Source organism: Curtobacterium sp. TXMA1, assembly GCF_020162095.1.
Classification (GTDB): Bacteria; Actinomycetota; Actinomycetes; order Actinomycetales; family Microbacteriaceae; genus Curtobacterium.
This window is the reverse complement of the sequence record NZ_CP083910.1, coordinates 1657827-1713846: the sequence shown is the minus strand read 5'-3', so window position 1 is coordinate 1713846 and position 56020 is coordinate 1657827. Positions and strand designations below refer to the sequence as shown.

Annotated in this window: 54 protein-coding genes and 2 pseudogenes (1 of these 56 running past the window's edge); 27 read left to right on the top strand and 29 right to left on the bottom strand. The window is 71.2% G+C overall.

Annotated elements, in window-relative coordinates; genetic code table 11:
* Together LCG91_RS08170 and mshC are read left to right on the top strand one after the other, a co-directional pair.
* A protein-coding gene (locus tag LCG91_RS08170; RefSeq protein ID WP_058727832.1) for an undecaprenyl-diphosphate phosphatase crosses the window boundary here: on the top strand, positions 1-724 show its 3' portion. It extends 107 nt beyond the left edge of the window; only the last 724 of its 831 coding nucleotides appear in the window; the start codon falls outside the window, past its left edge; its stop codon occupies positions 722-724.
* Positions 721-1965 (top strand): cysteine--1-D-myo-inosityl 2-amino-2-deoxy-alpha-D-glucopyranoside ligase, encoded by a 1245-nt coding sequence (gene mshC / locus LCG91_RS08165; protein ID WP_224443083.1) that lies wholly within the window; start codon positions 721-723, stop codon positions 1963-1965. The genes LCG91_RS08170 and mshC overlap by 4 nt, the downstream gene beginning before the upstream one ends.
* Positions 1966-2176: 211 nt before the next feature.
* Here the strand turns inward: mshC and LCG91_RS08160 are convergent, their stop codons facing one another.
* Entirely contained in the window at positions 2177-3112 is a 936-nt protein-coding gene (locus tag LCG91_RS08160; protein ID WP_058727834.1) for a proteasome assembly chaperone family protein, read from the bottom strand.
* A 159-nt stretch (positions 3113-3271) separates the two neighbouring features.
* On the opposite strand from LCG91_RS08160, the gene LCG91_RS08155 reads away from it, so the two are divergent.
* The 9 genes from LCG91_RS08155 to LCG91_RS08115 all read left to right on the top strand — a co-directional run bounded on the left by LCG91_RS08155 (position 3272) and on the right by LCG91_RS08115 (position 13795).
* A complete protein-coding gene (locus LCG91_RS08155) occupies positions 3272-3982 on the top strand; it encodes an HAD family hydrolase (RefSeq protein ID WP_224443082.1) in 711 nt (236 codons plus the stop codon).
* A complete protein-coding gene (locus LCG91_RS08150; protein ID WP_224443081.1) occupies positions 3979-5127 on the top strand; it encodes a tRNA (adenine-N1)-methyltransferase in 1149 nt (382 codons plus the stop codon). Before LCG91_RS08155 ends, LCG91_RS08150 begins: the two co-directional genes overlap by 4 nt.
* Before the next feature lie 40 nt (positions 5128-5167).
* A complete protein-coding gene (locus LCG91_RS08145) occupies positions 5168-6094 on the top strand; it encodes an FKBP-type peptidyl-prolyl cis-trans isomerase (RefSeq protein ID WP_224443080.1) in 927 nt (308 codons plus the stop codon).
* A 72-nt stretch (positions 6095-6166) separates the two neighbouring features.
* On the top strand, positions 6167-7264 hold the full coding sequence (locus LCG91_RS08140) for a helix-turn-helix transcriptional regulator (RefSeq protein ID WP_224443079.1): 1098 nt from the start codon (positions 6167-6169) through the stop codon (positions 7262-7264).
* Complete coding sequence (locus LCG91_RS08135; RefSeq protein ID WP_224443078.1) at positions 7257-8228, top strand: helix-turn-helix transcriptional regulator; 972 nt, start codon at positions 7257-7259, stop codon at positions 8226-8228. The genes LCG91_RS08140 and LCG91_RS08135 overlap by 8 nt, the downstream gene beginning before the upstream one ends.
* A gap of 230 nt (positions 8229-8458) precedes the next feature.
* Positions 8459-9211 (top strand): twin-arginine translocase subunit TatC, encoded by a 753-nt coding sequence (gene tatC / locus LCG91_RS08130; RefSeq protein ID WP_224443113.1) that lies wholly within the window; start codon positions 8459-8461, stop codon positions 9209-9211.
* A complete protein-coding gene (locus LCG91_RS08125) occupies positions 9211-11652 on the top strand; it encodes a DEAD/DEAH box helicase (RefSeq protein WP_058750230.1) in 2442 nt (813 codons plus the stop codon). The genes tatC and LCG91_RS08125 overlap by 1 nt, the downstream gene beginning before the upstream one ends.
* An 8-nt stretch (positions 11653-11660) precedes the next feature.
* Positions 11661-13340 carry an apolipoprotein N-acyltransferase gene (lnt, locus tag LCG91_RS08120; protein WP_224443077.1) on the top strand — a complete coding sequence of 560 codons (1680 nt, stop codon included), beginning with the start codon at positions 11661-11663 and terminating at the stop codon, positions 13338-13340.
* 104 nt (positions 13341-13444) lie between these two features.
* Entirely contained in the window at positions 13445-13795 is a 351-nt protein-coding gene (locus tag LCG91_RS08115) for an RNA polymerase-binding protein RbpA (RefSeq protein ID WP_058727838.1), read from the top strand.
* 83 nt (positions 13796-13878) lie between these two features.
* Here the strand turns inward: LCG91_RS08115 and LCG91_RS08110 are convergent, their stop codons facing one another.
* Positions 13879-15036 carry an SPFH domain-containing protein gene (locus LCG91_RS08110; protein ID WP_058750229.1) on the bottom strand — a complete coding sequence of 386 codons (1158 nt, stop codon included), beginning with the start codon at positions 15034-15036 and terminating at the stop codon, positions 13879-13881.
* The gene (locus tag LCG91_RS08105; RefSeq protein WP_224443076.1) at positions 15033-15503 is read right to left on the bottom strand and encodes an NfeD family protein; all 471 of its coding nucleotides are present in this window, start codon (positions 15501-15503) and stop codon (positions 15033-15035) included. Before LCG91_RS08105 ends, LCG91_RS08110 begins: the two co-directional genes overlap by 4 nt.
* A gap of 189 nt (positions 15504-15692) precedes the next feature.
* Between LCG91_RS08105 and LCG91_RS08100 the strand changes: the two genes are divergently transcribed.
* The 4 genes from LCG91_RS08100 to LCG91_RS08085 all read left to right on the top strand — a co-directional run bounded on the left by LCG91_RS08100 (position 15693) and on the right by LCG91_RS08085 (position 17659).
* Positions 15693-16454: an SDR family oxidoreductase gene (locus tag LCG91_RS08100; protein ID WP_058727941.1), complete on the top strand. Its 762-nt coding sequence runs from the start codon at positions 15693-15695 to the stop codon at positions 16452-16454.
* 33 nt (positions 16455-16487) lie between these two features.
* On the top strand, positions 16488-16943 hold the full coding sequence (locus LCG91_RS08095; protein ID WP_058727841.1) for an NUDIX hydrolase: 456 nt from the start codon (positions 16488-16490) through the stop codon (positions 16941-16943).
* Positions 16944-17060: 117 nt separating this feature from the next.
* The gene (locus LCG91_RS08090; protein WP_126890071.1) at positions 17061-17372 is read left to right on the top strand and encodes a DUF4190 domain-containing protein; all 312 of its coding nucleotides are present in this window, start codon (positions 17061-17063) and stop codon (positions 17370-17372) included.
* A gap of 122 nt (positions 17373-17494) precedes the next feature.
* Positions 17495-17659: a hypothetical protein gene (locus LCG91_RS08085; RefSeq protein WP_224443075.1), complete on the top strand. Its 165-nt coding sequence runs from the start codon at positions 17495-17497 to the stop codon at positions 17657-17659.
* A gap of 275 nt (positions 17660-17934) precedes the next feature.
* Here the strand turns inward: LCG91_RS08085 and LCG91_RS08080 are convergent, their stop codons facing one another.
* The 3 genes from LCG91_RS08080 to LCG91_RS08070 all read right to left on the bottom strand — a co-directional run bounded on the left by LCG91_RS08080 (position 17935) and on the right by LCG91_RS08070 (position 20186).
* Positions 17935-18309 carry a cupin domain-containing protein gene (locus tag LCG91_RS08080; RefSeq protein ID WP_224443074.1) on the bottom strand — a complete coding sequence of 125 codons (375 nt, stop codon included), beginning with the start codon at positions 18307-18309 and terminating at the stop codon, positions 17935-17937.
* Positions 18310-18395: 86 nt separating this feature from the next.
* A complete protein-coding gene (locus tag LCG91_RS08075; RefSeq protein WP_224443073.1) occupies positions 18396-19427 on the bottom strand; it encodes an alcohol dehydrogenase catalytic domain-containing protein in 1032 nt (343 codons plus the stop codon).
* A 78-nt stretch (positions 19428-19505) separates the two neighbouring features.
* Positions 19506-20186 carry an SDR family NAD(P)-dependent oxidoreductase gene (locus tag LCG91_RS08070; RefSeq protein ID WP_224443072.1) on the bottom strand — a complete coding sequence of 227 codons (681 nt, stop codon included), beginning with the start codon at positions 20184-20186 and terminating at the stop codon, positions 19506-19508.
* A gap of 101 nt (positions 20187-20287) precedes the next feature.
* Here LCG91_RS08070 and LCG91_RS08065 point away from each other — a divergent pair, with 101 nt between their 5' ends.
* A complete protein-coding gene (locus tag LCG91_RS08065) occupies positions 20288-21121 on the top strand; it encodes a helix-turn-helix transcriptional regulator (RefSeq protein ID WP_058727846.1) in 834 nt (277 codons plus the stop codon).
* Between the two features lie 87 nt (positions 21122-21208).
* On the opposite strand, the gene dhaM is transcribed toward LCG91_RS08065, so the two are convergent.
* Genes dhaM through dhaK form a run of 3 tightly spaced genes read right to left on the bottom strand, consistent with a single transcriptional unit; the run spans position 21209 to position 23584 of the window.
* Entirely contained in the window at positions 21209-21928 is a 720-nt protein-coding gene (gene dhaM / locus LCG91_RS08060) for a dihydroxyacetone kinase phosphoryl donor subunit DhaM (protein WP_224443071.1), read from the bottom strand.
* Positions 21925-22551 carry a dihydroxyacetone kinase subunit DhaL gene (dhaL, locus tag LCG91_RS08055; protein WP_224443070.1) on the bottom strand — a complete coding sequence of 209 codons (627 nt, stop codon included), beginning with the start codon at positions 22549-22551 and terminating at the stop codon, positions 21925-21927. Before dhaL ends, dhaM begins: the two co-directional genes overlap by 4 nt.
* 31 nt (positions 22552-22582) lie before the next feature.
* On the bottom strand, positions 22583-23584 hold the full coding sequence (gene dhaK / locus LCG91_RS08050; RefSeq protein ID WP_058750113.1) for a dihydroxyacetone kinase subunit DhaK: 1002 nt from the start codon (positions 23582-23584) through the stop codon (positions 22583-22585).
* A 312-nt stretch (positions 23585-23896) separates the two neighbouring features.
* Between dhaK and LCG91_RS08045 the strand changes: the two genes are divergently transcribed.
* The gene (locus LCG91_RS08045; RefSeq protein WP_058727850.1) at positions 23897-24622 is read left to right on the top strand and encodes an MIP/aquaporin family protein; all 726 of its coding nucleotides are present in this window, start codon (positions 23897-23899) and stop codon (positions 24620-24622) included.
* 53 nt (positions 24623-24675) lie between these two features.
* Positions 24676-26188 (top strand): annotated as a pseudogene (gene glpK, locus LCG91_RS08040) (glycerol kinase GlpK).
* Positions 26189-26398: 210 nt separating this feature from the next.
* Here glpK and trpD read toward each other — a convergent pair.
* Complete coding sequence (gene trpD, locus LCG91_RS08035; protein WP_224443069.1) at positions 26399-27454, bottom strand: anthranilate phosphoribosyltransferase; 1056 nt, start codon at positions 27452-27454, stop codon at positions 26399-26401.
* A 70-nt stretch (positions 27455-27524) separates the two neighbouring features.
* Between trpD and LCG91_RS08030 the strand changes: the two genes are divergently transcribed.
* The 5 genes from LCG91_RS08030 (at position 27525) to LCG91_RS08010 (ending at position 32925) form a co-directional block, all read left to right on the top strand.
* Entirely contained in the window at positions 27525-28163 is a 639-nt protein-coding gene (locus LCG91_RS08030) for a heme-copper oxidase subunit III (RefSeq protein WP_058727853.1), read from the top strand.
* A gap of 21 nt (positions 28164-28184) precedes the next feature.
* A complete protein-coding gene (locus tag LCG91_RS08025; protein WP_058727854.1) occupies positions 28185-28988 on the top strand; it encodes a cytochrome c in 804 nt (267 codons plus the stop codon).
* A 33-nt stretch (positions 28989-29021) separates the two neighbouring features.
* Entirely contained in the window at positions 29022-30089 is a 1068-nt protein-coding gene (locus LCG91_RS08020) for a ubiquinol-cytochrome c reductase iron-sulfur subunit (RefSeq protein WP_058727855.1), read from the top strand.
* Positions 30089-31783, top strand: coding sequence for a cytochrome b (locus LCG91_RS08015; protein WP_058750116.1), 1695 nt, complete (start codon positions 30089-30091; stop codon positions 31781-31783). Before LCG91_RS08020 ends, LCG91_RS08015 begins: the two co-directional genes overlap by 1 nt.
* A gap of 182 nt (positions 31784-31965) precedes the next feature.
* On the top strand, positions 31966-32925 hold the full coding sequence (locus tag LCG91_RS08010; RefSeq protein ID WP_224443068.1) for a phosphodiesterase: 960 nt from the start codon (positions 31966-31968) through the stop codon (positions 32923-32925).
* A 240-nt stretch (positions 32926-33165) separates the two neighbouring features.
* Here the strand turns inward: LCG91_RS08010 and LCG91_RS08005 are convergent, their stop codons facing one another.
* The 4 genes from LCG91_RS08005 to LCG91_RS07990 all read right to left on the bottom strand — a co-directional run bounded on the left by LCG91_RS08005 (position 33166) and on the right by LCG91_RS07990 (position 37414).
* Positions 33166-34719, bottom strand: coding sequence for a stealth conserved region 3 domain-containing protein (locus LCG91_RS08005; protein WP_082688277.1), 1554 nt, complete (start codon positions 34717-34719; stop codon positions 33166-33168).
* 129 nt (positions 34720-34848) lie between these two features.
* Complete coding sequence (locus tag LCG91_RS08000; protein WP_224443067.1) at positions 34849-35301, bottom strand: DUF6804 family protein; 453 nt, start codon at positions 35299-35301, stop codon at positions 34849-34851.
* On the bottom strand, positions 35301-35885 hold the full coding sequence (locus tag LCG91_RS07995) for a GDSL-type esterase/lipase family protein (RefSeq protein WP_224443066.1): 585 nt from the start codon (positions 35883-35885) through the stop codon (positions 35301-35303). The genes LCG91_RS08000 and LCG91_RS07995 overlap by 1 nt, the downstream gene beginning before the upstream one ends.
* Positions 35882-37414, bottom strand: a complete 1533-nt coding sequence (locus LCG91_RS07990) for an SDR family oxidoreductase (protein ID WP_224443065.1) — start codon at positions 37412-37414, stop codon at positions 35882-35884. The genes LCG91_RS07995 and LCG91_RS07990 overlap by 4 nt, the downstream gene beginning before the upstream one ends.
* Before the next feature lie 42 nt (positions 37415-37456).
* On the opposite strand from LCG91_RS07990, the gene deoC reads away from it, so the two are divergent.
* The 3 genes from deoC to LCG91_RS07975 all read left to right on the top strand — a co-directional run bounded on the left by deoC (position 37457) and on the right by LCG91_RS07975 (position 40002).
* Positions 37457-38218: a deoxyribose-phosphate aldolase gene (deoC, locus tag LCG91_RS07985; RefSeq protein WP_411955832.1), complete on the top strand. Its 762-nt coding sequence runs from the start codon at positions 37457-37459 to the stop codon at positions 38216-38218.
* Between the two features lie 185 nt (positions 38219-38403).
* Entirely contained in the window at positions 38404-39363 is a 960-nt protein-coding gene (locus LCG91_RS07980) for an ROK family protein (protein ID WP_058750121.1), read from the top strand.
* A 69-nt stretch (positions 39364-39432) separates the two neighbouring features.
* Positions 39433-40002: a type IV toxin-antitoxin system AbiEi family antitoxin gene (locus tag LCG91_RS07975; RefSeq protein ID WP_224443064.1), complete on the top strand. Its 570-nt coding sequence runs from the start codon at positions 39433-39435 to the stop codon at positions 40000-40002.
* Between the two features lie 51 nt (positions 40003-40053).
* On the opposite strand, the gene LCG91_RS07970 is transcribed toward LCG91_RS07975, so the two are convergent.
* The 14 genes and pseudogenes from LCG91_RS07970 to LCG91_RS07905 all read right to left on the bottom strand — a co-directional run bounded on the left by LCG91_RS07970 (position 40054) and on the right by LCG91_RS07905 (position 54186).
* Positions 40054-42396, bottom strand: a complete 2343-nt coding sequence (locus LCG91_RS07970; RefSeq protein WP_224443063.1) for a RelA/SpoT family protein — start codon at positions 42394-42396, stop codon at positions 40054-40056.
* Positions 42397-42453: 57 nt separating this feature from the next.
* The gene (locus tag LCG91_RS07965; protein ID WP_058750123.1) at positions 42454-42816 is read right to left on the bottom strand and encodes a rhodanese-like domain-containing protein; all 363 of its coding nucleotides are present in this window, start codon (positions 42814-42816) and stop codon (positions 42454-42456) included.
* On the bottom strand, positions 42816-43820 hold the full coding sequence (gene secF / locus LCG91_RS07960) for a protein translocase subunit SecF (protein WP_058750124.1): 1005 nt from the start codon (positions 43818-43820) through the stop codon (positions 42816-42818). The genes LCG91_RS07965 and secF overlap by 1 nt, the downstream gene beginning before the upstream one ends.
* Positions 43820-45568, bottom strand: coding sequence for a protein translocase subunit SecD (secD, locus tag LCG91_RS07955; RefSeq protein WP_224443062.1), 1749 nt, complete (start codon positions 45566-45568; stop codon positions 43820-43822). Before secD ends, secF begins: the two co-directional genes overlap by 1 nt.
* Positions 45569-45657: 89 nt before the next feature.
* Positions 45658-46053: a preprotein translocase subunit YajC gene (locus tag LCG91_RS07950; RefSeq protein WP_224443061.1), complete on the bottom strand. Its 396-nt coding sequence runs from the start codon at positions 46051-46053 to the stop codon at positions 45658-45660.
* 159 nt (positions 46054-46212) lie between these two features.
* Positions 46213-47241, bottom strand: coding sequence for a Holliday junction branch migration DNA helicase RuvB (gene ruvB / locus LCG91_RS07945; protein WP_058727867.1), 1029 nt, complete (start codon positions 47239-47241; stop codon positions 46213-46215).
* Positions 47238-47858, bottom strand: a complete 621-nt coding sequence (ruvA, locus tag LCG91_RS07940; RefSeq protein WP_224443060.1) for a Holliday junction branch migration protein RuvA — start codon at positions 47856-47858, stop codon at positions 47238-47240. Before ruvA ends, ruvB begins: the two co-directional genes overlap by 4 nt.
* Positions 47859-47868: 10 nt before the next feature.
* Entirely contained in the window at positions 47869-48546 is a 678-nt protein-coding gene (gene ruvC, locus LCG91_RS07935) for a crossover junction endodeoxyribonuclease RuvC (RefSeq protein WP_058727868.1), read from the bottom strand.
* Positions 48547-48550: 4 nt separating this feature from the next.
* Complete coding sequence (locus LCG91_RS07930; RefSeq protein ID WP_058727869.1) at positions 48551-49315, bottom strand: YebC/PmpR family DNA-binding transcriptional regulator; 765 nt, start codon at positions 49313-49315, stop codon at positions 48551-48553.
* A 97-nt stretch (positions 49316-49412) separates the two neighbouring features.
* A pseudogene (pdxT, locus tag LCG91_RS07925) lies at positions 49413-50005 on the bottom strand (pyridoxal 5'-phosphate synthase glutaminase subunit PdxT).
* Positions 50002-50922: a pyridoxal 5'-phosphate synthase lyase subunit PdxS gene (gene pdxS / locus LCG91_RS07920; RefSeq protein WP_058727871.1), complete on the bottom strand. Its 921-nt coding sequence runs from the start codon at positions 50920-50922 to the stop codon at positions 50002-50004. Before pdxS ends, pdxT begins: the two are co-directional and overlap by 4 nt.
* A 12-nt stretch (positions 50923-50934) precedes the next feature.
* Positions 50935-51561 (bottom strand): HIT family protein, encoded by a 627-nt coding sequence (locus LCG91_RS07915; protein ID WP_224443059.1) that lies wholly within the window; start codon positions 51559-51561, stop codon positions 50935-50937.
* On the bottom strand, positions 51561-53549 hold the full coding sequence (gene thrS, locus LCG91_RS07910; protein ID WP_058750180.1) for a threonine--tRNA ligase: 1989 nt from the start codon (positions 53547-53549) through the stop codon (positions 51561-51563). Before thrS ends, LCG91_RS07915 begins: the two co-directional genes overlap by 1 nt.
* A 94-nt stretch (positions 53550-53643) precedes the next feature.
* Positions 53644-54186 carry an adenine phosphoribosyltransferase gene (locus LCG91_RS07905; RefSeq protein ID WP_058727872.1) on the bottom strand — a complete coding sequence of 181 codons (543 nt, stop codon included), beginning with the start codon at positions 54184-54186 and terminating at the stop codon, positions 53644-53646.
* 173 nt (positions 54187-54359) lie between these two features.
* On the opposite strand from LCG91_RS07905, the gene LCG91_RS07900 reads away from it, so the two are divergent.
* Positions 54360-55385 carry a glycoside hydrolase family 6 protein gene (locus LCG91_RS07900; RefSeq protein WP_224443058.1) on the top strand — a complete coding sequence of 342 codons (1026 nt, stop codon included), beginning with the start codon at positions 54360-54362 and terminating at the stop codon, positions 55383-55385.
* Between the two features lie 136 nt (positions 55386-55521).
* Here LCG91_RS07900 and LCG91_RS07895 read toward each other — a convergent pair whose 3' ends face one another.
* The gene (locus tag LCG91_RS07895; protein ID WP_224443057.1) at positions 55522-55770 is read right to left on the bottom strand and encodes a hypothetical protein; all 249 of its coding nucleotides are present in this window, start codon (positions 55768-55770) and stop codon (positions 55522-55524) included.
* Between the last annotated feature and the right edge of the window lie 250 nt (positions 55771-56020).

The window sequence follows — 56020 nt, the reverse complement described above, 5'->3', positions numbered from 1 at the left end:
CGCGAAGGACCCGGGTGCCGCGTTCACCGCCGTGACGCAGCTGGGCACCGAGACGGCCGTCCTGATCTACTTCTGGAAGGACATCACGCGGATCGTCGGGCGGTGGTTCCGCTCGGTCCTCCGGCGCGACGTGCCGAAGGGCGACCCGGACGTGCGGCTCGGGTGGCTGGTGATCCTCGGGACGATCCCGATCGGCGTCGCGGGGCTCCTGCTCAAGGACTCGATCGAGACCACCTTTCGGTCGCTGTGGATCGTCGCGATCGTGCTCATCGTGTTCGGTGTGGTGCTCGGTGTGCTCGACGTCGTCGGGCGGAAGGTCCGACCGATCGAGCAGATGACCTTCCGGAGCGGCCTGCTCATCGGCGTCGCGCAGATGCTCGCGCTCGTGCCGGGCGTCTCGCGGTCCGGTGCCACCGTGTCGATGGGCCTCGCACTCGGCTACACCCGTCCGGCCGCGGCGCGCTTCGCGTTCCTGCTCGCCGTGCCCGCGGTGTTCCTGTCCGGCTTCTACGAGGCTGCGACCAGCCTCGGCGATCACGGCGCCCCTTTCGGCTTGGTCGACACGCTCGTCGCGACGGTGGTCGCCTTCGTGGTCGGCTTCGTGGTGATCGCCGGGTTCATGAACTACATCGCCAAGCGCAGCTTCATGCCCTTCGTGGTCTACCGGATCGCACTCGGTATCGTGCTCATCGTGTTGCTGTCGCTCGGAGTGATCCAGCCGTGAGGGCCTGGCAGGTCCCGTCCGTCCCGTCCGTCCCCGGGAACGCGCCCCGTCCCGTGGTGCACGACACCGCGGCGGGGAAGCCCGTCGACCCGACGCAGGGCGCCGAGGGCGCGACGCTCTACGTCTGCGGCATCACGCCGTACGACGCCACGCACCTCGGCCACGCGGCGACCTACCTGGCCTTCGACACGCTCGGCCGCGCCTGGCGCGACGCGGGGCTCGAGGTGGAGTACGCGCAGAACACCACCGACGTCGACGACCCGCTGCTCGAACGCGCGACGCGTGACGGCGTCGACTGGCGCGAGCTCGCCGCGTCGCAGATCGACCTGTTCCGCCGGGACATGGAGGCGCTCCGCGTCCTGCCGCCGGACGACTTCGTGGCGGTCACGGACGAGGTCGAGCGCATCGCCGAGGCCGTCGCGTACCTGCAGGAGACCGGGTACGCCTACGACGTGCCGACCGACGACTCGGAGGGCGACGACGTCTACTTCGACGTGAACCGCCCCACCGAGGCGTGGGCGCTCGGCGACGAGAGCCGCCTCGACCGCGAGACCATGGCCGCGCTCTCGGCCGAGCGTGGCGGCGATCCCGACCGCCCCGGCAAGCGTGATCCGCTCGACCCGCTGCTGTGGCGCGCCGCGCGCCAGGGTGAGCCGAGCTGGGACACCGCCGTCGGTCCCGGGCGTCCGGGCTGGCACATCGAGTGCAGCGTCATCGCGGGGGACCGCCTCGGCCTGCCGATCAGCGTGCAGGGCGGCGGGAGCGACCTGGTGTTCCCGCACCACGAGATGAGTGCCGGGCACGCCGCGGCCCTCGCGCACCAGCCGCTCGCCAACGCCTTCGTGCACACGGGCATGATCGCCTACCAGGGGTCGAAGATCTCGAAGTCGCTCGGCAACCTCGTCACCGTGCGGGGGCTGCTCGACGACGGCGCCGATCCGCGCGCGATCCGACTCGCGCTGCTGTCGCACCGGTACTCGGACGACTGGGAGTGGTTCGACGGCGAGCTGACGAGCGCGACCACCCGTCTGGCGACCTGGGACGCGTGGGCGTCCGGTGACGCGCCCGGTCACGAGGACGACGCCGCAGACGCGATCGCGCGCATCCGGGCCCGCGTCGCCGACGACCTCGACACCCCGGGCGCGGTCGCTGCCGTCGACACCGCGATCGCGGCGGGCACGCGCGCGACGCCGGAGCTCGTCGACCTCGTCGACGCCCTGCTCGGCATCCGCCTCGCCTGAGGCGCGGCGGCGCGGCAGGGCGTCCGCCCGTCGCTCCGATCGCACGACGTGCCGCCCGCGGCCGTCCTGGTCGCACGACGTGCCGCTCACTTCGAAGGTGAGCGGCACGTCGTGCGACCAAGGCGAACGGGCGGGTACCGACCGACGCACCGACGGACTGGAGGCGCGGTGCCAGCTGGCACCGCGCCTCCCGTCTGTCCCGTGGTCGCGGCTACTGCTGCGGCGGCTGCGGGGGCCGCCACGGGCCCTCGCCACCGGCGGTGCCGCCGTCCTTGCCGTCCTTGCGCTCGCGACGGCGCAGGTACTGCTCGAACTCCTGCGCGATCGCGTCGCCCGACGCCTCGGGGGAGTCGACCGTGTCGCGTGCCTGCTCGAGCTGGCCGATGTAGCTCGCCATGTCCTCGTCGTCGGCGGCGAGGGCGTCGATGCCCTCCTCCCACTCGGTGGCCTCGTCGAGCAGGCTGCCGCGCGGGACGGTGACGTCCGCGAGCTCCTCGATCTTGTCGAGCAGCGACAGGGTGGCCTTGGGCGACGGCGAGTTGTGCACGTAGTGCGGGACCGAGGCCCAGAGCGAGAGCGTGGTGAGCCCTGCGGTGTCCATCGCGTCGGACAGCACCCCGAGGATGCCCGTCGGGCCCTCGTACGACGAGCGGTCGACGTCGAACGCGGCTCGGACACCGGCGTTCTCGCTCGACACGAACACCGAGATGGGGCGGGTGTGCGGGACGTCGGCGAGCATCGCCCCGACGAACACGACCGCGTCGATCGAGTACACGTCGGCGAGGTCGATGACCTCGGCGCAGAAGCCGCGCCACGTCCGCGAGGGCTCCGGGCCGACCAGGACGAACACGTCGCGCTCGGTCTCGGAGCCCGCCGCGCCGACCACCGGGCGACCCTCGGCACCGGGGCCGTGCAGCACGATGCGGGGCCAGCGGATGCCGCGCGAGCCGTCCTCGGCCGTCCCGACCTCCGGCCGGTTGAACTGGTAGTCGACGTACCGCTCGCCGTCGATCTCGCGCAGCTCGTCGAGCTCCAGCGCGTCGACGATGCGGCGCGCGAGGCCGCTCGCAGCCTCGCCGGCGTCGTTCCAGCCCTCGAACGCGACGACGAGCAGACGGCCGTCGCTGAAGGGGGAGTGCTGTGGCACGGAGGGGCCTCCTGGTGGTGGAGCGGGGCGCACGCGGTGCTCGCGCGCGGCCGGACACGGTCGATCACCCAGGATAGGCCGGAGCCGGCCGTCGGCACCGCTCCGTCCGCCCCGAGCGGAACCGTGGGGCCGGTCGGCGCCCCGGTAGACTCGTCGCCCGTGACCGCCCAGCACCCCGAACGCGTCCTCCCCGCAGCCGTGCTGTGGGACATGGACGGCACGATCATCGACACCGAGCCGATCTGGCAGCAGTCCCAGGTCGAGCTGACCGACCGGTACGGCGCCGAGTGGACCCACGAGGACGGTCTGTCCCTGGTCGGCAGCGGCCTCGAGCGGTCCGGCGAGATCCTCCGCGACCGGGGCGTCGACATGGAGGTCGAGGAGATCGTCCTGTGGATGACCGACTACGTGACGCAGCGTCTGCAGGGCGGTGAGCTGCCCTGGCGCCCGGGTGCCCGCGAACTCGTCGAGGAGCTGCACGACCGCGGCATCCCGACCGCGCTGGTGACGATGTCCCGTCGCACGATGGCACTCGTCACCGCGGACGCCGTCGGTGCCCGCGGCTTCCGCGTGGTCGTGGCCGGGGACGACGTCGACCGTCCGAAGCCGTACCCGGACGCCTACCTGGCCGCCGCGGCGCAGCTCGGTGTCGACCCGACCGCGTGCGTCGCGATCGAGGACTCGGCCACCGGGGTCGCCTCCGCCGTCGCGTCCGGCGCGGTGACCGTGGCGGTCGAGCACATCGTGCCGCTGTCCGAGATCGCCGGTGGCGACGTGCACCTGACGACGCTGGCCGACGTGGACGTCGACCGCCTCGTCGAACTGACCAGCCCGGCCCTCGCGGCCCGTACCGAGACGGCGACCCGATGACCGACCAGACCCAGCAGCCCCAGCACGACCAGCAGGCCTCCGGGGACGACGTCGTCGCCCTGCCGCACACCGCCGGTGGCGCGCCGCACACCCCGCCCCGTGGACCGTTCCGCGCCGGCGACCGCGTGCAGCTCACCGGTCCGAAGGGCAAGCTCACGACGCTCTCGCTCGAGACCGCCGGCGAGTACCACACCCACCGCGGCGTGCTCCGGCACGACGACGTGATCGGGCAGCCCGACGGCTCGGTGATCCGGGCGAGCACCGGCGACGAGTACCTGGCGCTGCGTCCGCTGCTCAACGACTACGTCATGTCGATGCCCCGCGGCGCGGCCATCGTCTACCCGAAGGACGCCGCCCAGATCGTCGCGTTCGCGGACGTCTTCCCGGGTGCCCGGGTTGTCGAGGCCGGTGTCGGCTCCGGCGCGCTCTCGCTCTTCCTGCTCCGGGCGATCGGGCCGACCGGTCGCCTGCAGTCGTTCGAGCGCCGTGAGGAGTTCGCCGCGATCGCCCGCGGCAACGTCGGCACGTTCCTCGGCGCCGTCCCGGACAACTGGTCGGTGGCCGTCGGCGACCTCGTCGAGGAGCTCCCCGGTGCCACCGAGCCGCAGAGCGTCGACCGGGTGGTCCTCGACATGCTGGCCCCGTGGGAGTGCGTCGACGCGGCGGCGGACGCCCTCGTGCCCGGCGGGCTCATCGTCTGCTACGTCGCGACCGTCACCCAGCTGTCCCGCACGGCCGAGGCGCTGCGCGACACCGGGCGCTTCACCGACCCGCAGTCGAGCGAGACCCTCGTCCGCACCTGGCACGTCGAGGGACTCGCCGTCCGCCCCGACCACCGCATGGTCGGCCACACCGGGTTCCTCGTGACCGCGCGTCGTCTGGCCGACGGGGTCGTGCTCCCGAACCTGAAGCGTCGCGCAGGCAAGGTCGAGTTCTCCGACGAGGACGTCGAAGCCTGGACCCCCGGGGCCGTCGGCGAGCGGTCCGCCAGCGACAAGAAGCTGCGCAAGGTCGCCCGGCAGGCGGCGGCCCAGGCGCGCAGGGTCGCCGCGGCCGAGGCCGGGACGGACCCGCAGGCCGCCGCGCACGACGGTGGCACGGTCGCTCCGGTCGCCGCGCACGATGCCGCCGACGGTGCCCGCTAGGCTACGCATGCCCGTCCAGCACCGAACGGAAAGAGGGTCCGTGCGCACCATCCCCGCACTCCTGGTCACCATCGGCCTCGCCGCCTCCCTGACGGGGTGCGCCGCCAGCGGGGCCGGCACGGCGCCGTCCGCGTGCCCCGAACCCGGTGCCGCCTCGGCAGCGGTGACGGCGACGGGTGCGTTCGGCAAGGAGCCGAAGGTGTCGGTGCCGTCCGGGCTGACCACGAAGGGCACCCAGGTCTCGGTGCTGCGCTCCGGCGACGGCCGCCAGATCGAGGAGGGCACGCCGGTCCTCGTCGAGTACACGCTCGTCGACGGCGCCACCGGCCAGGTCGCGCAGACCAGCGGCTACTCCGGCCAGACTGCACCGATCACCGCCGGTGCTGCCAACTACGGCCCCCTCGGCTCCGCGCTCGAGTGCGCCCACGTCGGCGACCGGCTCGCCGTGGCACTGCCGAAGAGCGAACTGAGCGGGAGCGCCACCAGCGCGTCCGGCACCTCGGGGAAGACCGAGGACGCCGTCGTCGCGGTGATGGACGTCAAGCAGGCCTTCGACGCCCGCGCCACCGGGACCCCGCAGCTCGCCGGCGACGGCATGCCCGCGGTCGTCCTGGCGCCGTCCGGTGCGCCCGGGATCACCATCCCGTCGTGGAGCGCGCCGAAGGACGACGCCCTCCACCTGCTCCGCAAGGGCTCGGGCGCGAAGCTCACCGCGAAGGACAGCGCGGTCATCAAGTACACGGCCGTCTCGTGGGCCGGCAGCAACGGCGACTCCTCGGTCGTCGCCTCGAACTGGACCGACGGTTCGGGTGCGCAGGCGGTCCCGCTGGCCGAGGGCCAGGTGATCGACGGCGTGCGGAACGCGATCCTCGGCCACCGCGTCGGCGACCAGGTCCTGGCGATCGTGCACCAGCAGTCCGGCACCACGGCGTACGTCATCGACGTGCTCGGGAAGATGCCCGCCTGAGCCCCGGCCGCCCCTCCACCGACCCCGCGCGGGTGCACTCCGGTGCACCCGCGCTGCCGTAGGATCGGGCTCGTGCCAGCCTCCCGAGCCCCCCGCGTCCCCGCCGAGGAGCGGCTCTTCAGCCTCGTGCTCGCACTGCTCTCCACCGAGGCCGGGCTGACCAAGGCGGAGATCCTGGCGAACGTGCAGGGCTACCGCCAGCGCTTCACGCCCGGTGGGGACAACGCCTCGCTCGAGCGCCAGTTCGAGCGCGACAAGGACGACGTCCGCGACCTCGGCATCCCACTCGAGACCATCGAGACGCCGGGCGCCGCCGGCAACAACCAGACGCTGCGCTACCGGATCCCGAAGGGTGAGTACGACCTGCCGCTCGACGTGCGTTTCACGCCGGACGAGTCCGCGCTGCTGTCCCTCGCCGCGATGGCGTGGCGCGAGGGAGCACTGTCCACCGACTCCCGTCGCGCGCTGCTCAAGGTGCGCTCCGCGGGGTCGGACGACGACGGATCGACCACCGCGCAGGGCGTCGCCGGCATGGGCGCGTACGCGCCGCGGCTCCGCGCCCGTGACGCCGCGTTCGAGCCGCTGCGCTCGGCCCTCGACCGAGGCGCCGCGGTCCGGTTCGACTACATCACGCCGGGGGAGCACGCGCCGCGCCGCCGTGACCTGGCGCCCCTCGCGCTCGTGCAGCACGGTGGACGTTGGATGCTCGCAGCGCACGAGTTCTCGACCGGCGGCACGAAGAACTACCTGCTGTCCCGGATCGTCGGGCCGGTCAGCGTGCACCAGGTCGGGCAGCACCCCGCGCCCGCCGGCGCCGCCGAGAAGGCCCTCGCCGAGCTCGACCGCGTGTGGGCCGAGCGCACCGCACGGATCGCGGTCGTGCCGGGCTCCGACGCCGAACGCCGACTCCGGCGTCGCCGGGGCACCGAGGTCGACGACGACGGCGTGCTCGTCGTGCACCACGTCGACCCGCAGATCCTCGCCGAGGAACTCGCCGCCTTCGGACCCGAGGTCCGGGTGCTCGACCCCGCCGCGCTCCGCGAGCGGGTCGTCGCCCGACTGCGAGCCCTCGTCGCCGACCACACGGACGACGACCGGCCCGCCGACGCCGACGCCGACGACCGGCCCGCCGACGCCGACCACGCCGACGCCGGAGGTGCCCGTGGCTGACCAGCAACCCCTGCAGGCCCAGGACAAGCTCGCGTTCCTGCTCGTCCTCGTGCCGTACCTCATCGACCACGAGCGCGTCTCGGTGGCCGAGGCCGCTCGCCACTTCGGTGTCCCCGAGCAGCGCATCCGCCGGGCCGTCGAACTCATCGCGGTGTCGGGTGTGCCCGGCGAGACGATGCAGTACCAGCACGGCGACCTGTTCGACATCGCCTGGGACGACTTCGAGCAGAACGACATGATCGTGCTGACGAACCTCGTCGCCATCGACGACTCGCCCCGGCTCTCCGCACGCGAGGCCTCGGCCCTGATCGCCGGACTGCAGTACCTGTCCGCCCTGCCCGAGGCCGCGGACCGCGACGCCATCCGGGCGCTCATGGCGAAGCTGTCCCGCGGCGCCGGGGGAGCGGCGTCGAACGTCGCCGTCGGCCAGGACCTGCACGACGCCGCGCTCTCGACGATCCGCCGCGCCGTCGCCGACGGTCGCGGACTCGCCTTCGAGTACGCCGGCCCGCGGACCCGCGGGGGCACCCGTCGCGTGGACCCGCTGCGCGTCGAGTCGATCGACGCGGACTGGTACCTGCGGGCCTGGGACCTCGACCGGCAGGCGCTGCGGACCTTCCGGCTCGACCGGATGACGAACGCGCGAGTCGACGACCGCCCGGCGGAGAAGACCATCGGTGACGTCGTGATCCCGGACACGCTCTTCCAGCAGTCCGGCGGCGACGTGATCGTCACCGTCGAGCTCGACTGCTCGGCGCTGCCCCTCGTCGCGGACCACCTGGCGGACACCGCCGATGCCGAGGACGCCGACGGCCGCGTCCGCATCCGGCTCGCGGCGTCGAACGGCTTCGACGGGGTGGTCCGGCTGGTGGCCGGTCTCCCGGGGCGCGCGGTCGTCCTCGACCCGCCGGCGGCGCGCGCCGCCGTGCGCGCGTTCGCCGAGGCTGCGCTGGCCGCCGAGTAGCGCGCAGCCGCGGCACCGACCGAGGTCACCGCCGCCCCACCGCACGGCATGACGGACGGGAGGCTCGCCGCGCGGCCGCCACGTGCCTCCCGTCCGGTGCTCCGCCTGTGCGTCCGCCGCCGACGGCCCGACTGTCGGTCCCGGTCCCGTAGGATCGGGCCATGGCTTCGACGACCGCGAGCGGGCGAGCGGGGCGACCGGGCCGTCCGAAGAAGGACACCGAGGGTCGCATGTCGCTCGGGCAGCACTTGATCGAGCTGCGCAACCGCCTCTTCAAGGCGGTCCTCGCGGTCGCGGCGTGCGCCGTCGGCGGGTGGTTCCTCACCCCGTTCGTGCTCGATGCGCTCCGGCAGCCGGTGACCTCGATGGCCGAGGTCGGCGGGCACACCGCCGAGCTGAACTTCCCGATGATCACGGGCGCGTTCGACCTCCGCCTGCAGATCGCGATCACGATCGGCGTGGTCATCTCGAGCCCGGTCTGGCTGTACCAGGTGTGGGCGTTCATCGTCCCGGCGCTGGTGCGGCGCGAGAAGCAGTACGTGTTCGGGTTCCTCGGCACCGCGATCCCGCTGTTCTTCGCGGGCTGCTGGTTCGGGTGGTACATCCTTCCGCACGTCGTCGGCATCCTCGGCAGCTTCGTGTCGACGCAGGACACCTCGATCGTGGACGCCAAGGCCTACTACGACTTCGTCATCAAGCTCATCGTGGCGGTCGGCATCGCCTTCGTGCTGCCGGTGTTCCTCGTGCTGCTGAACTTCGTCGGCGTGCTGTCGGCGAGCTCGATCATCAGGTCGTGGCGCGTGGCGATCCTCTGCATCCTGGTGTTCTGCGCCATCGTCACCCCGTCGGCCGACGTCGTCTCGATGTTCCTGCTGGCGGTACCGATGCTCGTGCTCTACGCCGCCGCCTGCCTGGTGACGTGGTTGCACGACCGCCGGGCGGCGAAGCGCCAGGCGAAGCTGGACGAGGAGTACGCACGCTGATGACCCCCGGACCCAGTGCCGCCGAGCGCTACCAGGCGGCGAAGGTCCGGAACCGCTCGCGCAACCTCGAGCTGTTCCGTGCCGACCTGCGCTTCGACCTCGACCCGTTCCAGGTCGCCGGCTGCGACGCCCTCGACCAGGGGCGGAGCGTCCTGGTGGCCGCCCCGACGGGCGCCGGCAAGACCATCGTCGCGGAGTTCGCGATCTGGCTCGCGATGCGCCAACCCACGGCGAAGGTGTTCTACACGACGCCGATGAAGGCGCTGAGCAACCAGAAGTACAACGAGCTCGTGGCCGACTACGGCGAGTCCGAGGTCGGGCTGCTGACCGGCGACACGAACGTCAACCCGCGCGCCCGCGTCGTCGTGATGACGACCGAGGTGCTGCGCAACATGATCTACGCGGACTCCGACCTGCTCGACGACCTCGCCTGGGTCGTCCTCGACGAGGTCCACTACCTGGCCGACCGGTTCCGCGGCGCCGTGTGGGAAGAGGTCATCCTGCACCTGCCGACCGAGGTGCGGCTCGTCTCGCTCAGCGCGACGGTGTCGAACGCCGAGGAGTTCGGCGACTGGCTGCAGACCGTCCGCGGCGACACCGACGTCATCGTGTCCGAGGACCGTCCGGTCCCGCTCGAGCAGCACGTGCTCGTGGGCTCCAAGATGGTCGACCTGTTCGACTCGAGCGGCGCGGCGGCGACGAACCGGGTGAACCCGGAGCTGCTCCGACTCGTCGGCGGTGCCTCGCGCAGCGAGCGGCACGGCGGTGGGCACCGGGGTCGGCGCGGTCGCGGCGGGTACCCGGAGCGCCGCGGTCCCCGGACCGAGAAGATGTACCGCGAGCAGATCGCGAAGGTCCTCGACGAGCGCATGCTCCTGCCCGCGATCTTCTTCGTGTTCAGCCGCAACGGCTGCGACCAGGGCGTCCGCCAGGTCCTCCGCTCGGGCATCTCGCTGACGACGGCCGACGAGCGCAACGAGATCCGCGAGACCGCCGAGTACCACTGCCGGACCCTGCTCGACGAGGACCTCGCCGTCCTCGGCTACTGGGAGTGGCTCGAGGGCCTCGAGCGCGGTGTCGCCGCACACCACGCCGGCCTCCTGCCTGCGTTCAAGGAAGTGGTCGAGGACCTCTTCCAGCGCAAGCTCCTCAAGGTCGTCTTCGCCACGGAGACCCTGGCGCTCGGCGTGAACATGCCGGCCCGCACGGTCGTGCTCGAGAAGCTCGAGAAGTTCAACGGCGAGGCCCGCGTGCCGATCACGCCGGGGGAGTACACGCAGCTCACCGGTCGAGCGGGCCGCCGCGGCATCGACGTCGAGGGGCACTCGGTCATCCAGTGGTCGGACGGCCTCGACCCGCAGGCCGTCGCGTCGCTGGCGAGCCGCCGCACGTACCCGCTCAACTCGTCGTTCAAGCCGACGTACAACATGGCCGTGAACCTCATCGAGCAGTTCGGACGGCAGCGCACGCGCGAGGTCCTCGAGACCTCGTTCGCGCAGTTCCAGGCCGACCGGTCCGTCGTCGACCTCGCGCGCAAGGTGCGGTCGCAGCAGGAGTCCCTGGACGGGTACCAGCGTGCGATGGAGTGCCACCTCGGTGACTTCACCGAGTACGCCGCCCTCCGCCGTCGCCTGTCCGACCTCGAGCGCACGAACGTCCCCGGCGGCCGTGAGGCCTCGCACGGTGCCCGCCAGGAACGCCAGGCGGCGATCACCGACGTCCGTCGGCAGATGCAGCGGCACCCCTGTCACGCGTGCCCGGACCGCGAGGCGCACGCCCGGTGGGCCGAGCGCTGGTACAAGCTCAAGCGCGCCAACGACAAGCTCGTGCAGCAGATCCGCTCCCGGACGGGTGCGGTCGCGACGACCTTCGACCGGGTCACGAACGTGCTCCTGCAGCTCGGCTACCTCGTGGCGTCGGGCGACGACGAGGCCACGGTCGCCGCGGGCGGTCGCCGCCTGCAGCGCATCTACGGTGAGCGTGACCTGCTCGTCGCCGAGTGCCTCGAGGCGGGCGTGTGGAAGGAACTCACGCCGGCGCAGCTCGCCGCCATGGCCGCGACGATCGTCTACCAGCCGCGCCGCGAGGACGCCCCCGGCACCGAGCACGCCCTGCCCCGCGGGGCGTTCCGGCCGGCGCTCGACGAGACGCTGACGATCTGGGCCCGACTCGACGACATCGAGCGGGACGCCCGGCTCGCCGGCTCCCAGCCGCCGACCCCGGCCATGTCCGTCGGCATGTTCCGGTGGGCGTCCGGTTCCGCGCTCGACGACGTGCTCCGGACCCTCGACATGCCCGCGGGCGACTTCGTGCGCTGGTCGAAGCAGGTGATCGACCTGCTGGACCAGGTGCGGAACGCCGGCGACGACGAGCTCGCCCAGACGGCACGGCGGGCGACGGACGCGGTGCGCCGCGGCATCGTCGCCTACGCGACGGTCTGACGGGAGGCATGGTGCAGGTCCCCGATACCGCGACACGTCCGCGACCCAGCGGCGCCATCCCGCACGGCCGCGCCGTCCGCGGTCCGTCCCGCTCGAGCACGGCGTCGCGGCTCGGGCACGGCGTCCTGCCGGACGGACGTCGCGACGAGTTCGCCGCGCTGCCGCTGCGGCTGGCGTTCCCGCTCGCCGTGGTCGGCGGTCTGCTGTTCGCCCTGTCGTTCCCCGAGCCGGGCTGGTGGTTCCTCGCCTACCCGGCGATGGCATGCATGCTCCTCGCCGCCATGGGGCAGCGCGCCCGCCGGGCCGCCTGGCTCGGGTACGTGGCCGGTGCCGCGTTCTGGCTCCCGGCGATCTCGTGGGCGGGACGCTACCTCGGGCCGGTCCCGTGGCTGGCACTCGCGCTGTTCGAAGCCGCGTACTTCGCCCTCGGCAGCGTGGCGATCGCCCTCGCGTACCGGTGGGTCGCGCGCGTCCTGCCGTCGACCGCCTGGCGGGTGTGGGGCCTCCCGGCCGTCGTCGCCGGTCTCTGGACCGGACGCGAGTGGTTCTCCGGGAGCTGGCCGTACGAGGGCTTCGCCTGGGGCCGCGTCGGGCTGTCCCAGTCGCAGGGACCGTTCACGCACCTCGCCGCGTACGTGGGCGTGCTCGGGGTGACCTTCGTCGTCGTCTACTGCGTCGCCGTCGTCCTCTCGCTCGCGCTCGTCGTGCCGCGCGAACCCGGCGCCGTCCTCGGCGCGCCGGTCCGCGTCGCGACCGCCGGGCTCCTGGTCGCCGTGGTCCTGGCGGTGCCCGCGTGGCCGACCCGTGTCGACGGCAGCATCCGCGTCGAGGCCGTGCAGGGCAACGGTCCGGCCGGGTACTTCGACCGCGCACAGCCCGGCGAGGTCCTGGCCGCGCAGGTCGCGGCGACCGACGTCGAGGCGCGCGGTGTCGACCTGGTCGTCTGGCCCGAGGCCGCAGCCGAGGCCGACCCGCGGCGCTTCCCGGCCGTCGCGGACGCGCTCGACTCGGTGGTGGACACCGTCGGGGCGCCGCTCGTCGCCGGTGCGATCACGCAGACGTCGTCCGGGGTGCTGCACAACACGTCCTTCGTGTGGACCGCCGAGGGGTGGCAGTCGTCGTACGACAAGAAGCGCCCGGTGCCCTTCGGCGAGTACGTCCCCGACCGCTGGTTCTTCTCGAAGCTCGCGCCGTCGCTCATCGGGCTCTTGCAGCGCGACTACACGCCGGGCACGAAGCCGAACGTCCTCGACGTCGCGGGCGTCAGGGCCGGCATCGCGGTCTGCTTCGACATCGTCGACGACGGCCTGACCTCCGACATGGCGCGCGGGGGAGCGCAGGTCATCCTCGCCCAGACGAACAACGCCGACTTCTCCGGCACCGACGAGAACCTGCAGCAGCTCGAGATCGCCCGGCTCCGCGCGGTCGAGACCGGTCGGTCGCTCGTCAACGTCTCGACGGTCGGTGCCTCGCAGGTGATCGATCCGACCGGCCGGACGATCGACCGCATCCCGGAGTACACGGCGACCTCGATGATCACCGACGTGCCGCTCGGGACCGGCACCACGCCGGCGACGGTCGCGTCCGGGTCCGTCACCCTCGTGGTCTCCCTCGGGGCCCTCCTGGTGCTGCTCGCGTGTGCACCCTGGGGACGCCGTCGTGCTCGTCGTCGGCTCCGCGCTGCCTGAACACCGCCACCGCCCACTGGGAACGCTCTGTGAATGCGCCCCATCGGGATGCAACCCGCGTGGGACAGTGTTGAGGAGGGCAGACGAGCGAGAGGAGCACACACATGGCTGATCGGAGTCTCCGCGGGATGCGGCTCGGGAGCCAGAGTCTCCAGAGCGAGGAGGGCGTCGAGCTCTCCGACCGGAAGCGCGCGGTCTACCAGACCGAGTCGGGGGAGACGTTCGACGTCGTCTTCTCCGCCGAGGCCGACGTACCGCAGACGTGGTCGGAACCCCGGACGGGGCGCGAAGGACGGCTGCTCGGCGACGACGGGATCCCGGTGGAGGTCGCTGCCGAGGACGTCAAGGCGCCCAGGACGCACTGGGACATGCTGCTCGAGCGACGCTCGCGCGAGGAGCTCGAGGAACTGCTCGAGGAACGCCTTGCGTTCCTGCGCGCACGGCGCGGCGCCTGAACCGCAGCACCCACGACACGACGACGCCCGCCCCGGGTCCCCGGGGCGGGCGTCGTCGTGTCCGGGCCTGCAGGCCCGTGGTCCTACTGCTGGCGGCGGTCGTCCCCGAGCGCCGTCTCCGACGCCTCGTCCGCGGCCGCGAGGTGCGCGTCGACGCTGCGGTCCGACTCCGCGAGCCGCTCGTCGAGTGCCGCGTCCGGCACGATGTCCGCTGCCGTGGCGTCCGGCCGGGGGTTCGCCGCCGCCGCGCCGTCCGCGGTCGCGGTGTTCGCAAGGCTCTCGTTCGCGAGCTTCGAGATGCGGGACAGGAAGTCCGCACCGCCGCCGGCTCCCGCGACGGGGCCGCTGCCGGTGCGACCGGCGGTGAAGCCCTTGGCGATGCCGGACAGCGCCTCGGTGAACTCGCTCGGGATCATCCAGAGCTTGTTCGCGGTGCCCTCGGCGATCTTCGGCAGGGTCTGCAGGTACTGGTAGGACAGCAGCTTGTCGTCCGGGTCACCGGTGTGGATCGCGTCGAACACGGTCGCGATCGCCTGTGCCTCACCCTCGGCGCGGAGCACCTGGGCCTTGGCGTCACCCTCGGCGGCGAGGATCGCGGCCTGCCGCTGGCCCTCGGCCTCGAGGATCTGCGACTGCTTCGTGCCCTCGGCCTGCAGGATCGCGGCACGACGGTTCCGCTCGGCGCGGAGCTGCTGCTCCATGGCGTCCTGGATCGACACGGGCGGCTCGATCGCCTTGAGCTCGACGCGTCCGACGCGGATGCCCCACTTGCCGGTGGCCTCGTCGAGCACGACGCGCAGCTGGCCGTTGATGTTGTCGCGGCTCGTCAGGGCCTCCTCGAGGTTCAGGCCACCGACGACGTTGCGGAGCGTGGTCGTGGTGAGCTGCTCGACGGCGCCGAGGTAGTTCGCGATCTCGTAGGTCGCGGCGCGGGCGTCCGTCACCTGGAAGTAGACGACGGTGTCGATCGAGACGACGAGGTTGTCCTCGGTGATCACCGGCTGCGGCGGGAACGACACGACCTGCTCGCGCATGTCGATGAGCGGGCGGAGCCGGTCGATGAACGGCACGAGGATGTTGAGTCCCGGGCTGAGCGTCTTGTGGTACTTGCCGAGTCGTTCGACGATCCCGGCCGTCGCCTGCGGCACGATCCGGATCGCGCGGGACAGGACGACGATCACGAAGATCACGACGACGAGGACGAGGACGATCAGGGCGATCGTCCCGGCTGAGATGGTCACGAGGTGGCCCTTTCTCCGAGGCGGACGACCGCGGTCGACCCCTCGATCGACTCGACGACCACGGGGGTGCCGAGCGGCGGTGTGCGGTCGGGGGAGTCGGCGGCGAGCCGGGCGCTCCAGGTCTCGCCGTTCGCGAGACGGACCTGCCCGGGGGACGACGACGTGAAGGCCACGGCGACGGTGCCGCGCAGGCCGATCAGGCCCTCGATGTTGGTGCGGTGCGGGTCGGCGTTCCGACCGAGCGCCACGAGCAGCCTCGGGCGGACCAGCGAGAGCAGCACGAGCGCCACGACGGCGGCGATGATGGCGGAGAGCCACCACGGGGCGCCGACCAGCGCGGCGATGAGTCCTCCGGCAGCGCCCGCGGCGAGCATCAGGAAGATGAAGTCGAGGGTGAAGACCTCGACCACGCCCAGCAGCAGTGTCAGTCCGATCCAGACGACGGTCTGGATCCAGTCGATGTTCACGCGATCTCCCTCCCTCGCATCGCGCGCTCCGGCGTGCAGCGTCGCGACGGCCGGTCCAACTCCGTTCAACATATCGTGTCTCGCTCACGTCCGTGCGAGACCCGCTCGGGCTCGTCGGGGTCGAGACGGGCGGTTGGTAGGCTCGTGCGCGGCCGAACCGGCCACAGCAGCGACCTGGAGAACACGACTGTGAGCAACCCCCTCGCCCCCGGATCCCTCGCCGACAAGCGCGCCCTCGTCACCGGGTCGTCGCGCGGCATCGGCGCCGACACCGTCGGCTACCTGGCGGAGGCCGGCGCGAAGGTCGTCGTGAACTACCGCAACAAGGCCCGGCGCGCCGAGCAGATCGTCGAGAAGGTCGTCGCCGCCGGTGGCTCCGCGATCGCCGTCGGTGCCGACCTCACCGACCACGAGTCCGTCCAGGCGATGGTCGACCGCGTCGTCGCCGAGTGGGGCGGCATCGACCTGCTCGTGCTGAACGCGTCGGGCGGCATGGAGGCCGACCTGGGGGAGGACTACGCGCTCCGCCTGAACCGCGACGCGCAGGTCGACATGCTCCAGACCGCCGTGCCGCACATGCCGGCCGGGTCGCGCGTCGTCTTCGTGACCAGCCACCAGGCCCACTTCGTCGAGACCGCCGAGACCATGGACGAGTACGTCCCGGTGGCGAAGAGCAAGCGCGCCGGCGAACTCGCCCTGCGCGAGCTCATCCCGCAGCTCGAGGCAGCCGGCATCGAGTTCGTCACCGTCTCCGGCGACATGATCGAGGGCACCATCACGGCGACGCTGCTCAACCGCCTCAACCCCGGCGCGATCGAGGGTCGTCGCCAGGAGGTCGGCAAGCTCTACAGCGTGTCGGAGTTCGCCGCGGAGATCGCCCTCGCCGCCGTCGAGCCGATCCCGGCCGACCACACCAAGCTCGTCGGCGACACGAGCGGCTTCACCGCCTGACCACCTCCGCAGGACGCCGGTAGCCTCGGGCGCGTGACAGCGAAGCCCGGTCTGCGTCTGACGTCCCGCATCCTCCTGCTCGACCCGGACGGCCGCGTGTTCCTCATGGACACGCGGTCGCCGTCGTCCGACGGGTCCCACCGGTGGATCACCCCGGGCGGCGGCGTCGACCCGGGGGAGTCGCACCGCGATGCCGCCGTCCGCGAGCTCCGCGAGGAGACGGGCATCGTCGTCGACGACCCGGGGGAGTCGGTGTGGTCGTGGGACTTCTCCGTGGAGTGGGACCTGGCCGACCACGACCGCGGCCACAGCGAGTTCTACGTGGTGCGGACGCCGGGGTTCGAGTTGTCCGACGCCGAGTGGACGGACGACGAGCGCGTCGACATCCTCGCGTCGCGCTGGTGGACGGCCGAGCAGCTCGAGGCGACCGACGAACCGTTCGAGCCGGCGGAGCTCCCGCAGCTCGTCCGTCGGCACCGGGACGCCTGAGGCCGTCGGCCGCGCTCGTGCCCAGCTGATCCGAACGCTCTTCGCAGGAAGCGCATACCGTGTGCGCAGACGGCCGCACGCAACCCGTGCCAGCGGCCCCTGACACGAGGAGCTCCCATGTCCACGAACGGTTTCCCGCCGGCACCGAACACGCCCGGTGCGGCTCCCGCGACGAACGGCGGCAACGGTCTCGCCGTCGGCTCGCTGGTGCTCGGCATCGTCGCCGTCGTCTTCGGATTCCTGTTCTCGATCATCGGTCTGATCGCCGGCATCGTGGGCCTGGTCCTGGGCTTCGTCGCACGCCGTCGCGGCCTGAGCCGCGGCATGGTGCTCGCGGGCATCGTCCTGAGCGTCATCGGCATCGTCATCGCGATCATCTTCATGATCATCGGAGCGATGGCTGCCGTGTCGTACATGAACAACCAGTAGCAACGCCGGACGGGAGGCGCGTGGCGGGTCCGCCACGCGCCTCCCGTCCGTCTGTCCGGTACCCGACGATCGTCGTCCCGTCGTCGAGACCGTCCCAGCCCGGTCCGAGTAGCGTCCGCGCCATGACGTACAGCCAGCCGGACCCCGCAGAAGAGACCACCCAGGCCGAAGCGCCGGAGCAGCCGGACACCGACCGCTCCGAGGTCGAGGAGGACGGCCGCGAGGACGCGGCCCTCGAGATCGACGCCGACGACGTGCCGACCGGCGACGAGTCGCCCGAGCACTGACGCCGACGCTTAGATCCTGCCGCTCGGTTCCCGACGGCTGGGTCTCGGCGCCCAGCTCCTGACCACCCGGTCGCACGACGTGCCGCTCACGATCTCCGTGAGCGGCACGTCGTGCGACCGGGACGTCTGCCCACAGCGTGTCGTGCGACCTCAGCAGCACGACGACAGCGGCTCCAGTGCTCACAGCCAGTGAGTTGCCGGGCGCCGATAATGCATATTATGTCAATTCAGTTGGACCGCAGGCGGGATGTCACGCCGCCGAGACTCCCCCGCGCTCACGGCGCCGGCCTCGGCGTGACCAGCGGACACCCGTCCACCTGCGCCGCGACGAACACGAGCACCAGTTCCTCGTCGGACACGTTCGTCGCCTCGTGATCGACGAACGGTCCCTCGACGAGCACCTGACCCGGCCCGAAGTGCCGCACGACGTCCGCGGTCCGGTGCCGGAGACGACCCCGGGCGACGATGCCGGTCTGCCAGGCGTCGTGTCGGTGCCACCCCGTCGAGCCACCCGGCGGGATCCGCGCCATGAACGACCGGACCACCCCGTACCGAGTCCCCTGGTCGGCTCCTGGAGGCGCCACCAGTCGGCAGTCGTCGATCAGTCCCGTCTCGGCGAGCTCGATGCCCGCCCCACTTCCCCACGTCATCGCCGCAGTATTCCAGATGTCACCCCGGCTGTCCGCCGTTCCGCACAGCCGCCGTTCTGCACAGCCGTCGGTCCGGTCATGCACGCTCAGAACACCGCGACGACCATGCCCGATTCGCTCGCCGGTCGGTCCATCGCCTCGAGTGCCTCCGGCAGGTCCTCGAAGCCGATCGTGCGCCCGATCGACTCCGCCGGACGGAGCCGTCCGGTGACCACGTCGTCGAGCATCGCCGCGTACTCCCCCACGGCGATCCCGTGGCTGCCGAGTAGTTCGAGCTCGTCCGCGATGACTCGGCCCATCGGGATCGCCGGCGCCGCCTCGTCGTCGAGCAGCAACCCGACCTGCACGTGCCGCCCGCGCGGTCGGAGCGAGGCCACCGCCGCGACCGAGGTCGCCCGGCTGCCGTAGGCGTCGACGGAGACGTGGGCGCCACCCCCGGTGAGCCGTTGCACGGCCGACGGGGCGTCCTCCCCCATGGCCACCGTCGTCGCACCGAGTGCCGCCGCCCGCTCCAGCGCCGCCGCCGAAACGTCGACCGCGACGACCCGCGCGCCCGCGGCGACCGCCACCAGCACGGTGGACAGGCCGACCCCGCCGCAGCCGTAGACGACGACCCACTCCCCCTGGGCGACGCGGCCCCGGTCGTGCAGTGCGTGGTACGCGGTCCCGAACCGGCACCCGAGTCCCGCCGCCTCGGCGAACCCGACCTCGTCGGGCAGCGCGACGAGGTTGACGTCCGCGTGCGGCACGACCACGGAGTCGGCGTACGACCCCGGCAGCGTGAAGCCGGGCTGCTGCTGCCGGGTGCACACCTGGGTGGCGCCGTCACGGCACTGCTCGCACGTCCCGCAGGCGAAGACGAACGGTGCGGTCACCCGGTCGCCGACCGCGAACCCCGAGACGTCCGACCCGACGGAGGCGACGGTCCCCGAGAACTCGTGACCCGGCACGTGCGGCAGCGAGACCGAGTCATCGTGGCCCTTCCACGCATGCCAGTCGCTCCGGCAGACGCCGGTCGCGCGGACGGCGACGACGACGCCGTCGTCGGGTGCGTCCGGTGCCGCGACGTCGACGATGACGGGTGTGGATCCGAAGCGGTTGTACCGGACTGCGCGCATCCCGTCATCCTGGCAGAGCGACGGACGGGAGGCGCGTGGCGGCCCCGCCACGCGCCTCCCGTCCGCCCTCCGGTCGGGTCAGTACGCGATCCGCCCGGTCCGGTCGTGGAACTCCCCCGTCGGCCCGTCCGGGCCGACCAGCGCGAGCGCCACCGTCGCGTCCGTGCCCTCGGTCACCGTCTGGTGCCCGCCGTGGCCGTTGAAGTCGGTCGCGGTGTAGCCGGGGTCGCTCGCGTTCACCCGGAACCCCGGCAGGTTCTTCGCGTACTGCACCGTCGCCGCGACGAGCGCCGCCTTCGACGCCGCGTACGGCACCGCGGGGACCGGGTGTTCATCGCGCCCCGGCGTGGTGAGCCAACGGGCGAACCCGACGCCGGACGCGACGTTGACGATCACCGGGTTCGACGAGCGGCGCAGCAGCGGGAGGGCCGCCTGCGTCACCCGGACGACTCCGACGACGTTCGTGTCGAGCACCGCGGTCATCGCGGCGGCGTCCAGGTCGTCGACGCCGAACGACGTCCCCAGGACGCCGGCGTTGTTCACGAGGACGTCGAGCTCCGGCAGTGCGGCCAGCGCGGCGTCGACGCTCGCCTGGTCGGTGACGTCGAGCTGCACGGGGTGCGCGCCGAGTGCCCGGACGGCGTCGCCGGACGCGGTGTCGCGCATCCCGGCGTGCACGGTGTGGCCGGCCTCGATGAGTCGGCGTGCGGTCTCGAGCCCGAGGGAGCGGTTCGCTCCGGTGATGAGTGTGGTGGTCATGGCTCCACCGTGCCCGGGCCGTGCCCGTCCTCCCAGGCACCCCTCGACGGTGGGACCGGCAGTACCAGGACCGTCCGCCCGACCGGGGCGATGATGGACGCATGAGCGAGTTCGCGGAGGTGTTGCGTGCCTGGCGGGACCGGGTGCGCCCTGCGGAGGTCGGGTTGCCCGCGGGTCCGGGACGACGCACCGCCGGGCTCCGGCGCGAGGAGCTGGCCGCGCTCGCCGGGGTGAGCGTCGACTACGTCGTCCGGCTCGAACAGGGCCGTGCGACGAACCCGTCGCCCCAGCTGCTCGGCGCCCTCGCGACCGCCCTCCGGTTGACCGAGGCTGAGCGCGACCACCTGTTCCGGGTCGCGGGCGCCGCGGTGCCGTCGCGCGCCGAGGTTCCGCGGCACGTCCCACCGGGCGTGCACCGGATGCTCGACCGGCTCGGGGACGTCCCCCTGGCGGTCTTCACGGCGGCGCACGACATCGTGCTCTGGAACGACCTGTGGGCGGCGGTGTCCGGCGACCCGGGCGGCTGGATCGGGCTCGAGGGCAACCTGGTGTGGCGGCACTTCACACAGGGGCACGACGGCGTCGAGTGGGACGACACCCACCAGGAGGAGTTCTCGAGCGACCTGGTCGCCGACCTCCGCGCCGCCGTCGGCCGGTACCCCGCTGACCGGCGGCTCGCGGAGCTGGTCGCCAGGCTCCGGCGCGAGTCCCCGGAGTTCGAGCGTCGCTGGCACGGCGGTCGCATCGCCGAGCACCGGACGAGCCGCAAGACGGTGCACACGCCCGTCGGTCCGGTCGAGGTCGACTGCGACGTGCTGAGCGTCCCGGGCAGCGACCTGCGGATCGTCGTCTACACCGCGGTGCCGGGCAGCGAGGACGCCGCGAAGCTCGACCTGCTCCGCGTCACCGGGCTGCAGGAGTTCGCGACGTCCTGATGGAGGTGGTCGCCACCGTGGCCGACCGGACGGACGAGAGCGATCGCCTCCGCGTCCGGCCGGCGGCCGGGCGCGGAGGCGCCGGTGTCACTCGCCGAACCCGGAGCGGACGAGCGCGACGAGCGTGTCCACGGCGTCCTGCGCGTCGGGTCCGACCGCCTCGATCGTGACGGTCGCACCCTTCGGCAGTGCGAGCGCCATGATCGCGAGGAGGCTCTTCGCGTCGACGCCGTTCACGCGGACGCGGGCCTCGTGCTTCGCCGCGGCCTTCACGAACTCGGCCGCCGGACGGGCGTGCAGCCCGCTCTCGTTGACCAGCTCGACGGTCGCGGTGACCGACCCGTCGGCGGGACCGTCGTCGTCGACGGGGGTCGCGCCTCCCGGCTGGTCCCCGTCCGGACGGGAGGCTCCCCCGTCGTCGGCTGGGGACCCTGCGGCCGTCGAGGCGGCGGCCAGGACCGCGTCGACGTCGCCGCCCGACTGGGCGGCGACCGCCGCGGCGACCGTGCCCTCGACGAGCGGCGCCTGCGAGACGTGCACACGCTCGCGGTCGGCGTCGTCGAGGAAGTCGAGCGCGGTGTCGGTGGTCAGGTAGGCGGACCCGAGGTCGCAGAGCACGACGACGGCGTCGGCCGACGAGAGCTCGTGGATTCCGTCGGTGATCGCCTCGAACGACGTGCCGATCCCACCGTCGTCCGTCCCGCCGGCGGCCACGAGCGGGACGTCCGCGGCCATCTGACGGGCGAGCTCGACGGTGCCGGTCGCGATCGCCGCGCTGTGCGAGACGACCAGGATGCCGACGGTCACGCGGCGTCCACCGCTGCGCGCAGGATGTACGCCGTCGACTGGGCGCCCGGGTCACGGTGCCCCACCGCCCGGTCCCCGAGGTAGCTCGCGCGGCCCTTGCGGGCGACGAGCGGATCGGTCGACTCGGCGCCGGTCACGGCAGCGTCGGCGGCGGCCTCGAGCACGCGCTCCGGACCCTCGCCCGCCGCGGCCGCTGTGGCGGCGGCGGCGACGGCGGCCGACCAGGCGTCGACCATGGTCTTGTCGCCGACCTCGGCCTTCCCACGCGAGACCACGCCGTCGCGGGCGGCGGTGAGGACGGCGACCAGGGCGTCCGCATCGAGCTCGGTCGCGTCGCCGGCGGCCTGCGCGGCCTTCAGGTACGCGGTCCCGAAGAGTGGACCGGCGGCGCCGCCGACCGTCGAGATGAGCTTCGTCGCCACCGTCTTGAAGACCGCGCCGGGGGTGTCGAAGGACCCGGCGTCGACGGCCTCGACCACGGCGCGGAAGCCGCGGTCGAGGTTCTCGCCGTGGTCCCCGTCGCCGATCTCACGGTCGAGCGTGACGAGTTCGGCGCGGTGGTCGTCGATCGTCGCGGCGGTGCGGCGCACCCAGTCGATGGCCCATGCGGTGTCGAGCGCCAATTCGTGTTCCTTCCTGGATGGTGGACGGTGGTCAGCGACCCCAGCGCAGTGCGGGGGTCTCCACCGGGGCGTCCCAGAGAGCCGTGAGCTCCTCGTCGAGCACCGTGACAGTGATCGAGAAGCCGGGCATCTCGAGGGACGTGACGTAGTCGCCGACCACGCTACGCGCGACCTGGTGGCCGCGGTCCGTGAGCACCTCGGCGGCGCGGCGGTACACGATGTAGAGCTCGGAGAGCGGCGTGCCGCCCATGCCGTTCACCAGGAGGAGCAGCTGTGCGCCGGCCGGTGCGTCGAGGTCTGCGAGCACCGGTTCGAGCACACGGTCGACGAGCTGGTCGGCCGGTGCCATGGGGATGCGCTCACGACCCGGCTCGCCGTGGATACCGATCCCGAGCTCGACCTCGTCGTCGGCGAGCGTGAAGGACGGCTCCCCCGCGTGCGGCACCGTCCCGGAGCCGAGGGCGAGGCCCATCGACCGGGTGACCTCGTTGACCCGACGGGCGACCGCCGCGACGGCGTCGAGGTCGTCGCCGCGTTCGGCTGCGGCACCGGCGCACTTCTCGACGACGACGGTGCCGGCCACGCCGCGACGTCCGGCCGTGTACAGGCTGTCCTGCACGGCGACGTCGTCGTCGACCACGACGGACTCGACGCGGATGTCCTCCATCGCGGCCAGCTCGGCGGCGGTCTCGAAGTTGAGGACGTCGCCGGTGTAGTTCTTCACGATGTGGAGCACCCCCGCTCCCCCGTCCACCGCCTTCGTCGCGGCGACGATCGGGTCGGGCGTCGGGCTCGTGAAGACCGGACCGGGGACGGCCGCGTCGAGCATGCCGTGTCCGACGAACCCTGCGTGCAGGGGCTCGTGCCCGCTGCCGCCACCGCTGACGATGCCGACCTTGCCCTGCACCGGGGCGTCCGCGCGGTGCAGGTGGATCGGGTCCTCGACCAGCACGACCTGCCCCTCGTGCGCCCGGGCGAACCCGCGGACGGTCTCCGTGACGACGTCGTGCGGATCGTTGATGAGCTTCTTCATGACGGACCTCCACGGGTGCGGTGGCCGACCGCGGGCGGAGTCACACCGCCGTCGTCGACCGGAGTGCGTTCACCCTACAGCGACCGCCCGTTCGACTCCGGTGCACGTTCGTGCAGCAGGATGCCGCCGCGGCCCCGCTGCGGGATGCCCGACCGCACACCGGGCGTGCACGTTCGTGCAGTTTCGCGAACTCGGCTCGATCTGCGATCGCGTCACGGCGATCGGCCTCACTATGCTCGGCCCCAATCACTCGACGGGGAGTGCCGGACGCAGCAGCCACCGGACCCCCACCACTCGCACTGGAGGTCACCGATGGACGGCATCGGCGTCAATTTCATGTCAGAGCTCGTCGGTACGGCGTTGCTCATCATCCTCGGTGGCGGTGTCGTCGCCGCCGTCTCGCTGACGAAGTCCAAGGGCTTCGGCGCTGGCTTCCTCATGGTCACGATCGGCTGGGGCTTCGCGGTCTTCGCCGGTGTCCTCGTGTCGTACAAGTCCGGCGGCCAGCTGAACCCCGCGGTCAGCCTCGCGCAGATGCTGCTCGGCAACATCAGCTTCGGCACCATGCTCATCTACTGGGTGGCGCAGATGCTCGGCGCGTTCATCGGTGCCGTCATCGTCTGGCTCGCCTACAAGCAGCACTTCGACGAGGAGCCCGACGCCGCCGCGAAGCTCGGCGTCTTCTCGACCGGCCCGGCGATCCGCAGCTACGGCTGGAACCTCGTCACCGAGGTCATCGGCACGTTCGTGCTCGTCTTCGTCATCCTCGGCATCACGAACGGCAAGGCCCCGGCCGAGCTCGGCGCCGTCCCCGTCGCCTTCCTGGTGATCGCGATCGGTGTCTCGCTCGGTGGCCCGACCGGCTACGCCATCAACCCCGCCCGTGACCTCGGCCCCCGCATCGCCCACGCGATCCTGCCGATCAAGGGCAAGGGCTCGAGCGACTGGTCCTACGCCTGGGTCCCGGTCGTCGGGCCGCTGATCGGTGCCGCGCTCGCCGCCGGTGCCTCGACCTTCCTGCTCCCCGTCGTCTCCTGACGGCTGCAGACCGAATCCTCTCCACACACCGAACACACCCGTAAGGAGCACCAATGGCCGACTACATCGTCGCCATCGACCAGGGCACGACCTCGACGCGCGCCATCGTCTTCGACCACTCCGGTTCGATCATCTCGGTCGGGCAGAAGGAGCACGAGCAGATCTTCCCGCGTGCCGGGTGGGTCGAGCACGACCCGGCGGAGATCTGGGACAACACCCGCGAGGTCATCGGCCAGGCGCTGTCCCGCGCCGACATCACCCGCCACGACGTCGCGGCGGTCGGCATCACGAACCAGCGCGAGACCGCGGTGGTGTGGGACAAGAACACCGGCAAGGCCGTCTACAACGCCATCGTCTGGCAGGACACCCGCACGCAGGCGATCGTCGACAAGCTCGCCGACGGCGACACCGACCGCTACAAGGCCGTCGTCGGCCTCCCCCCTCGCCACCTACTTCGCCGGCACGAAGATCGCCTGGATCCTCGAGAACGTCGAGGGTGCGCGCGAGAAGGCCGAGGCCGGCGACCTGCTCTTCGGCACCACCGACACCTGGGTCCTCTGGAACCTGACCGGCGGCACCGACGGCGGCGTGCACAAAACCGACGTCACGAACGCGTCCCGCACGCTCTTCATGGACCTCGAGACGCTGCAGTGGCGCGACGACATCCTCGCCGACTTCGGGGTGCCGAAGTCGATGCTCCCCGAGATCGTCAGCTCCTCCGAGGTCTACGGCCACGTCGAGTCGTCCAGCCTGCTCCGCGAGGTCCCGATCGCCGGCATCCTCGGCGACCAGCAGGCCGCGACCTTCGGTCAGGCGGCGTTCGACCAGGGCGAGTCGAAGAACACCTACGGCACCGGCAACTTCCTCATCTTCAACACGGGCACCGAGATCGTCCGGTCGGAGAACGGGCTGCTCACCACCGTCGGGTACAAGCTCGGCGACCAGGAGACGCACTACGCGCTCGAGGGCTCGATCGCCGTCACGGGCTCGCTCATCCAGTGGCTCCGCGACAACCTCGGCATCATCGGCAGCGCGCCCGAGGTCGAGGCCCTCGCCAAGACCGTGGAGGACAACGGCGGCGTGTACTTCGTCCCGGCGTTCTCGGGGCTGTTCGCGCCGTACTGGCGTCCGGACGCCCGCGGTGCCCTGGTCGGTCTGACCCGCTACGTCAACAAGGGCCACATCGCCCGCGCCGCCCTCGAGGCGACGGCGCTGCAGACCCGCGAGGTCCTGGACGCCGTCAATGCCGACTCCGGCGTGGACCTGACGGAGCTCAAGGTCGACGGCGGCATGACCGCCAACGACGCGCTCATGCAGTTCCAGGCGGACATCCTGAACGTGCCGGTCGTCCGCCCGGTCGTCGCGGAGACCACCGCGCTCGGTGCCGCCTACGCCGCCGGTCTGGCCGTCGGGTTCTGGGCGAACCTCGACGAGCTGCGTGCCAACTGGCAGGAGGACAAGCGCTGGGAGCCGCAGCTCGACGACGCCGAGCGCGACCGCCAGCTCCGCCTGTGGAAGAAGGCCGTCACGAAGACCTTCGACTGGGTCGACGAGGACGTGCGCTGACCCACAGCTGAGGTGACCGCCTGGAGGCGCGGTGCCGGTCGACGAGACCGGCACCGCGCCTCCAGGCCGTAGCGGGGGCGCGAGCCGATGCGCACAGCCGGAGCCGGTTCGCGAGACGCCCGCTCAACGACGAGACGCCCCGGATCCGGAGGCGTCTCGTCGTGCTCGGTGCGTCTCGCGTCGACGCTGGCGTCACGAGGGCGGGGGTGGTCAGGCCACAGGAGCGGCGCCGACCCAGTCGGCGAGCTTCCGCGCGGCGGCGCCGGAGTCGACGGCATCGGCGGCGACCGCGAGCTGCTCGCGGAAGCGCTGCAGGATCGGTCGGTCCGCCTGCTCGGGGTCCTCGGCGAGACGGAAGGACACGAGTCCCGCGGCGGCGTTGAGCAGGACGATGTCGCGGACCGGGCCCGTCTCCCCCGCGAGGACACGGTGGACCACCGCGGCGTTGTGCTCGGGGTCGCCGCCGAGCAGGTCCTCCGTCCGCGCGCGGGCGATGCCGAGGTCGCGCGGGTCGAGGTCGTGCTCGATGACCCGGCCGCCGGTGACCTCCCAGATGTGCGAGTGCCCGGTCGTCGTGAGCTCGTCGAGGCCGTCGTCGCCGCGGAACACCAACGCCGTCGCGCCCCGGGTCTGGAACACACCGGTGATGATCGGGACGAGCTCGAGCTGTGCCACGCCCACGGCGTTCGCCTCGCACCGCGCGGGGTTCACCAGGGGGCCGAGGAAGTTGAAGACCGTCGGGACGCCGATCTCCCGCCGGACCGGGGCAGCGTGCGCGAAGCCGGGGTGGAAGGCGCTGGCGAACGCGAAGGTCAGACCGACACGCCGGAAGGTGTCCGCGACACGCGCGGCGTCCATCGTCAGGTCGAGTCCGAGCGCTGCGAGGACGTCGCTCGAGCCCGACTTCGAGGAGCTCGCGCGGTTGCCGTGCTTCACGACCGGCACGCCCGCGGCAGCGATGACGATCGCCGCCATCGTCGACACGTTCACGGTGCCCACGACGTCGCCGCCGGTGCCGACGATGTCGAGCGCCATCGGGTCGACGTCCAGCGGGACGGCGGCGTCGAGGATCGCGTCGCGGAAGCCGACGACCTCGTCGACGGTCTCGCCCTTCGCCCGGAGCGCCACCGCGAAGGCCGCGATCTGGGCGGCGGTCGCGCGTCCTTGGACGATCTCCTCCATGGCCCACGTGGACTGCCTGATCGAGAGGTCCTCGTGCGCCATGAGCGCGCTGATGACTGCAGGCCAGGAGAGTGAGAGGGACATGGCTCGATGGTACTGAGTTCGAACGACCCGCCAGTGTCCTGCGAAAACACTGTCAGTGGTTTCGGCCATAATGGAGGACGTGACTAGCACCCCTCTCTCCAGATCCGCCAGCGGTCCGGTCCTGAACAGGCCGAACGCCGTTGCCGTGGGGACGATCGTGTGGCTGGGCAGCGAGGTCATGTTCTTCGCCGGCCTGTTCGCGATCTACTTCACGCTGCGCAGCACCTCGCCCGAGCTCTGGGCGACCGAGACCGCCAAGCTCGAGGTGCCGTTCGCCTCGGTGAACACGATCATCCTGGTGCTGTCCAGCTTCGCCTGCCAGTTCGCGGTGTTCGCCGCGGAGCGCTTCCAGGTGCACCGCACGAGCTGGAACCCCAAGGACTGGGGCATGACGGAGTGGTTCTTCGTCACGTACTGCATGGGCGCGATCTTCGTCTGCGGCCAGATCTTCGAGTACGCGAACCTCTGGCACGAGGGCGTGACGCTCTCGTCGAGCGCCTACGGCTCCGCGTTCTACATGACCACCGGCTTCCACGGCCTGCACGTCACGGGTGGTCTCATCGCCTTCCTCCTGACCCTCGGCCGCGGCTTCGCCGCCAAGAACTTCGGCCACAAGGAGGCGACCACCGCGATCGTCGTGTCGTACTACTGGCACTTCGTCGACGTGGTCTGGATCGGCCTCTTCGCTGTCATCTACCTTCTCAAGTAGGAACTGGACACCCCCCACCGCATGTTCACCAGAAGCAAGTCCAAGAAGGGCCGCCGTTCCCCGATGGCGACCGTCTCGCTCATCGTCGTCGGTCTCATGACCACCGGCGGTGCGTACGCGCTGTTCAGTTCGACGGCGAACGCCGACGACAGCACCACCTCCGCGGTGTCCAGCCAGTCCAAGGTCAACGAGGGCGAGAAGCTCTTCGCCTCGAACTGCGCCACCTGCCACGGCCTCGACGCCCAGGGCACCAGCGAGGGTCCGTCCCTCATCGGTGTCGGCGCCGCGTCGGTCGACTTCCAGGTGGGCACCGGCCGCATGCCGATGGCCGCGCAGGGCCCCCAGGCCGAGGAGAAGCCCGCCCAGTTCACGGACGAGCAGATCGACGCCATGGGTGCCTACGTGGCATCGCTCGGCCCCGGCCCGTCGGTCCCCTCCTCGTCCCTGACGGACGGCAAGGGAGACGCGGCCGAGGGCGCCGAGCTCTTCCGCATCAACTGCGCCATGTGCCACAACGTGGCGGGCGCCGGCGGTGCGCTGACCGAGGGCAAGTACGCCCCGAACCTGCAGACGGTCTCCGGCAAGCACATCTACGAGGCCATGGTCACGGGCCCGCAGAACATGCCGGTCTTCAACGACCTGAACCTGACGCCGGAGCAGAAGGCCGACATCATCACGTACCTGAAGTACGTGCAGGACAACAAGTCGCCCGGTGGGTTCGCCCTCGGCTCCCTCGGCCCGGTGGCAGAGGGTCTGTTCATCTGGATCTTCGGACTCGGCGCGGTCGTCGCGATGACCGTCTGGCTGACCGCGAAGTCCAACTGATCGTCCGTGTCGAACGACACTGAAGGGAACACCATGGCAGAGCACGACGACGAGGCACTGAACTCGTCCTCGGCTGTCGAGAAGCACGGCGCGACCAGCACGTCGGCCGGGACCGCGGTCGTCCCCGCGGACCCGTTCGAGAACCCGGGTGAGCCGCCGCACCGCGCGCGCCGCACCGACGTCGACCCGAAGAAGCAGCGCTTGGCCGAGCGTCAGGTCGCCACGTTCTTCTACCTGTCCATCGTGGGCAGCGTCCTCGCGATCGCGGCGTACATCGCCTTCCCGATCGACCCCGAGGACTTCGGCACCGTCCGCGCCGGCAACCTCTGGCTCGGTCTGGCGATCGCCCTGGCCCTCCTCGCGCTGGGCCTCGGCGCCGTCTACTGGTCCAAGTCGCTCGTGGTGGACCGCGAGATCACGGAGATGCGCCACAGCACCCGTGGGACCGATGCGACCCGCGCCAAGGCGGTGGAGGCGTTCCAGCTCGCCGACAAGGAGTCCGGCTTCAGCCGTCGCAAGCTGATCCGTAACTCGATGATCGGTGCCCTGGTTGCCTTCCCGCTGCCCGGCGTCGTCCTCGTCCGTGACTTCGCCCCGGCTGAGGACCCGAACGAGCTCCTGCGCCACACCTTCTGGAAGTCCGGCATGCGCCTGACGAAGGACCCGACGGGTCTGCCGATCAAGGCGTCGGACGTCACCATCGGTTCGGTCTTCCACGTCATCCCGGACGGCATGCTCGACTCCGAGCACATGCTCGAGGAGAAGGCGAAGGCCTCCGTCCTCCTCATGCGTCTCGACCCGAAGGACCTCAACCCCGCCAAGGGGCACGAGGACTGGGGCTACGACGGCATCGTCGCCTACTCCAAGATCTGCACCCACGTCGGGTGCCCGGTCGCGCTCTACGAGCAGCAGACGCACCACCTGCTGTGCCCGTGCCACCAGTCGACGTTCGACGTCTCGAACAACTGCGAGGTCATCTTCGGCCCGGCTGCACGTCCCCTCCCCCAACTTCCGATCGCGATCGACGACGACGGCTACCTGGTTGCGCAGAGCGACTTCCACGAGCCGGTCGGACCGTCCTTCTGGGAGCGTGAACGCTGATGACCAGCACCACCACCACGAGCGCGCCGACCACGGCCACCCGGCCCGAGCCGACGCGTGGGTCCCGCTTCATCGGGGCCACCGCCAACTACATCGACGAGCGCACGAGCATCTCGGGCCTGGTGAAGGAGGTCGGGCGCAAGATCTTCCCCGACCACTGGAGCTTCATGCTCGGCGAGGTCGCGCTGTACAGCTTCGTCGTCGTCCTGCTCTCGGGGACGTTCCTGACGTTCTTCTTCCAGGCGTCGATGACCGAGGTCGTCTACAACGGCTCGTACGTGCCGCTCAAGGGCGTCGAGATGTCGACCGCCCTGCAGTCCACCCTGAACATCTCGTTCGACATCCGCGGTGGTCTGTTCGTCCGGCAGATCCACCACTGGGCGGCCCTGCTGTTCGTCGCCTCGGTGATGCTGCACATGGCCCGCGTGTTCTTCACCGGTGCCTTCCGCAAGCCCCGTGAGCTCAACTGGGTTTTCGGCTTCGTGCTGTGGATCCTGGCCATGGCCGAGGGCTTCACCGGCTACTCGCTCCCCGACGACCTGCTCTCCGGCAACGGCCTCCGCATCATCGTCGGCATGATCGAGGGTGTCCCGGTGATCGGCGTCTGGATCGCCTACCTGCTGTTCGGTGGCGAGTTCCCGGGCACCGACATCGTCGGCCGCCTCTACACGCTGCACATCCTGCTGCTGCCGGCGATCCTCGTCGCGGTGCTCGGCGTGCACCTCGTGCTCGTCGTCATCAACAAGCACACGCAGTTCGCGGGCCCGGGCAAGACCAACGACAACGTCGTGGGCGTCCCGATCCTCCCGGCGTTCGCCGCGAAGGCCGGTGGCTTCTTCTTCATCGTCGCGGGCATCCTGGCCCTCATCGCGTCGCTGTTCACGATCAACCCGATCTGGAACTACGGCCCGTACGACCCGTCCCCCGTGTCCGCCGGTACCCAGCCCGACTGGTACATCGGCTTCGCGGACGGCGCGCTCCGTCTGGTGCCGCCGCACTGGGAGGTCGTGTGGTTCGGCTACACGGTGTCGTTCAACATCCTCGTGCCGATCGCCGTCCTCATGGCGCTCATCATCGCGATGTTCGCCTACCCGTTCCTCGAAGCGTGGGTCACGGGCGACAAGCGTGAGCACCACCTGGCCGACCGTCCGCGCAATGCCCCGACCCGCACCGCCTTCGGTGCCGCGGGCATCACGCTCTACGCGTCGCTCTGGGCCGCTGCCTCGTCCGACATCATCGCCACGCACTTCATGGTGTCGATCGAGCACGTGATCCACGTCATCCAGGCCACGACGGTCCTCGGCCCGTTCGTCGCCTTCTGGATCACGAAGCGCGTCTGCCTCGCGCTGCAGAAGAAGGACCGCGAGATCGTCCTGCACGGCTACGAGTCGGGTCGCATCGTCCGACTGCCGCACGGCGAGTACATCGAGGTACACGAGCAGCTCGACGAGTACGAGCGCTGGAAGCTCCTGCAGTTCAACGAGTACAAGCCGCTCATGGTCCGTCCGGACGCCAAGGGCCGGATCACCGGTGTCCAGAAGGTCCGTGCGAACCTGTCCCGCTTCTTCTTCGAGGACCGCATCGCGCCGGTCACGAAGGCAGAACTCGAGGCAGCGCACGCCGCGCACCACGGCCCGGAGCTGGAGGCCGACCACCAGGCCCAGGCTCCCGCGCTCGGCGCCGGCAACCACTAGGCAGCACGCGCCGCTCGGCAAGAACGGAAGGCCCTCGTCCACTTCGTGGTCGGGGGCCTTCCGTCGTTCGTCATGCACCCGCCGCTTCCGGTTCACCGTGCATTCAGAGTGGCGTGCTGGACTCGTCCTCGACGGTGTGGCAACGTGTTGCACCACGCATCCGCCAACGGAACGAGAGACCGATGGACAGCCGGACGGCCGAACACCCCAGGCCGAACCACTTCCTCCTCCACCTCAGCGACACCCACCTCGTGGCGGGTGACGGCGCGCTCTACGGCGACGTCGACTCCGCAGCACGACTCTCGGCGATCATCGCCGACATCGAGGCCTCCGGCACCCGCCCGGAGGCCATCGTCGTCACCGGCGACGTCGCCGACAAGGGCGAGCCGGGCGCCTACGCCCGCATCCGCGACATCGTGGAGCCCGCAGCACGTCGCATCGGCGCACAGGTCATCTGGGCCATGGGCAACCACGACGAGCGCGGAGCCTTCCGCCAGGAGCTCTTCGGGCTCCAGCCGACCAACCGCCCGGTCGACTTCGTCTACGACGTGAACGGCCTGCGCGTCATCACGTTGGACACCAGCGTGCCCGGGGCGCACCACGGGGAGGTCTCCCCCGCGCAGCTCGACTGGCTGGCCGAGGTCCTGTCCGAGGCGGCGCCGCACGGGACCATCCTCGCGATGCACCACCCGCCGGTCCCGAGCGTGCAGGACCTCGCCGTCCTCGTCGAGCTCCGCGATCAGGCAGCCCTTGCCGAGGTGGTGGAGGGGTCCGACGTCATCTCGATCATCGCCGGACACCTGCACTACTCCACGAGCGCCGTGTTCGCCGGCGTGCCCGTGTCGGTGGCGAGCGCGACGTGCTACACCCAGGACCTCACGGAGTACCAGGGTGGGACCCGCGGGCAGGACGGCGCGCAGTCGTTCAACCTCGTGCACGTCTACGGCAACAACGTCGTGCACTCGGTCGTGCCGATCGGGCACTACTCGACGGTCGGTGAGCCCGTGTCGTCGGAGCAGACCGAGGCACGGCTCGCCGCCGCGGGGGTCACGATCGCTCCTGCGGTCGAGCCCGCCCCGGTGACAGCGAGCATCCCGGTGTTCACCCTGGACACGGTGCCCACCTCACCGATCCGCCGCTGAGGCGCCGACCGCCCCCGGCGGGCTGGAGCACCGGCGTGCGCTCCTGGTCGCACGACGTGCCGCCCGCGGTCGTTCTGGTCGCGCGACGTGCCGCCCGCTGTCGTTCTGGTCGCACGACGTGCCGCCGGACTCGAAGGTGAGCGGCAGGTCGTGCGACCAGAACCCGCAGGGATGGCCGAACCGCAGCGGCGCCGCAGCGGCGGCCCGTCTGCAGCGACGAGGCAGGACGGCCGGCGGGTCCTAGGCGCCGGGCTTCTCCCACGGCGCCGGGAACGGGAAGTACTTCTCGAGGAAGTCCGTCACGCGCCGGGTGCGCTCCTCGTCCGAGACCTCCGGGAAGCTCCCGTCGTTAAGACAGAAGAAGTCGACGTTGCGCTTCTTGAGCAGCTCGTCGAGTGCCTTGAGCCCGGACTGCATCGTCGTGTCGACGTACCGTACCGGAGCGTTCTCCTGCACGATCGCCCGACCGGTGAGCAGCGCGTAGTAGTGGTACAGCGAGTTCGTCACCGAGATGTTCTCCGCCGCCCGGAACCGCGAGGCGGCTGTGGCGCGGAACTCGGCCGCGAACTCGTGCTCCATCTCGGTCATGATCGAGGCGCGCAACGGTGTGGGCGCGTGCTCGAGGTGCCGGGTCGTCACCGCTCCGAAGCGCTGCTGCAGCAGACGGCGGTTCACCCGGGCGGAGTTCTCGAACCCGCTGCGGGCCGGGTTGTTCGAGCCGAGGCCGATGCGAGTGGTCGCGAGGATGAACTTCGACACGGAGCCCGGACTGAAGAACACCGACGGCTCGACCAGGCGCCCGAAGAACATGTCGTCGTTCGAGTAGATGAAGTGCTCGCTGATGCCCGGGATGTGGTGCAGCTGGGACTCGACGGCCTGCGAGTTGTGGGTCGGGAGCACCGAGGGGTCCGCGAAGAACTCCTCGCTCCGGACGATCCGCACCTTGGGGTGATCGGCGAGCCACGCAGGTGCCGGGGAGTCGGTGGCGATGTAGATCTGCCGGATCCACGGCGCGAAGGTGTGCACCGAGCGCAGCGCGTACTTGAGCTCGTCGATCTGCCGGAAGCGTGCGGGTGCGTCGTCCCCCTCCCCCAGCACGGCGTTCGCCTGGGCGGCCTGGCGGGCACGCTGGTACTCGATCGCGTTGCCGTCGACCCACGAGAAGACGATGTCGATCGGGAAACGGATGTCCGAGACGTGGTCGTCGAACATGTGCTCCACCGTCCGCCAGGTGCGGCCGTAGCGCTCGATGTCCACGAGCACGAACTCGTCGATCGGCAGGCTGCGACGCATCAGGGCGTTCTCGACGGGTGCGAGCACCTCGGTGTCGGTGACACGCCAGAACTCGAGCTGGACGCTCGTCTCCGCGCCGTAGCGGAGGCGCCCCATGGGCTCGAGCCGCGGCCGGAAGACCCGCAGCACCGGCTCGTCGACCGATCCGAGGCCGTCGTCGAGGACGAGCACGGCGGGCTCCCCCGGCGGCTTCGCGTAGAACGGCTCGTTGGCTGCGGCGGCCATGATCGCGCTCTCGGCGCGCTGCCGGTCGCGCTCGTCGACGGCGATCACCGGCCGTCGGTCGTTGCCGCGGATGAGCAGGTGGTCGACGTCACCGGCGGTGAGTGCGTCGTCGAGGAACAACAGGTCCTCGATCATCGACTGCTGGGGCGTCAGGTGCCCGTTGACCAGGGTCAGGCGTCCCTTGCGGACGACGACGTCAGGTCGGTCGAGACCGCCGGAGGACGGTCGAGGGTTCAGCAGAGGACTCTCGGTCGCCGGCTCGGTCTCGTGGCTCATCCATGCCCTTCGCATCGCGTGGTCCGGGCCCTGTGCCCGACTCCTGTGATCCTACCGTCCGGCGACGGGACGGGAGCGCGCGGCGGTACCCGCGGCCGCCCGGTGCAGGTCGCGTCGGTACCGGTCGAGTCAGGCGGACGGACGGGAGGCGCGCCCCGCGTCCGTCCCACGCGGCACCTTGACCGTGATCCCCACCACGATGAACGCGGCCGCCGCGACGAGCTGCAGACCCGCCCACACCTGCCCGGGGATCGGCACGAGGACGACCGGGTTCCAGCACACCGCGATCGCGGCGGTGAGGGCCACCGCCCACCAGGCGCGGCCGCGGAACGCGAAGACGAGCACGATGAGGGCGAGCACCGTCACGCCCCACCGGACGAACACGAAGCCGGAGGAGTCGATGACGGCCACGAACGCGATGAGCACCACGGCCGCGAGCAGGCCGGGCGCGAGGGCGGGGCGGGTGAAGGGCGGCGTGCCGTCGACCGCAGGTCGCGCGGCCTCCGGACGGCGTTCGGGCTGCCGGCCCGTGGGGACGCCCTGCAGCGACGATCCCGCCGGGGGCCGACCCTTCCGTGCCATCAGGCGCCGGCCTCCTCGAGGTCGATGGCCTGGATCGGACGGGACATCGGCGGGAGGCCGCGGACGCGCTCGAGCGCCGGGACGAGCTCGTCCACGACGGCACGGTAGCCGTCGGCGTTCAGGTGCAGGCCGTCCTCGGTGAAGCGCTCGGCCAGGTGGTCGTCCTCGGCCAGCGCGGGCCAGAGGTCGAGGTACTGGGCGTGGCAGGTCGCGACGAACTGGCGGAGGTGCCGGTTCGCCTCCTCGATCTTCGCGCACCAGTCGGCCTGGCGGGGCAGGATCGACACGAGCAGCAGCCGGACGCCCGGGAGCTCACGACGGAGGGTCACGAGGATCGACTCGACCCCGCGGACCACGTGCTCGACGCTCGACCGGTGGTTGCCGAAGTCGTTCGTGCCGATCAGCAGCACGATGACCTCCGGCTGCTCCGCGATCACCGCGTCGAGTCGTGCGAGCACGCCGTCGGTGGTGTCGCCGCCGACACCCTGGTTGCTCGTGCGTTCACCGGGCAGCCACTGGTCCCAGGACCCCTGCTCGGTGATGCTGTCGCCCAGGAACAGGACGGTGGGGTGTTCGGTGCTCATGCTGCCTCCTCGTGGACCGGTTCCTGCGCCCCATTCTGCTGGGTCCAGTTCCGGCCCGTCGACTCCGTGTGCTGCGACTCGCGCTCCGCCGCCGCCGTGATCCGTTCGACCATGCCGGGGAAGATGATCCCGTGGAAGGGCAGGATGCCGTACCAGTACAGGCGTCCGGGAAGCCCCTGCGGGAAGTAGATCGCCCGCTGGTGGTAGTCGCTGCCACCGTCGTCGCTCGGGGACACCCGCATCTCGAGCCAGGCGCGACCCGGTGACCGGAACTCCGCGCGCAGCCGCAGGTAGCGCCCCCGCTCGAGTCGCTCCACCCGCCACCAGTCGAGCGCGTCACCCTGCTCGAGACGGTGCGGGTCGCGTCGACCGCGGTTCAGGCCGACGCCGCCGGCGACCTTGTCCATCCAGCCGCGCGCGACCCAGGCGAGGGGGAACGAGTACCAGCCGTTCTCGCCGCCGATCGACTCGACGACGCGCCAGACGTCCTCGGCGCTGGCGCTCGAGTGGCGCTTCCGATCGTCGACGTAGACGGTGTGCCCGGCCCACTCGGGGTCGCTCGGCAGCGGGTCCGCCGGGGTCGCGGTGAGCGTGGCGCTCCGCCAGCTCGTCTCGACCTCGCCCTTGCGCATCTTCGTCAGGGCGAGCCGGACGGCACGGCGGTACGAGGTCAGTCCGCCCTCCGGGCGCGGCACGACGTCGTCGATGTCGTGCTCGCGCTGCACGCACTCGAACTGGAGCGACTCGATGATCGGGGTCGCGAGCTTCCGCGGGATCGGCGTGACGATGTTGAACCAGTGCGCCGACAGGCCGGGGGTCAGCACGGGCAGCACGGTGAAGCGCCGCTGTGGCAGCTTGGCCTCGACCGCGTAGCCGTTGAGCATCTGCCCGTACTTCAGGACGTCCGGGCCACCGATGTCGAACGTCCGGTTGACGTCGGCGGGGATGTCGAGCGCGGCGACCAGGTAGTACAGGACGTCGCGGACCGCGATCGGCTGGATGCGGTTGCGGACCCACCGGGGCGCGGGCATCCAGGGCAGCACGTCCGTCACGTGCCGGATCATCTCGAACGAGGTGCTCCCCGACCCGATGACGACGCCCGCCTGGTAGGCGATGGTCGGGACGCCGGAGGCGAGGAGCACGTCCCCGACCTCCTTCCGGCTCCGGAGGTGCTTCGACAGCTCACCGTCCGGGTGCAGCCCGCCGAGGTACACGAACCGGCGGACATCCGCGTCGCGGGCCTCGCGCGCCATCGTCTCGACGGCGTCCCGTTCGGCCTGCTCGAAGTCCCCGTCGGCACCCATGGCGTGCGCGAGGTAGTAGACGGCCTCGACGTCCTGGACGGCGGATCGCACCGCGTCGGCGTCCTGCAGGTCGCCCTCCGCGATCTCGACGTCGTCGTGCCAGGGGACGTCCTGGAGCTTCCGCGGCGTGCGGACGAAGACGCGGACGTCGTGTCCGGCCTCGAGGAGGCGGGGGACGAGACGCCCGCCGATGTACCCGGTCGCACCGGTGACGAGGACCTGCATGCAGGGCACGGTACGCGCGTCGCCTCCGGGTAGGCTTTCCGGGTGGACAACGCAGCGATCCCCGCACACCAGCACCGGGCCGACCAGCACGACCTCGGCGCCGACGCCGTGCGCGCCCTCATCGACCACGCGATCCTCAAGCCCGAGCTGACCCGCGCCGACGTCGACGCCCAGCTCGACGAGGCCGCCGCCCACCGGGTCTTCAGCGTCTGCGTCCGACCGAGCGACGTCGCGCACGCCGTGGAGCGCCTGCAGGGCACCGGCGTCGGCGTCGGCACCGTGATCGGGTTCCCGCACGGCACCACCACCACCGCCGCCAAGGTCGCCGAGTCGCTGCAGGCCCTGGCCGACGGCGCGTTCGAGCTCGACATGGTGCAGAACATCGGCGCGGCACGGTCCGGCGACTGGGAGCGCGTCGAGCAGGACGTCCGCGCGGTCGTCGACGCCGCCGGGGACACCGTCGTCAAGGTCATCCTCGAGACCGCGTTCCTGACCGACGACGAGATCGTCGCCGCGTCCCGGGCCGCCCAGCGCGCGGGTGCCGCGTTCGTCAAGACCTCGACCGGGTTCGCCGGCGGCGGCGCGACGGCCGAGCACATCCGGCTGATGCGCGAGACCGTCGGCCCCGACACCGGCGTCAAGGCGTCCGGCGGCGTCCGCGGTCTCGACACGCTGCTCGAGATGGTCGAGGCCGGCGCCGACCGGATCGGCACGAGCGCCTCGGCACGCATCCTCGACGAGGTCGCGCACCGCGCTGCCACGGGCTCCGCGTCGGCACTCGGCGACGACACCTCCTCCTACTGACGCCTCCTCCTGACGACCCCGCCGTCCACTCCCCCGGACGGCACCACCCGAACTGCACCACCCGGACCGGCCGCGGCCGGACCGACACCACCCGACCCGACCACACCGCCCGGGCCGGCTCGCACGGACGCGAGGTCGCGTCGACACGGCGAGCCGAGCCTCCAGACCGCCGCATCGGAGCGCGCATGTCCAGCACCGCAGCCCAGTCCCCCTCGCCCGCGATCGCGCTGGCCGTCGATCTCGGCGGTACCAAGGTCGAGGCGGCCCTCGTCTCCGACCAGGGCGTCGTCCTGCCGGGGACCCGGCACCGCCAGCCGACCGGGCCCCTGCGGAGCGCGGAGGAGCTGCAGGCGGCGGTCGACCAGGTCGTGACGGCGACGCTCGCGACCCTGCCGACGGACGCACGGCTCGTCGGGGTGGGCGTCGGTGCCGCCGGACCGGTCGACGAGGAGCACGGGCTCGTCTCCCCCCTCAACATGCCGGTGTGGCGCGGGTGGCCGCTCCGCGACGCCATCGCGGCCCTCGTCCCCGAGGGCATCCCGGTCACGCTCCGCATGGACGGTCTCGCGATCACCTTGGCCGAGCACTGGGTCGGCGCAGCACAGGGGTCGGACCACGTCATGGGCATGATCGTGTCCACCGGCGTCGGCGGCGGGCTGATCCTGCACGGGCGCACCGTCAGCGGTCCGACCGGCAACGCGGGCCACATCGGCCACGTCGAGTGCGGTGGGTTCGATGATCCGTGTGCCTGCGGCGGGACCGGGTGCCTCGAGGCGGTGGCCAGCGGGCCGAAGACCGTCGCCTGGGCACAGCGGCAGGGCTTCGCCGGGAGCACCGGCGAGGAGCTCTCCGCGGCCTACGCCGCCGGTGACGAGATCGCGGTGGCCGCGGTCCGACGGAGCGGTCGCGCGCTGGGGCAGGCGATCGCGGCGGCCACGAGCCTGGTGGACCTCGAGGTCGTGGCGATCGGCGGCGGGTTCTCGCACGTCACGCCCGACCTGTTCGAGTACGCCCGCGAGGCCGTCGCCGAGCGGGTCGAGTTCGGCTTCGTCACGAAGGTGCGGATCGTCCCCACCGGGCTGTCCCAGGACGGACCGCTCATCGGGGCCGCAGCGCTGGTGCACCGCGCCGACGTGCTGCGCTGACCCTGGCACGCGGCGCGGTGCTCTCCACAGGGCTGACCGCGACCACCGTCCGTCCGGCAGGATGAGCGGGTGCCGACGCCCCGCCTGCTGACCAGCGACGACTGGCCGGAGGCGGAGCTCCGGGCCGCCGTGCTGGCGGGCGAGCTCGTCCCCGTCGGGTGGTGCTGGGCCTCCCCGGCAGAGCCGCAGACGCCCGGGCTGCGCGCCGCCGCGCACGCGTGGCGCGTGCCCGACGTCCGGCTGGTGGCCAGCGGTCGGTCCGCCGCCTGGATCTGGGGCGCCACCTCGCGGCCACCGTCGCCGATCGAGGTGAGCGTGCCGCCGACCGTCCGCCTGCGCGTCGATCCGGACGTCCGGCTCCGCGAGGTACGCCTCCCCGTCGACGACACAGTGCGCCTGGGGCGGGCCCGCCTCACCACGCCGGACCGGACGGCGGTGGACCTGCTCCGCGCGCCGGGGCCCTTCGATGCGACCGCCCGCGACGCCCTTCGTGGGCTCCTCGCCATCGGGGCGGTCTCGACGGCCGACGTGCGCCGCCGACTCGACGCGCTCGGGACGATCCCGATGGTGCGCCAGGCGGCACGGCGACTCGACCTGGTGACCGCCGGGTGGGTCCCGGCCGGCGTCGGCCCGAGCTGACGGCGGTCGGCGCTCGGGGGCAGCCGGCGCTGACCCGGTCCCCGACCGAGGTCAGCCCGCGCTGACGCGGTACACGTCGTAGACGGCGTCGATGCGCCGCACGGCGTTCAGCACCCGGTCGAGGTGTGTCGTGTCCCCCATCTCGAAGACGAACCGGCTGAGCGCCAGGCGGTCGGACGACGTCGACACCGTCGCGGACAGGATGTTCACGTGGTGGTCGGTGAGCACCCGCGTGACGTCGCTGAGCAGCCCGGAGCGGTCGAGCGCCTCGATCTGGATCTGCACGAGGAACACCGACTTCGACGACGGGGCCCACTCGACCTCGATCATCCGGTCCGGCTCGTTCATCAGCGACTTCACGTTCGTGCACGACGCCTGGTGGACGGAGACGCCCTGCCCGCGGGTGATGAAGCCGACGATCTGGTCCCCCGGCACCGGCGTGCAGCACTTCGCGAGCTTCACCAGGATGTCCGGTGCACCGCGCACGAGCACGCCGCTGTCGCTGTTGCGGAGCTGCCGGCTCGTGACCTGCCGTGGGAAGGCGAGTTCGGGCTCGTCCGTCTCGGTCTCCGCCTGGACGTTCCCGAGCACCTTCTCGATGACGGACTGCGTCGACACGTGGCCCTCGCCCACCGCCGCGTACAGCGCGGAGACGTCGTCGTACCGCATCGACGAGGCGACCTCGGCGATGGAGTCCTGGCTCATGATGCGCTGCAACGGCAGGTTCTGCTTGCGCATCGCACGGGCGATCGCGTCGCGTCCCTGCTCGATCGCCTCTTCGCGGCGTTCCTTGGTGAACCACTGCTTGATCTTGTTGCGCGCCCGGGGGCTCCGCACGAAGGTCAGCCAGTCCTGGCTCGGACCCGAGTCCGGGTTCTTCGACGTGAAGATCTCGACGACGTCGCCGCTCGACAGGGTGCTCTCGAGCGGGACGAGCCGCCCGTTCACCTTGGCACCCATCGTGCGGTGCCCGATCTCGGTGTGCACCGCGTACGCGAAGTCCACCGGGGTGGCGCCGGCGGGCAGACCGATCACCTTGCCCTGCGGCGTGAAGACGTAGGTCTCCTTCGCGCCGATCTCGTAGCGCAGCGAGTCGAGGAACTCGCCCGGGTCGCTCGTCTCGGCCTGCCAGTCGGTGATGTGGGCGAGCCACGCCATGTCCTGGTCGTCGGTGGTCGACGAGGCATCCACGTCGCGGCCCTGCGCACGCTGCTTGTACTTCCAGTGTGCCGCGACACCGAACTCGGCACGCTGGTGCATCTCGTGCGTGCGGATCTGGATCTCGACGGCACGGCCCTGCGGTCCGAGCACGGTGGTGTGCAGGGACTGGTACAGGTTGAACTTCGGCGTCGCGATGTAGTCCTTGAAGCGCCCGGGCAACGGCGTCCACCGCGCGTGCACGGAGCCGAGCATCGCGTAGCAGTCGCGGACGGTCGGCACGAGGACCCGGATGCCGACCAGGTCGTAGATCTCGTCGAACTCGCGCCCGCGGACGATCATCTTCTGGTAGATCGAGTAGTACTGCTTCGGCCGGCCCATGACCTCGCCGCGCACCTTGGCGGCCTTCAGGTCCTTCTTGAGCGTGCCGATGACGTTCTGCACGAACTGCTCGCGCTTCGGCTGCCGCTCCTTGACCAAGCTGTCGATCTCGACGTAGAGCTTCGGGTGCAGGACCGCGAACGACAGGTCCTCGAGCTCCAGCTTGATCATCTGGATGCCGAGCCGGTGCGCCAGCGGCGCGTAGATCTCGAGCGTCTCCTTGGCCTTGCGCGTCGCCGAGGCGGACTCCACGAAGCCCCAGGTGCGCGCGTTGTGCAGGCGGTCGGCGAGCTTGATGACGAGGACGCGGATGTCCTTCGACATCGCGATGACCATCTTGCGGACGGTCTCGGCCTGCGCGCTGTCGCCGTACTTGACCTTGTCGAGCTTGGTGACGCCGTCGACGAGCATCGCGATCTCGTCGCCGAAGTCGGAGCGGAGCTGGTCGAGCTGGTAGTCGGTGTCCTCGACCGTGTCGTGCAGCAGGGCCGCGGCGATCGTGATCGGCCCGATCCCCAGGTCGGCGAGGATCTGCGCGACGGCGACCGGATGCGTGATGTAGGGCTCGCCCGACTTCCGCTTCTGCCCGTCGTGCGCGCGCTCGGCGACCGTGTACGCCCGCTCGATGAGCGTCACGTCGGCCTTGGGGTGGTGCGACCGGACGGTGCGGATGAGGGTGTCGACCGCCCCCGCGGGCTGCGCCCGCGAGAACAGGCGCGGCAGCAGCGACCGGAGGGATCCGAGGTTGCCCGTGGTCGTCGCGTTCAGCGGGCTGGAGGGCCGTGGCGCGGAGCCGGGGCGGCTCGCGCTGGGCGTGGGCGCACCCTGGGACGAGGACTCACGGGTGTCCGTCATGATGCGCCTCCTGCGACCGGTGTCCGGGTACGATCTGGCAAGCCTACGCGCGTCCGGTCAGTGCTCGTGACGCGGTTCGCCCTGGGCGTCGTCCCCGCCCGCGGCCCGGACGACCGGCTGCCCCGCCTGCTCCCACGCGACCATGCCGCCGGTCAGGTTGACCGCCGGCACCCCCGACTGCTCGAGCGCGGCGACGACCCGGGCGGACCGGGCGCCGGAGTGGCAGACGACGATCGCGGGCTGGTCGCCGCCGTCGATCTCCTGCCAGCGCGCGACGAGCTCGGACATCGGCACCAGGGTCGCCTCGGGAGCGTGCACCTCGTCCCACTCCCCCTGCTCGCGCACGTCGAACAGGCGCGCGCCCGCATCGAGCCGCCGACGTGCCTCGGCGATGTCGACGTCGTGCACCTCGACCGCCATCAGACGACCTCGGCCGCGGCGTCGACCTCGCGCTGGCGCTTCTCGGCCGCGCGCGTCTTCTTCGCGTCGGCCTCCTTGACCTTCGGCTCGTTCTCACGCAGGTGCGCGTACATCGGCGACGCGATGAAGATCGTCGAGTAGGTGCCGACGATGATGCCGATGAAGAGCGCGAGCGAGATGTCCCGCAGCGTGCCCGCGCCGAGCACGTACGACCCGATGAAGAGGATCGCCGCGACCGGGAGGAGGGCGACGACCGACGTGTTGATGGAGCGCACGAGCGTCTGGTTGACCGCGAGGTTGACCGACTGCACGAAGGTGCGGTGCGACTCCTGCGAGGTGTTCTCGCGCACCTTGTCGAACACCACGACGGTGTCGTACAGCGAGTAGCCGAGGATCGTGAGGAAGCCGATCACCGCCGCCGGCGTGACCTCGAGCCCGACGATGCCGTAGACGCCGGCGGTGATGAGCAGGTCGTGCAGCAGCGCGACCATCGCGGACACCGACATCTTCCACGTGCGGAAGTAGAGGGCCATCACGACGGCCGCCAGCGCGAGGAAGATGACCAGACCGCGGATCGCCTGCGCGAGGACGTCCGCACCCCAGGTCGCACCGATGTAGGTGGAGGCGACCTGGTCCTCGGACACGCCGTAGGCCTGTGCCAGGGCGTCCTGCACCTCGGTCGTCTCGCGGTCCGTCAGCTGCTCGGTCTGGACGCGGATGCCGTCCTGACCGAGCTGAGAGACGCGCGGGATCCCCTCGGGGACGACCGACTCGACCGTCCGCGTGGCGATCGACTGGTCGAGGGTCTTCGCGTTCGAGATCGTGAACTCGGACCCGCCCGTGAACTCGATGCCGAGGTGGTAGCCGCCGCGGAGCCACGGCACCACGAGCGAGATCACGATCGCGATCAGGGCGATGAGGTACCAGGTCTTCCGGCGCCCGACGATGTCGTAGGAGCGCTTCCCGGTGTAGAGGTCGCTGCCGAACTGGCTGAAGCTGGCCATCAGTCGTCCTTCCCGTCCGGCGTGGAGCCGTTGTCGCCGGAGGCCTGCTGGGCCTTCCGCTCTGCGATCGTCTGGCGGCGCTGGGCCTCACCCGCGCTGCGCTGGCGCTTGCCGTCCACGACCGGCGCACGGAACTGCGCCCGGCCGCGGTAGACGGCGCCGAGGGCGGACGGGTCGAGTCCGCTGAACCTGTGCCCCTCACCGAAGAACCGGCTGCGGGCGATGAGCTGCATCATCGGGTGGGTGAAGAGCACCACGACGACGACGTCGATCAGGGTCGTGAGGAGCAGCGTGAACGCGAAGCCCTTCACGTCGCTCACGGCGAGGATGTAGAGCACGACCGCCGCGAGGAAGTTGATCGAGTCGGACGCCAGGATCGTGCGGAGGGCGCGCTTCCACCCGGACTCCACCGCGCTCTCGAGCCCACGGCCGTCCCGGAGTTCGTCGCGGATGCGCTCGAAGTAGACGATGAACGAGTCCGCGGTGATGCCGATGGCCACGATGAGACCGGCGACACCCGCGAGCGACAGGCGGTAGTCGACCCGCCACGACATGATCGCGATCACCAGGTAGGTCAGGACCGCCGCGACGCCGAGCGACAGCACGGTGACGAAGGCCAGCGCCCGGTACTGGATGATCGAGTAGATCACGACGAGGATCAGGCCGATCAGGCCGGCGACGAGACCGCCGACGAGCTGCGCGGTACCGAGGGTCGCTGAGATGTTCTCGTTCGACTGCACCTGGAAGTTGATCGGCAGCGCGCCGTACTTCAGCTGGTCCGCCAGGGTCTTCGACGACTCGGCGGTGAAGTTGCCGGTGATCTGGGCCTTGCCGTTCGTGATCGCGGCGTTCGAGGCGGGCGCCGTGATGACGGTGCCGTCGAGCACGATCGCGAACTGGTTCTGCGGCGAGGGGAGCTTGACGAGCCGGCTCGTGACGTCGCGGAAGTCCTCCGAGCTCTTGCCCGAGAACGTCAGGTTGACGGCCCACTGCCCGGTGGTCGCACCCTGCGAGTCCGTGGCGAGACCCGAGGTCGCGTTGCTGATGCCGGAGCCGGAGACCTCGACGGGGCCGAGGATGTACTTGGCGGTACCGTCCTGGTCGCACGTGACGAGCGGCTCGTCGTCGGGCGCCGTGGTGACGTCGTCCGGGGCCGCGCAGTTGTAGTTCGTGTACAGGTCCTGCAGCGCCGGCGTGACCTGCGACAGGTCACTGCCGTTCGTCGGCTTCGTGCTCGGGGTCGCCTCGAGCGACGCGGGCGGCGAGTACGGCGTGGGCGACGCGGTCGCTCCGTCACCGCCGACGGCCGTGTTCGTCGCGGCCTCGGTGTACAGCACCGGTCGGAAGGTGAGCTTGGCGGCCGCCTCGATGCGGTCGATCGTCGCCTTGTCCGGCTTGCCCGGGATGGACACGACGATGTTGTTCGTGCCCTGCGTGTTGATCTGCGACTCGGAGACGCCCGTGGCGTTGATGCGCTGGCGGATGATGTTGACCGCCTGGTTCAACTGCTGCGAGGTGACGGAACCGCCCTCGGTGTTCTGTGCGGCGAGGGTGAGCTGCGTGCCGCCCTGCAGGTCGAGTGCCAGCTCCGGCACCCAGCTCGCACCGGCGAACCACTCGTTCGTGTCGTCCTTGCTGTTGGCCGCGAGCACCGACGCAGCGGTGTTCAGGCCGGCCAGGGCCGCCATGATGATCACCAACCAGGTGAGCGAGCGCAGCGCCTTCTTGACGGGTGTCGATCGTGCCACCGGTCGTCTCGTCTTTCTGTTCAGGACCGACGGCGACGCGGCCGGCGGCGGTGGGGTCGCCGGGTCTGCTGACCCGGCGACCGAGGGCGTCAGTCTTCGGTCTTGCGCTTGTTCGGGTCGGTCTCGTCGACCCGCTCGCCGTAGACCGGCTCCCCGTTGAGCTCGGCGACCGGCTTCGGCGCCGCAGCCTCGTCCTCGGCGACGACCGTCGTCTCGACGTCGGACCCGTTGTCGTCCACGACGCGCGAGAGCGTCTGGCGGTGGACGGTGACCACCGTGCCCGGAGCGATCTCGACGTCAGCGGTGACCTTCTCGTCGTCGACCGAGAGCAGCGTGCCGTACAGACCGAACGACAGCATGACGCGCGCGCCCGGCACCATCTTCGTCTGCAGCTCCGCCTGCTGCTTCTTGCGCTTGCGGCTGCTGTAGAACATGAAGGCGGCGAACGCGACGATGATGACGATGAGGAAGAGTGATTGGTCCATGGGGCGTTGCCTTCTCTGGTTGCTCGGATCCAGCCGGAGCGGTCGTTGCTCGGCTTCGGGCCGTAGCAGTCTAGGGCACGGGCGTGTCCGTGATCGGGCAGCCACCTGAGCGTGGTCCCTCGATGGTACTGTCGGTCACTCAGAATACTGCATGTGACATCAGTCGTCGAACAGGCCGGGCTGCCCGCCGACACCTTCGCCCGGGGTGAGCCCGAAGTGCCGCCAGGCCTGCGGCGTCGCGATCCGCCCTCGGGGCGTCCGGGTGACGAGTCCGACGCGGACCAGGAACGGTTCCACCACCGACTCGATCGTCTCGGACTCCTCGCCCACGGACACCGCGAGGGTGTTCAGGCCGACCGGACCGCCGTCGAACCGCGTGAGCATCGTCTCGACCACGGCGCGGTCGAGCCGGTCGAGCCCGAGCTCGTCGACGTCGTACAGGTCGAGCGCACCCTGCACCGCGGCCATGCCGTCCGAGGTGCGGTGCACGAGGGCGTAGTCGCGGACCCGGCGCAGCAGGCGGTTCGCGATGCGCGGGGTACCGCGGGAGCGCCCGGCGATCTCGCGCAGCGCCGACCGGTCAATCGACAGCTCGAGCAGGTGCGCCGCGCGGATGAGGACCTGTTCGAGCTCGTCCTTCTCGTAGAACTCGAGGTGGGCCGTGAAGCCGAACCGGTCGCGCAGCGGGTTCGGCAGGAGGCCCGCGCGGGTCGTCGCTCCGACCAGGGTGAACGGTGCGAGGTCGAGCGGGATGCTCGTCGCGCCGGCACCCTTGCCGACCATGACGTCGATGCGGAAGTCCTCCATCGCCAGGTAGAGCATCTCCTCCGCCGAGCGTGCCATGCGGTGGATCTCGTCGATGAACAGGACCTCGCCCGGCACCAGCGAGGACAGCACCGCGGCCAGGTCACCGGCGTGCTGGATGGCGGGGCCGCTCGACATCCGGAGCGGACGACCGGACTCGTGCGCGACGATCATCGCGAGGGTGGTCTTGCCGAGGCCCGGCGGGCCGGCCATCAGGATGTGGTCGGGCGTGCGCTCCTGCAGCGCCGCGGCCTTGAGGAGCAGGTCGAGCTGGCCGCGGACCTTGCGCTGGCCGACGAACTCGTCGAGCGACTTCGGACGCAGCGCGCCCTCGAAGGCCAGTTCTTCCTGCGACTCGGCGCCGGCCGAGGTGATGCCGCTCACCGGCCGGCCCCGGCGGGACGGAGTGTGCCGAGCGCGGCGCGGAGCAGCGCCTGCGTGCCCATGGCCGCGGCGCCCGGGTCGTTCGCCACGACGGCGTCGACCGCGGACTGCGCAGCGTCGTCGCGCCAACCGAGCCCGACGAGCGCCGAGACGACGTCGACCGCCGCGCGGTGCGCAGCCGTGCCCGAGCCGACCACGGTCGTCGGGGCCTGCTCGAACGCGACGAGCTTGCCGGACAGGGCGACCGTGATGAGCTTCGCGGTCTTCGGGCCGATGCCGGACACCTTGCGGAAGGCCGCGTCGTCCTCGCTCGCGACGGCGTTCGCGATCTGCGCCGGGTCCATGTGGGCGAGGACGCCGAGCGCCGACTTCGGCCCGACGCCGGACACGCTGCGGAGCAGGTCGAACACCTGGAGGGCGTCGGTCGACTCGAACCCGAAGAGCAGGTGCTCGTCCTCGCGCACGATCATCGCCGTGCGCAGGAACACCTCGGAGCCGTGGCGCATGGTCAGGGCGTGCGCGGGCGTCACCGTGACGGCGTACCCCACTCCCCCGACCTCGACCACGACGGCCGATCCGGAGACGTCGATGCAGGTTCCCCGGAGGCTCGCGATCATGCCCACGAGCCTAGGGCCGCCCACCGACGGAGCCGGACCGCCGCGCGGCTGCAGCGGCACCCAGACGGGCCGCGGCGGCGCCACCGGCACCCGGGCGCGACGCCGCGGCCGCCGCGCGCGCCAGCGGCGAGTCCGCGGCCCCGGCCTGCGCGTCCCGCCAGGCCCGTTGCGCCGGCGTGAGCGTCGACGGGCCGGGACCGACGCGGTCGGGTGATCCGAGCCTCCAGGCATGGCAGACCGCCAGCGCGAGCGCGTCGGCGGCGTCGGCGGGCTTCGGCGCCTCGTCGAGACCGAGCACCCGCGCGATCATCGTCTGCACCTGGCGTTTGTCGGCGTTGCCGTAGCCGGTGACGGCGGCCTTGACCTCTGACGGCGTGTGCAGTCCGACCGGCAGGCCGCGGGCGGCCGCCGCGTGCAGGGCCAGCCCCGCCGCCTGTGCGGTGCCCATGACCGTCCGGACGTTCGCCTGCGCGAAGACGCGCTCGACGGCCACCGCATCGGGGCGGTGGTCGTCGATCTCGGCGGCGATCCCGTCAGCGATGCGCAGGAGTCGCTGCTCCAGCGCCATGTCCGCCGGCGTGCGCACGACCGTCACGTGGACGAGCCGTGCGCGCCGGTTCGGAGTGACCTCGACCACACCGACACCGCACCGGGTGAGCCCGGGGTCGACCCCGAGCACGCGGAGCACCGGACTAGTCCTCGTCCTCGTCGAGCTCGGCCTGGACGTCCGCGGGGATGTCGAAGTTGGCGTAGACGTTCTGCACGTCGTCGCTGTCCTCGAGCGCGTCGATCAGCTTGAAGACCTTGCGCGCCGTCTCGGCGTCGACCGGGACCTTCACGCCGGGCACGAACTCGGCGTCGGCGGAGTCGTAGTCGATCCCGGCGTCCTGCAGTGCGGTGCGGGCCGCGACGAGGTCGGTCGCCTCGGTGATGACCTCGAAGCCGCCGCCCTGGTCGATGACGTCCTCGACACCAGCGTCGAGCACGGCCGTCATGACGGTGTCCTCGTCGAGGCCGTCGGTCTTCGTGACCGAGATGACGCCCTTGCGGGAGAAGTTGTAGGCCACGCTGCCCGGGTCGGCCATGGTGCCGCCGTTGCGGGACATCGCCGTCCGGACCTCGGCCGCGGCACGGTTCTTGTTGTCCGTGAGGCACTCGACGAGCATCGCGACGCCGTTCGGGCCGTAGCCCTCGTACATGATCGTCGTGTACTCGATCGACTCACCGGTCAGGCCGGCACCGCGCTTGATGGCGCGGTCGATGTTGTCGTTCGGCACCGAGGTCTTCTTGGCCTTCTGCACGGCGTCGACCAGCGTCGGGTTGCCCGACAGGTCCGCGCCGCCCATCTTCGCGGCGACCTCGATGTTCTTGATGAGCTTGGCGAACGACTTCGCACGGCGCTGGTCGATGACCGCCTTCTTGTGCTTGGTCGTTGCCCACTTGGAATGCCCGGACACGGTGCTCCTTGCGTCTAGCGGAAGATCCGCACCAGTCTACCGGCCGGGAGGCACGGATCACCGCCGCCTCGCGGGTCGCGCCGTGCGCGTGGCCGGATCAGGCGCTGCGGACGAGGTCGAGGAAGCGGCGGTGGAAACGGTCCTCCCCGGCGACCTCGGGATGGAACGCACTGGCGAGGACGGTGCCCTGCTGCACCGCGACGACCTGTCCGTCGGCCAGGGCACCGAGCACCTCGACGCCGTCGCCGTGCTGCTCCACCACGGGTGCGCGGATGAACACCGCGTGCACGGGGCCTCCCCCAGCGCCGGCATCGGGATGTCGGTCTCGAAGGACTCGTTCTGGCTGCCGAACGCGTTGCGGCGCACCGTGGTGTCGAGCACGCCGAGTGTCTGCTGCCCCGGGATCCCCGCGGCGATCCGGGCGGACAGCATGATCATCCCGGCGCAGGTGCCGTACGCGGGGAGCCCGTCACGGATCGCCGCGCCGAGCGGCTCGGCCACACCGAACGTCCGGGACAGCTTGTCCATGACGCTCGACTCGCCGCCGGGGATCACGACACCGTCGAGCGCGTCGATCTCCTCGGGCCGGCGGAGCGGCACCACGTCGGCACCGAGCTCCGTCAGCGACGCGATGTGCTCACGGAAGTCGCCCTGCAGCGCGAGGACCCCGATGCGGGGTCGGGCGCTCACCAGCCGCGCTCGGCGAGGCGGTGGGGCGCGGGGACGTCGGCGACGTTGATGCCGACCATGGCCTCGCCCAGGCCGCGCGAGACCTCGGCGATGACCTTCGGGTCGTCGTGGAAGGTGACGGCCTTGACGATCGCCGCGGCACGCTTCGCCGGGTCGCCCGACTTGAAGATGCCGGAGCCGACGAACACGCCGTCCGCACCGAGCTGCATCATCATCGCGGCGTCGGCCGGGGTCGCGACACCACCCGCGGTGAAGAGCACGACCGGGAGCTTGCCGGTCTGTGCGACCTCCTTCACGACGTCGAACGGCGCCTGGAGCTCCTTCGCGGCGACGTAGAGCTCGTCCTCCTTGAGGTAGCGGAGCGCCGCGATCTCCTTCGAGATGGTGCGGATGTGCTTCGTGGCCTCGGACACGTCACCGGTGCCGGCCTCGCCCTTGGAGCGGATCATGGCGGCGCCCTCGGTGATGCGACGCAGGGCCTCGCCCAGGTTCGTGGCACCGCAGACGAAGGGCGTGGTGAAGTTCCACTTGTCGATGTGGTTCACGTAGTCGGCGGGCGACAGGACCTCGGACTCGTCGATGTAGTCGACGCCGAGCTCCTGGAGCACCTGCGCCTCGACGAAGTGGCCGATACGGGCCTTCGCCATGACGGGGATCGAGACCGCGGCGATGATCTCCTCGATCATCGACGGGTCGGACATGCGGGCGACGCCGCCCTGCGCACGGATGTCGGCGGGGACGCGCTCGAGGGCCATGACGGCGGTCGCGCCGGCCTCTTCCGCGATGCGGGCCTGCTCGGCGTCGATGACGTCCATGATCACGCCACCCTTGAGCATCTCGGCGAGGCCGCGCTTGACGCGGTCGGAGCCGGTGATCGAGGTGCCGTTGGTGCCCGAGGTGCTGGTGCTGTCGCTCATGATGCCGCCAGTCTAGTCCGCAGCGGGCCAGCCTTCGGCGACGAGTCGGCGGGTGTCACCGAGCAGCTGGGACATCGACTTCGTGCGGGCGATGATCGGGAAGAAGTTCGAGTCCGACGCCCACCGCGGGACGATGTGCTGGTGCAGGTGCGCGGCCACGCCGGCACCGGCGATCTCGCCCTGGTTCATCCCGATGTTGAAGCCGTCGCAGTGCGACACCGCACGCAGGACGCGCATCGCGGTCTGCGTGAGCTCGGCCATCTCGTGGGTCTCGTCCGCGGTGGCCTCGTCGTAGAGCGGGACGTGGCGGTACGGGCAGACGAGCAGGTGGCCGTTGTTGTACGGGTACAGGTTCAGCAGCACGTAGGCGTGCTCGCCGCGGGCGACGATGAGGGCGTCCTCGTCGGACTTCTGCGGTGCCTCGCAGAACGGGCAGTCGTCCTCGTGCCCGCGCCCCTTCCCCTCGCGCCCGGCGTCGATGTACGCCATCCGGTGCGGGTTCCAGAGCCGCTGGAAGGCGTCGGGGACCGCAGCGCCGGTGGCGGCGTCGCGGATCACCAGCGGGTCGGGACCGACCACGTCGTCGACGTGACCGGTCCCGGGCACCGACGGCGTGCCTCCCGGCTGCTCCGCGTCCATCAGACCTGCGCGCGGTCGCGGATCGCGGTGAGGATGCGCTCGACGGCCTCGTCCACCGGCACACCGTTGTCCTGACGACCGTCGCGGAAGCGGAACGAGACCGCCCCGGCGTCGCGGTCGTCGCCACCGGCGATGAGCTGGAACGGCACCTTCGCCTTGGTGTGCGTGCGGATCTTCTTCTGCATGCGGTCGTCCGAGTGGTCGACCTCGGCACGGACGCCGTGCGACCGGAGCTTCGCGACGACCTCGTCGAGGTAGTCGCCGTACTCGGCCGCGACGGGGATCGCGACGACCTGGACCGGTGCGAGCCACGCCGGGAACGCCCCGGCGTAGTGCTCGGTCAGCACGCCGAAGAAGCGCTCGATCGAGCCGAACAGGGCACGGTGGATCATCACCGGGCGCTGACGGGTGCCGTCGGCCGCGGCGTACTCGAGGCCGAAGCGCTCCGGCAGGTTGAAGTCGAGCTGCACGGTCGACATCTGCCAGGTGCGGCCGATGGCGTCGCGGGCCTGCACGGAGATCTTCGGGCCGTAGAACGCTGCTCCGGCGGGGTCCGGGACGAGCTCGAGGCCCGACTCCTCGGCGACCTCGCGGAGGGTGTTCGTCGCGACCTCCCAGACCTCGTCGTCGCCGACGTACTTCTCGGGGTCCTTCGTCGAGAGCTCGAGGTAGAAGTCGTCGAGACCGTAGTCGCGGAGCAGCGAGAGCACGAACTCGAGCGTCGTGGTGAGCTCCTCCTTCATCTTCTCCTGCGTGGTGAAGATGTGGGCGTCGTCCTGGGTCATGCCGCGCACCCGGGTCAGGCCGTGGATGACGCCGGACTTCTCGTTGCGGTAGACGGTGCCGAACTCGAACATCCGCAGCGGCAGGTCGCGGTAGGACCGGGCCTGCGAGCGGTACGCCAGGATGTGCATCGGGCAGTTCATCGGCTTGAGGTAGTAGTCCGCCCCCTGCCGGGTGACGTTGCCGTCCTCGTCGCGTGCCTCGTCCATGTGCATGGCCGGGAACATGCCGTCCTTGTACCAGCCGAGGTGCCCGGACTGCTCGAACAGGTCGCCCTTGGTGATGTGCGGCGTGTAGACGAAGGAGTAGCCCTCCTGCTCGTGCCGACGGCGCGAGTAGTCCTCCATCTCGCGGCGGACGATGCCGCCCTTCGGGTGGAAGATCGCCAGGCCCGAACCGATCTCGTCGGGGAACGAGAACAGGTCGAGTTCGGCGCCGAGCTTGCGGTGGTCGCGCTTCGCTGCCTCCTCCAGGCGGAGCTGGTACGCCTTGAGCTGCTCCTTGTCCGGCCACGCGGTGCCGTAGATGCGCTGGAGCTGCGGGTTCTTCTCGGAGCCGCGCCAGTAGGCGGCCGCCACGCGCATGAGCTTCGACGCGTTGCCGATCCAGCGGGTGTGCGGGACGTGCGGGCCGCGGCAGAGGTCCTGCCAGACGACCTCGCCCGACTTCGGGTCGACGTTCTCGTAGACCGTCAGCTCGCCGGCACCGACCTCGACGCTCTCGCCGGAGTCGCCCTCGTCCGCTGCGCCCTTGAGCCCGATGAGCTCCTGCTTGAAGGGCTCCCCCGCCATGCGCTCGCGGGCTTCCTCGTCGCTCACGACGACACGACGGAAGCGCTGGGCCTGGCGGATGATCCGGTCCATGCCCTTCTCGATCGCCTTGAGGTCCTCGGGCGTGAACGGCTCGGCGACGTCGAAGTCGTAGTAGAAGCCGTCGGTGACGGGCGGACCGATGCCGAGCTTCGCGTCCGGGTTGATCTGCTGGACGGCCTGGGCGAGCACGTGCGCGGCGGAGTGCCGGAGGATGTCGAGGCCGTCCTGCTCCTGCAGCGTCACGGCCTCGGCGGTCTCGCCGTCCTGCACCGTCGCGTCGAGGTCCTTGAGGACGCCGTCGACGCGGATGGCGACGACACCGCGCTCGCCGTCGAAGAGCTCGGTGCCCGTCGTGGCCGTCGTCGCGGTGCGGGGCTCGGGTGCCTGGGGCAGGTCTGCGGGCTCGGGTGCGACTGCGTCGGTCACGATCGTGGTGCTCCTCGGTTGGTTCAGGGGTGGGACAAGACTAGTGCGCGGCCGCGGCGGTTCAGGCGGGGACGCGGCCGAGCGTCGTGACGGGCAGACGCGGCTCGAGACGCTCCCGGCCCGAGAGTCCGTCGAGCTCGAGGAGCGAGGCGAAGCCGATCGCCTCGTAGCCGGCGCGTTCGAGCAGGGTGATGGTCGCCGCCGCGGTGCCGCCGGTCGCGAGGACGTCGTCGACGACGAGCACCCGTGTGCCCTGCGGGAGCTGACCCGGGCGGAGCTCGAGCTCGGCCTCGCCGTACTCCAGTGCGTACTGCTCGCTGAGGACCTCGCCGGGGAGCTTGCCGGCCTTCCGGACGGTCAGCACGCCGACCTGGTGCTGCGCCGCGATGCCGCCGGCGAGGGCGAAGCCGCGGGCCTCGATGCCGGCGACCGCCTGGAAGCCCGCGCCGACGGCGAAGGGTGCGGCGAGGGCCTCGCACACGCGTCCGAACGCCACCGGGTCGGAGAACACCGGCGTCACGTCGCGGAACAGGATGCCCGGCTTCGGGAAGTCCGGGACGATGGCGGTCAGGCGTTCGACGAGTGCAGCTGCGGTTTCGGTCACCGCACAACGGTACGCGACAGCGAGAGCGGCTCCGTCCGGTGGGTCGACGCCTGTCCCTCGTTCTGGAGATCGCCGGGGTGCCGCTCCGTGGGTTCTCATGGTCTGCGACAGGTGGAACGGGCGCCAGGGGCGCCCGGATCGTTCCCGCTGCGGACGGGAACAGGACGGGGACCATGCACTCGAGGACCAGGACGACGGTCGCGCGCGCCCTCGCGCTCGCGACCGTGCTCGCAGCGACGGTGGCGGGCACGGTCGTCACGGCGCCGACCGCCGCGTCGGCGGCCGCCGTCGGACCGCTGCCGCCCGCAGCCCTCCACACCGCGACGCCCGGGCAGGTCTTCGCCGGCGGACTGTTCGTGCAGCCGGACAGCCAGGCCGCGCAGGCGGCGTCGGCGCTCAGCACGTCGGGGACGGCGACCGAGGCCGCAGCGGCCCGGACCATCGCGCAGCAGCCGGTCGCGATCTGGTTGGGCGAGTGGTACACCGGCGAGGCGCTGGACCGGGTGATCGCCCGGAACCTCGCCGCCGCCGAGCGGGTCGGCAGGACACCGGTGTTCGTCACCTACGCCGTGCCGAACCGCGACTGCGGCGGGTACTCGGCGGGCGGGCTCTCCCCGACGGCGTACGCGGAGTGGAACCGTCGCATCGCGGCCGACCTCAGGGGGCACCGCGCGGTCGTGATCGTCGAGCCGGACTCCCTCTCCCACCTGAGCTCGTGCACCGCTGAACGCGAGCGGCGCCCGGGGATCATCGCCGGGGCCGTGCACGAGTACGCCGCCGCGGGCGTCCCCACGTACCTCGACGGCGGGAACGAGAACTGGAACGACCCGGAGCTGCAGGCGACCTACCTGCGGGAGGCCGGCATCGCCGAGGCCCGCGGCTTCTTCACGAACGTGGCGAACTTCTACCGCGTCGACGGCGAGCGGGCCTACGCCGAGCGGCTCAGCGCGCTGACGGGCGGTGCGCGGTACGTGATCGACACGTCGCGGAACGCCCGCGGGTGGCTCGGCACCTGGTGCAACCCGACGGGGGCCGGCCTGGGCCGCAGTCCGCACGTGGCCGCGGGACGCACACGACTCGACGCCCTGCTCTGGATCAAGACGCCAGGTGCGAGCGACGGGACCTGCAACGGTGGACCGGCGGCGGGGACTTGGTACCCGTCGTACGCGGTCGCGCTGGTGGCGAACCGGAAGCGCTGAGGGGTTCGAGGAGGCTGCCTGCACGGCAGGCTCCGGGCGTCGAACCAGGAAGACGACACCGAACCAGGCGAGCGCGCTGGTTCGATGTCGTCTCCGTGGTCCGACCGCGGGCCGGACCCTGACGGCGCGCAGCTGTTCAGCGCCACATGCGCATCGCAGCGGTCTGCACGAGCAGGGCGAGTTCGCGCTCGCGCCGCTCGCGTTCGAGCCGCTGCCGCGTGGCGAAGTCGACCGATGGGCGCACGTGGTGCGTCCGACGGCTCCAGATGATCAGCGACATTCCGATCCGGAGGGCGATGCGATCGGCGAGGGTGACCCGGCGGCGCACCGCGCGGGTATCGGGTGGACGGACGTCGATGTCGTTCGACACGATGGTGCCTTTCATGAGTGCCCGAGGGCATGACAGATGGTTGCCCGAGGGCATGAGTGGTACGTGCCTGGGGGCACGACTCGTGTGTGCCCGAGGGCATGGCGGAGAACCCGTTCACCGAGCGCACGAATGCGTCAGGAAGGGTCTCGCGAGAACGCCCGAGGAATGCGGGCGGGAATGCGCGCAGGGTGCGCAGGAATGCGCACGGCTGCATTGTCGGTGACCGGTCGCGGTCACCGCGTGGATCCGTCGCGTGAGACGTCCG

Excerpts from the sequence above, each read along its gene's own strand:
- LCG91_RS08150 (WP_224443081.1), top strand. The coding sequence starts at position 3,979 with ATGACCGACCAGACCCAGCAGCCCCAGCACGACCAGCAGGCCTCCGGG.
- tatC (WP_224443113.1), top strand. The coding sequence starts at position 8,459 with ATGTCGCTCGGGCAGCACTTGATCGAGCTGCGCAACCGCCTCTTCAAG.
- LCG91_RS08125 (WP_058750230.1), top strand. The coding sequence starts at position 9,211 with ATGACCCCCGGACCCAGTGCCGCCGAGCGCTACCAGGCGGCGAAGGTC.
- lnt (WP_224443077.1), top strand. The coding sequence starts at position 11,661 with ATGGTGCAGGTCCCCGATACCGCGACACGTCCGCGACCCAGCGGCGCC.
- LCG91_RS08115 (WP_058727838.1), top strand. The coding sequence starts at position 13,445 with ATGGCTGATCGGAGTCTCCGCGGGATGCGGCTCGGGAGCCAGAGTCTC.
- LCG91_RS08090 (WP_126890071.1), top strand. The coding sequence starts at position 17,061 with ATGTCCACGAACGGTTTCCCGCCGGCACCGAACACGCCCGGTGCGGCT.
- LCG91_RS08085 (WP_224443075.1), top strand. The coding sequence starts at position 17,495 with ATGACGTACAGCCAGCCGGACCCCGCAGAAGAGACCACCCAGGCCGAA.
- LCG91_RS08080 (WP_224443074.1), bottom strand. The coding sequence starts at position 18,309 with ATGACGTGGGGAAGTGGGGCGGGCATCGAGCTCGCCGAGACGGGACTG.
- LCG91_RS08075 (WP_224443073.1), bottom strand. The coding sequence starts at position 19,427 with ATGCGCGCAGTCCGGTACAACCGCTTCGGATCCACACCCGTCATCGTC.
- LCG91_RS08070 (WP_224443072.1), bottom strand. The coding sequence starts at position 20,186 with ATGACCACCACACTCATCACCGGAGCGAACCGCTCCCTCGGGCTCGAG.
- LCG91_RS08065 (WP_058727846.1), top strand. The coding sequence starts at position 20,288 with ATGAGCGAGTTCGCGGAGGTGTTGCGTGCCTGGCGGGACCGGGTGCGC.
- dhaK (WP_058750113.1), bottom strand. The coding sequence starts at position 23,584 with ATGAAGAAGCTCATCAACGATCCGCACGACGTCGTCACGGAGACCGTC.
- LCG91_RS08045 (WP_058727850.1), top strand. The coding sequence starts at position 23,897 with ATGGACGGCATCGGCGTCAATTTCATGTCAGAGCTCGTCGGTACGGCG.
- trpD (WP_224443069.1), bottom strand. The coding sequence starts at position 27,454 with ATGTCCCTCTCACTCTCCTGGCCTGCAGTCATCAGCGCGCTCATGGCG.
- LCG91_RS08030 (WP_058727853.1), top strand. The coding sequence starts at position 27,525 with ATGGAGGACGTGACTAGCACCCCTCTCTCCAGATCCGCCAGCGGTCCG.
- LCG91_RS08025 (WP_058727854.1), top strand. The coding sequence starts at position 28,185 with ATGTTCACCAGAAGCAAGTCCAAGAAGGGCCGCCGTTCCCCGATGGCG.
- LCG91_RS08020 (WP_058727855.1), top strand. The coding sequence starts at position 29,022 with ATGGCAGAGCACGACGACGAGGCACTGAACTCGTCCTCGGCTGTCGAG.
- LCG91_RS08015 (WP_058750116.1), top strand. The coding sequence starts at position 30,089 with ATGACCAGCACCACCACCACGAGCGCGCCGACCACGGCCACCCGGCCC.
- LCG91_RS08010 (WP_224443068.1), top strand. The coding sequence starts at position 31,966 with ATGGACAGCCGGACGGCCGAACACCCCAGGCCGAACCACTTCCTCCTC.
- LCG91_RS08005 (WP_082688277.1), bottom strand. The coding sequence starts at position 34,719 with ATGAGCCACGAGACCGAGCCGGCGACCGAGAGTCCTCTGCTGAACCCT.
- LCG91_RS08000 (WP_224443067.1), bottom strand. The coding sequence starts at position 35,301 with ATGGCACGGAAGGGTCGGCCCCCGGCGGGATCGTCGCTGCAGGGCGTC.
- LCG91_RS07995 (WP_224443066.1), bottom strand. The coding sequence starts at position 35,885 with ATGAGCACCGAACACCCCACCGTCCTGTTCCTGGGCGACAGCATCACC.
- LCG91_RS07990 (WP_224443065.1), bottom strand. The coding sequence starts at position 37,414 with ATGCAGGTCCTCGTCACCGGTGCGACCGGGTACATCGGCGGGCGTCTC.
- LCG91_RS07980 (WP_058750121.1), top strand. The coding sequence starts at position 38,404 with ATGTCCAGCACCGCAGCCCAGTCCCCCTCGCCCGCGATCGCGCTGGCC.
- LCG91_RS07970 (WP_224443063.1), bottom strand. The coding sequence starts at position 42,396 with ATGACGGACACCCGTGAGTCCTCGTCCCAGGGTGCGCCCACGCCCAGC.
- LCG91_RS07965 (WP_058750123.1), bottom strand. The coding sequence starts at position 42,816 with ATGGCGGTCGAGGTGCACGACGTCGACATCGCCGAGGCACGTCGGCGG.
- secF (WP_058750124.1), bottom strand. The coding sequence starts at position 43,820 with ATGGCCAGCTTCAGCCAGTTCGGCAGCGACCTCTACACCGGGAAGCGC.
- LCG91_RS07950 (WP_224443061.1), bottom strand. The coding sequence starts at position 46,053 with ATGGACCAATCACTCTTCCTCATCGTCATCATCGTCGCGTTCGCCGCC.
- ruvA (WP_224443060.1), bottom strand. The coding sequence starts at position 47,858 with ATGATCGCGAGCCTCCGGGGAACCTGCATCGACGTCTCCGGATCGGCC.
- pdxS (WP_058727871.1), bottom strand. The coding sequence starts at position 50,922 with ATGAGCGACAGCACCAGCACCTCGGGCACCAACGGCACCTCGATCACC.
- LCG91_RS07915 (WP_224443059.1), bottom strand. The coding sequence starts at position 51,561 with ATGGACGCGGAGCAGCCGGGAGGCACGCCGTCGGTGCCCGGGACCGGT.
- LCG91_RS07900 (WP_224443058.1), top strand. The coding sequence starts at position 54,360 with ATGCACTCGAGGACCAGGACGACGGTCGCGCGCGCCCTCGCGCTCGCG.
- LCG91_RS07895 (WP_224443057.1), bottom strand. The coding sequence starts at position 55,770 with ATGAAAGGCACCATCGTGTCGAACGACATCGACGTCCGTCCACCCGAT.